This window comes from Dactylosporangium siamense (assembly GCF_016862795.1).
Classification (GTDB): domain Bacteria; phylum Actinomycetota; class Actinomycetes; order Mycobacteriales; family Micromonosporaceae; genus Dactylosporangium; species Dactylosporangium siamense.
On sequence record NZ_BONQ01000021.1, the window covers coordinates 114,382 to 157,180 of the forward strand.

The following is a 42,799-nucleotide window of genomic DNA, read 5'->3' on the forward strand; positions in this document are numbered from 1 at the left end:
GCCGCCGTCGTCGAGCACGGCGCCGACCTCGGCATCGCCCACGACGGCGACGCCGACCGGGTCGCCGCCGTCACCGCCGACGGCGCCGAGGTCGACGGCGACCAGATCATGGCCGTCCTCGCCCTCGCCATGCGCGACGGCGGCCTGCTCAAGGACGACACCCTCGTCGCCACCGTCATGAGCAACCTCGGCCTGAAGATCGCCATGCGCGAGGCCGGCATCCGGCTGCTCGAGACCCGCGTCGGCGACCGGTACGTCCTGGAGGAGCTCCGCGCGAAGGGCCTCGCCCTCGGCGGCGAGCAGAGCGGTCACATCATCATGCCGGCGTTCGCCACGACCGGCGACGGCGTCCTCACCGCACTGCACCTCATGGGCCGCATGACCGGCACCGGCCGTACCCTGGCGGACCTCGCTTCCGTCGTCCACCGCCTGCCGCAGGTCCTCATCAACGTCCACGTCGGCGACCGCGCCGCCGCGGCCAAGGCCGCCCAGGTCCTCGACGCCGCGAAGCAGGTCGAGGCCGAGCTCGGCGGCACCGGCCGGGTCCTGCTCCGCCCGTCGGGCACCGAGCAGCTCGTCCGGGTCATGGTCGAGGCGGCCACCCAGGAGACCGCCCGCGAGGCCGCCGAGCGGATCGCCGCCATCGTCCGCGCGGTCTCCCCGGCCTGACTCCCATGATCCGGAAGACTCCGGGCACTCCCGGGTGCACAAGGTCTTCCGGATCACGGCTCGCGGCTACCCGGTAGTAACGTGCGGCGCATGACTGACGCCCGCACCGTTCTCGTCACCGGCGCCTCCCGCGGCATCGGCAAGGCGACCGCCGTCGCCTTCGCCGCGCAGGGCTGCAACGTCGTGCTCACCTCGCGCGACCAGGACGCCCTCGACGCCGTCGCGGAGGAGATCCGCGCCGCCCACCCGTCCGCCGGGGTGCTCGCCCACGCCGCCCACGCGGCCGAGCCCGACCAGGCCGGCGCGGCCGTCGACGCCGCCATGTCCCGCTTCGGCGCGATCGACGTCCTGGTCAACAACGCCGGCACCAACCCGTACTTCGGCCCGCTCATGGACATCGACCCGGTCCGCGCCGAGAAGACCGTCCGCCTCAACCAGTTCGGCCCGGTCCTGTGGAGCCAGCTGGCCTGGAAGGCGTCGATGTCCGCCCGGGGCGGTGCGATCGTCAACGTCGCCTCCGTGGGTGGCCTGCTCACCGAGCCCGGCATCGGCTACTACAACGCCACCAAGGCCGCCGTCATCCACCTCACCCGCCAGCTCGCCGCCGAGCTCGCGCCCACGGTCCGCGTCAACGGCGTCGCCCCGGGGATCGTGCGCACCAAACTCGCCCGCGGACTGTGGGAGAACAACGAGCAGTACCTCAACGACAACCTGCCCCTCGGCCGCATCGGCGAGCCCGACGACATCGCCGACGTGATCACCTTCCTCGGCGGCCCCGCGTCCCGCTGGATGACCGGCCAGACCCTCGTCATCGACGGCGGTGCCCAGATCCGTTCATCCCTGGCCTGACGCCTCCCGTCGCCCGCCCGCGCCGCCGGTATGACAGGGTTACCTCTGATCGTGTCAGCCGGCATCGCAGCATGAGGAGCCGACCATGAGAGCCGCATGGCGAGTGGCGCAGGTCCGTGCGGCCGAAGAGGCCCTGATGAAGCAGCTGCCCGGCGGCACGCTCATGCAGCGGGCCGCCGGCGGTCTCGCCAGGCGCTGTGCGCAGACGCTGCCCAAGGTGTATGGCAGCCGCATCCTGCTCCTCGTCGGCCCCGGCAACAACGGCGGCGACGCGCTCTACGCCGGTGCGCTGCTGGCCCGGCGCGGCGCACACGTCGAGGCGCTGGTGCTGGACGCCGAACGGGTCCACCGGGGCGGTGCCGCCGCCCTGCACGCCGCCGGCGGGGCCCTGACCAGGACCGTCCCGGACCGGATCGACCTGGTCGTGGACGGCATCCTCGGCATCGGCGGCCGGGGCGGGCTGCGCGAGCCGGCCGCGAGCCGGGTCGCGGAGGTGTCCGGTTCGCTGCGCGGCGCCCCGGTGATCGCGGTCGACGTGCCCTCCGGCGTCGACGCCGACACCGGCGCCGTCACCGGGATGGCGGTCCACGCCGACATCACCGTCACGTTCGGCGTGCTGAAGCCCGGCCTGCTCGTCGGTGCCGGCGCCGTGCACAGCGGACTCGTCGAGGTGGTCGACATCGGCCTGGAGCCGCACCTCGACGGCCGCCCCGCCTGCTACGTGCCCGACATCGCCGACGTCGCCGCCTGGTGGCCGCGGCCCGTCGCCAACGACAACAAGTACTCCCGCGGGGTGGTGGGCGTCGCGACCGGCTCCGAGCAGTACCCGGGCGCCGCCGTCCTGTCCGTCTCCGGTGCGCTCGCCGGCCCGGCGGGCCTCGTGCGCTACGCGGGCAGCGCAGCCGACGCCGTCCGGGCCCACCACCCGCCGGTCATCGCCAGCGAGCGGGTCGCCGACGCCGGCCGCGTGCAGGCCTGGACCTGTGGCAGCGGCCTGGGCACCGACGAGCGGGCGTACGCCGAGCTGCGCACCGTCCTCGGCGCGCCCGTCCCCGCCTGCCTCGACGCCGGCGCCCTGACGCTGCTCGTCGACACCCGGATGGCCGACTGGCTCCGCGACCGCGACGCCCCGACGGTCGTCACCCCGCACGACGGGGAGTTCCAGCGGCTCGCGGGCGGCGCGCCCGGCGACGACCGGGTGGCCGCGGCCGTGCACCTGGCCGACCGGATGGACTCGGTCGTGCTGCTCAAGGGCGACCGGACGATCATCGCCACCCCCGACGGCCGGGTGTTCGTCAACCCGACCGGGACCCCGGCGCTGGCGACCGGGGGCACCGGTGACGTCCTCGCCGGGCTGCTCGGCTCGCTCCTCGCGGCGGGCCTGCCGGCGGAGCACGCCGCCGCGGCGGCCGCGTTCGTGCACGGCCTGGCGGGCCGGCTCGCCGCCGCGCGGGGCCCGGTCACCGCCGCCGACGTCGCCGCCCACCTCGCCGAGGCCGTGGCAAGCCTCCGCCGCTGACCCTCCGCATGATCCGGACGTCGGGCCCGGGGTCTTCGCGGATCATGCGAAGACGGGCCCGGGCCCGGCAGTGGGGGCACCGCTTAGGCTTAGGTGCATGTGGCAGGCTCAGGTCCGGATCGACCTCGACGCGATCCGGCACAACGTGGCGACCCTCCGCGGGCTGCTGCGACCCGGGACCGCCCTGATGAGCGTGGTCAAGGCCGACGCGTATGGCCACGGCCTGCTTCCCGTCGCCACCGCCGCCGTGCAGGCCGGTGCGACCTGGCTCGGCGCCGCCACGCTCGACGAGGCGCTGACCCTGCGCGAGCACGGCATCACCGTGAGAATCCTGTCCTGGCTGCACAGCCCCGGTCGCCCGCTGCACGAGGCGATCACCGCCGGCGTGGACCTGTCCGCGTCGTCGTCGGACGCCCTGGACGAGATCGCGGCCGCGGCCCGGCAGGCGCACCGCCCCGCGGCCGTCCACCTGAAGATCGACACCGGCATGTCCCGCAACGGTGCCACCCGCGCCGACTGGCCGGCGCTGCTCACCGCCGCCGCGAAGGCCGAGGCCGACGGCGACATCGAGATCGCCGCCGTCTGGAGCCACTTCGCCTGCGCCGACGAGCCCGGCCACCCGTCGATCCTGCGGCAGCAGCTCGCGTTCGACGACGCCCTCGACGTCGCCGCCGGGCTCGGGGTCGAGCCGCCGCTGCGGCACCTGGCCAACTCCGCCGCCACGCTGACCCTCCCGGAGAGCCACTTCGACCTGGTGCGGGTCGGCCTGTCCACGTATGGTCTCGAGCCGATCCCCGGCGCCGCCCCCGACCTCCGCCCCGCGATGAGCGTCCACGCCAGGGTCGCCCTGGTGAAGGCCGTCCCAGCCGGCGAAGGCGTGTCCTACGGCCACACGTACAAAATCCTCAGGGACACGAACCTCGCGCTCGTCCCGCTCGGCTACGCCGACGGCGTCCCCCGCTCCGCGAGCAGCCGCGGCCTGGTCGAGATCGGCGGCAAGGTCCGCCGCGTGGTCGGGCGGGTCTGCATGGACCAGATCATGGTCGACTGCGGCGACGACGACGTGCGGCCGGGCGACGAGGCGGTGCTGTTCGGCCGCGGCGGGCCGACCGCAGACGACTGGGCCGCCGCCGCCGACACGATCAACTACGAGATCGTCGCGCGCATGGGCAGCAACCGGACACCGCGCGTCTACGTGGGGGAGCAGGCATGACAGGAAGCGACGTCGACATCAAGAACGGCAGCCGGCGGCGCAAGGTCGGCATCATCGGCGCGATCCTCGGCGTGGCCGCCGCCGGTGTCGCGGCCGGTGTCGCCACCGAGCGGTATCTCGTGCACCGGTCGAAGCGCGTCGACGACGTCTACGCCGACGAGGAGTTCGGCGTCTGGGACTCCGACGAGGAGCTGACCGTCACCACCGACGACGGCATCGACCTGCACGTCGAGATCGTGAACGGTCCCGACAGCGACCAGGCCGACCAGCCGACGCTGGTGTTCGTGCACGGGTTCTGCCTCGACATGGGCACGTTCCACTTCCAGCGCAAGGCCCTGGAAGGCACGCACCGCATGGTCTTCTACGACCAGCCCGGCCACGGCCGCTCCGGCAAGCTGCGCAAGGGCGAATACTCCCTGGACGCGCTCGGCGCCGGCCTCCGCGCGGTCCTGCAGGCCACCGCCCCGACCGGCCCGGTCGTCCTGATCGGCCACTCGATGGGCGGCATGACGATCATGGCCCTCGCCGAGCAGGTTCCCGAGCTGTTCGAGTCCCGGGTCGAGGCGGTCGTGCTCATCTCGACCTCCGCCGGCAAGCTCGACCAGGTCAACTTCGGCCTGCCCGAGGTGGTCGCCAAGTTCCGCCGGCCGCTGCTGCCCGTCGTCGGCATCGCCGGCCCGATCAGCTCCGGCGTCGTCGACCGGGCCCGCCGCGCCTCCACCGACCTCGCGTGGCTGCTCACCCGGCGCTACGGGTTCGGCACCGCCCGCCCCAGCCCCGCCCTGGTCTCCTACGTCGAGAAGATGAACACCACCACCTCGACCGACGTCATCGCCCGATACCTGCGGACCCTGTACACCCACGCCCGGCTGCTGGTCCTCGGCCCGCTGCGGCGGGTGCCGGTCCTGCTCGTCTGCGGCGACCGCGACGTGCTCACCCCGCTCACCCACACCCGCGAGATCGCCGCCGTCCTGCCCGAAGCCGAGCTCGTCGTGGTCCCCGACGGCGGGCACGTCGTCATGCTCGAACACGCCGACGAGGTCAACGACGCGATCGAGACGTTCCTCAAGCGGGTCCTCGCCCGGTGACACGAGACCCGGTGACACGATTGATCTCCACGCTGCCTGCCGTGGCCGACACCCACGCCTTCGGGCGCCGCCTGGCCACGGTCCTGCGCGCCGGTGACCTCGTGCTGCTCACCGGCCCGCTCGGCGCCGGGAAGACCGCCCTCGCCCAGGGCATCGGCGCCGGCCTGCGGGTCCAGGGCGCGGTCACCTCGCCGACGTTCGTGATCGCCCGCGTGCACCGGCCGGCGAGCGACGGTGGGGTCGCCATGGTGCACGTGGACGCGTACCGGCTGGGCGACGTCAAGGATCCGCTCGGCGAGATCGACGGCCTCGACCTCGACGCCACCCTCGAAGAATCGGTGACCGTGGTCGAGTGGGGCGAGGGCCTCGTCGAGCAGCTCACCGACGACCACCTCGAGCTCCGCCTGACCCGCCACGACGACGACTCGCGCACCGTCACCGCCGTGCCGCACGGCCAGGGCTGGCCGGACAGGTTACGCGGGCTGCAGGACCTCCCAGACGTCGACTGAGGTGCCCTCGTCGTCGGTGCAGCGGGCCAGCAGGTGGCGGCCCTCGTGGGAGAACGCGGTCCGGACCTGCTTGCCCGGCGACAGGTCGGCGCGGAACACCTCCGCCTCCGTCTCCAGGTCCCGGACCGAGACCGAACCGTCGAGCACCGCGGCCCGCAGCCGGCCGTCGGGCGACGCCATCTCGGTGGCGAACGCGTCCGCGCGGCTGGAGTCCGTGTAGCCGGTGAACCGCCTTGCCAGGTCCTCGCCGACGACCCGGTCGAGGCGGGCACCGGTCGCCAGGTCCCACACGGTTGCCACGTCGCGGCGATACCGGCCGACGCTCGCCGCGCCCTCGCCGGTGGCGACGAGCCGCCACTCGCCCTCGTTGACCAGCACCGCATCCGGACGGTGCGCGTCGGAGAAGCTGCTGGTCATGCGGCCCGACAGCACGTCCCAGACGCAGAAGTGGCCCTCGGCGTCCCAGGTGACCAGCGACAGCTGATGGTTGGGGCCGAGCGCGACCTGCCCGTGCTGGGGGCGGCCCGCACCGCGGCCGGGACGCAGCTCGGTGACCAGGGCGCCGCTGTCGATCGAGCGGACCTTCACGTATTCACCGGTGCGGGAGCACTCCACGAGCATCCGCCGGTCCGGCATGAGCAGCCAGTCGCCGGAGACCCGCAGGTGGTGGCGTTTCGCCAGCTGGAACCGCTCCACCGTCGGGGAGATCCGCACGTGCGCGGCCGCGGCACCGGTGACGACCATGCCGCCGATCGGGACGCGGTGCTCCAGCAGGACCCCGTCGGCGCGGCCGGCGGTGAGGTCGAAGACCCGGTCGTCGGCGGTGCGGACCTGGGCGAGCGGCGCGCCCTGCCGATACTGCTCGCCCTCCTTCACCAGCCAGCGGACCAGCCGTCCCCGCCCGCCGGGCACCGTCCAGGCGAGCGGCTCGACCCGCCACGGCGCCGGATCGGCCGGAAGCGACCGGCTCGACCGGCCGCCGGTCAGCCGGGCCGCGCCGCGCAGCACCGCCAGCTCCGGCTCCGGCGGCCGGGTCACCGGTCGGCTCAGCTCGTTGTGCAGCGTCGGCGCGGGCGTCGGCAGGTGCGCGCAGCCACCGACCAGCAGGACCGCCGCGACGTCACCCGGCACGATCCCGGCCCGCGCGATCACCGCGCGGCAGCTGGCGATGAGCCACCGGTTGGCCGGCTCCGTCAGCTGACCCAGCAGGCGCCGGTCGATGGTGTAGGCCGGAGCTCCCGGCTCGATCTGATCCGTCGCCTCCGGCGCCTCGCTCAGCCGGTGCTTGAGTTTGCGCACGATGTCGAGGGCGTGGAAACCGGCCCGGACACTGACGTCACCACCGGCCGAGAACGCGGGCTCCACCCACTCCGCCAGACTCGTGCGCAGGTCCGCGGCGAGCATCACGTCGAGGTCGCGGCCGCTGCCGGAGCTCTCCTGGCTCAACGGCACCGGCACGCCGTGCTGCATCTGGGTCAGCGTCGCGCTCCACGTCGCGCCGAGGTCACAGACCAGCAGGTAGCCGCCGTCCGGGATCTCCAGCGCCGCGAGCGGGTCGAGGACGGCGGCGGACGCGTCGTGGACGAGCTCGACGTCGGGGAAGCCGGCGACGGACGCCGCGGTGACGAGGATCTCGCGCCGCGGGTCATGGGTCCGATACGCGGCCGGCACCGTCACGACCAGCCGCCCGATCCTGCCATGCAGCCGGGTGGCCTCCTCGACGACCGCGTCCAGCGCGGCCGTGATCAGCTCCGTGCCGTTGATGAGCTGGTCACCGAGCCAGATCGGGGCGTTCGCGTCGACCGCCCGGCGCACCCCGTCGACGTAGTGCCGCGGATGCTGGTCGCGTCGCTGCTCGGCGACGGCGCCCACGGACAGCCGCGGCCGCCCCGGCGCCGGGTCCAGGCTGGCGCCCCCCGGCCACCGGACGGAGCCGGTGACGGGCTCCCGCACCAGATGCAACTGGTCGTGCACGACGACAGCGGCGGACATGGCCCAGGAACCCATGTCCACAACCAGGACCGGCTCGGTCATCGGCTCTCCTGACGCGCCCCGCGTAGATGTCGGCCGATGCTAGGCCCGGCTCGTTGCGAACCGGTTAACGGATCGCGGATGCGACCGCGGACATGCGTCACAGGCCGGTCGGTAGAGTTGGCGCCGTGCTGGTGATGGTGGTGGACTCCTCGACGCCCGCGGTGACGGCCGCGCTCGTCCGCGTCGAGGACCCCGAGCTGCCAGGCGCCGGGGATCCGCAGGTCACCGTCCTTGCCGAGCGGGTCACCGTCGACGGCAGGGCGCACGGCGAGCTGCTCGCGCCGCAGATCCAGGCCGTCCTCGCCGAAGGCGGTGCGGCCCCGGGCGACCTGGCCGCCGTCGTGGCCGGCACCGGACCCGGCCCGTTCACCGGCCTGCGGGCCGGCATGGTCACCGCCGCCGCGCTCGGCCACGCCCTCGACATCCCCGTCTACGGGGTCTGCTCCCTCGACGGCATCGGTCACGGGCAGCCCGGCCGGCTCCTCGTCGCCACCGACGCCCGCCGCAAAGAGGTCTACTGGGCGGTGTATTCCGGCGGCGTCCGCGTCGACGGGCCCGCGGTCGACAAACCCGCCGCCGTCAGCGTCGAGGTGGACGCGGCCGCCGGTGACGGCGCCGACAGATACGCCGAGGTGTTCGGGCTGCCGTTGCTGCCGCCGCGGTACCCCTCCGCGCGCGCCCTCGCCGCCCTCGCCGCCGACCGGGTCCGGGCCAAGGCCCCCGGCGAGACCCTGACCCCCCGCTACCTGCGCCGCCCCGACGCGGTCGCCCCCGGCGAGCGGAAGCCGGCACTGCCGTGACGGTCGAGCTGGCCGACCTGCGCTGGTTCCACATCGACGCGCTGCTCCCGATCGAGGACGAACTCTTCGGCGAGGAGCGCTGGTCCGCCGGCATGTTCTGGAACGAGCTGGCCAGCGGCCACCACTATCTCGTGGCGCTCGACGGCGAGCGGGTCGTCGGTTACGCCGGGCTCGCCCTGGCCCCGCCCGACGAGGCCTGGATCCAGAACGTCGGCGTCCGCAAGGACGCGCAGCGACGCGGGATCGGCCGGCGGCTCCTGGAGGCGCTGCTCGCCGAGGCCGCCCGGCACGGCGCGCGGCAGGTGCTGCTCGAGGTCGCCGTCGACAACCTGCCCGCCCAGAAGCTCTACGCCGGCTACGGATTCGAAGGCATCGGCGTCCGCAAGGGCTACTACCAGCCGAGCAACACGGATGCACTGGTGATGATGCGTGAAGACTGAGCCGCTGGTCCTCGGGATCGAGACCTCCTGCGACGAGACGGGGGTCGGCGTCGTGCGCGGCCACACCCTGCTCGCCGACGAGGTCGCCTCCAGCGTCGAGGAGCATGCCCGCTTCGGTGGGGTCGTGCCCGAGGTGGCCAGCCGCGCCCACTTCGAGGCGATGGTCCCGACCGTCCAGCGGGCCCTCGACACCGCCGGGATCACCCTCGCCGACGTCGACGCCATCGCCGTCACCGCCGGCCCCGGGCTCGCCGGTGCGCTGCTCGTCGGGGTCGCCGCGGCCAAGGCGTACGCGCTCGCCGCCGGCAAACCCATCTACGGCGTCAACCACCTCGCCGCGCACGTCGCCGTCGACACCCTCGAACACGGGCCGCTGCCGGAACCCGCGATCGCCCTGCTGGTCTCCGGCGGCCACTCCTCCCTGCTGCAGGTCGACGACCTGGCCGGCCGGGTCGAGCCGCTCGGCGCCACCATCGACGACGCCGCCGGCGAGGCGTTCGACAAGGTCGCCCGGCTGCTCGGGCTGCCGTTCCCGGGCGGGCCGCCGATCGACCGCGCCGCCCGCGACGGGCAGATCGTCATCCCGTTCCCGCGCGGGCTCAGCGCCGCCCGGGATCTCGTCGAGCACCGCTTCGACTTCTCGTTCTCCGGGCTCAAGACCGCCGTCGCCCGCTGGGTCGAGGCCCGGCAGCGCGCCGGCGAGCCCGTCCCCGTCAACGACGTCGCCGCCAGCTTCCAGGAGGCCGTCTGCGACGTCCTCACCAACAAGGCCGTCGACGCGTGTCTCGACCGCGGCGTCCGCACCCTCGTCATCGGCGGCGGGGTCGCGGCCAACTCCCGGATCCGGGCCCTCGCCCAGGAACGCTGCGACAAGCACGGCATCACGCTGCGCGTCCCGCGGCCCAAGCTGTGCACCGACAACGGTGCCATGGTCGCCGCGCTCGGCGCCCACCTCGTCGCCGCCGGCGCCGCCCCCGGCGCACTCGGCCTGCCCACGGACTCGGCGATGCCGATCACTGTGGTCACGGCGTGACCGGAGCGGAGCGGAGGGAGCGCCGTGACGGCTTTTGAGGCTGGGGAAGGCAGCGTGAGCGGCATGGGAGTAGAGTCCAGCGCCGTGATCGTGCGCATGTGGGAGGTCCGGGCCCATCCCGAGGCGTTCGACGAACTGCTGTCCTGGGTGTGTGAGGCGATGCTGCCCAAGGTGGAGGTCCACCCGCTGCACATCTCCAGCGAGGTGTACTCGTCCACCGACCACCGGCTCGTCGTCATCTCCAAGTGGCGGGGCAGCACCCCCGAGGAGTTCAGCGACCCGCCGTCCCACCTCGTCTCCCGCCGCCCCCAGGCCTGGGACTTCACCGAGGTCGACCGCTGAGATCCTGCCCACCGGCTGGGAAAATGTAAGGCGCCGGGACGGGCCGCCGGGTTACCGTCGGCGGGCCATGAAACGGTTGCCGCTCGACGATCCCGGTGAACCCGACAGCAGAACCGCCGGCAGGTATCTGCTGTGGGTGCTGCGCAGCCAGCTCCCGACGATCCTTCCCGGCATCGCCCTCGGCATCGTCTGGATGGTCAGCCAGGCCCTCGTCCCGGCCGCCCTCGGTGCCGGCGTCGACGCCCTCACCGCGCACGACCGGACCGCCCTGCTCGGCGCCGGCGGCGCCCTCCTCGGCCTCGGCATCATCACCGCGATCAGCGGCATCATGCGGCACCGGTTCGCCGTCACCAACTTCCTCGGCGCCGGCTTCCGCACCGTGCAGGTCACCGCCCGGCACGCGACCCACCTCGGGGCGACCCTGCCGAAGAAGGTGGCCGCCGGCGAGGTCGTCAGCATCGGCACCACCGACTTCGACCACGTCGGCTACTCGATGGACGTCAGCGCCCGCACCGGCGGTGCCGTCGTCGCGATCATCGTCGTCGCCGTGCTGCTGCTCGACGTGTCCGTGCCGCTCGGCCTCGTCGTCGTCATCGGCGTGCCGCTGCTCGTCGGCGTCGTCGGCCTGCTCATCAAGCCCCTCCACCAGCGCCGCCGAGCCCAGCGCGAGCTCGCCGGCGCGCTCACCGGCCGCGCCGCCGACATCGTCTCCGGCCTGCGGATCCTGCGTGGCGTCGGCGGCGAGGACGTCGTGTCCGCCCGGTACCGGACCGAGTCCCAGCAGGTGCGCGCCGCCGGCGTCCGGGTCGCCAAGGTCGAAACCCTCCTCGAAGGTGCGCAGGTGCTCCTCCCCGGCCTGTTCGTCGCCCTCGTCACCTGGCTCGGCGCCCGGTTCGCCGTCGCCGGCAAGATCACTCCGGGCGAGCTCGTTGCCTTCTACGCCTACGCCGCGTTCCTCGTCGGTCCACTGCGGACACTCACCGAGTTCGCCGAGAAGTTGACCCGCGGCCTCGTCGCCGCCGGCCGCGTCATCACCCTCCTGGGCGTCGAGCCCGAGCTGCGCGACCCGGCCGACCCGGCCGCCGCCACCGCCGGTGACCTGGCCGACCCCGGCTCGGGGTTCGTCGCCGGCAGCGGGCGCTTCACCGCGATCGCCGCCACCCGGCCCGAGGACGCCGCCGCGATCGCGGACCGGATCGGCTTGCTCGACCCGGCCTCGGAGGCGCTGCTGCTGGGCGTACCCCTGCGAACGCTGAAGATCGACGACGTCCGGTCGCACATCGTCGTGGCCGACAATGACGACCGCCTCTTCCGCGGGCGCCTGGGCGACGAGCTCGGCGCACGGCCCGCCGCCGTCCTCGCCGCCCTCGACGCCGCCGCGGCCCTCGACATCGTCGCCGCCCTCCCCGACGGCCTCGACACCGAGATCGCCGAGCGCGGTCGCGACTTCTCCGGCGGCCAGCAGCAGCGCCTGCGCCTCGCCCGCGTCCTCGCCCTCGACCCGCCGGTCCTCGTCCTGGTCGAGCCGACCAGCGCCGTCGACACGCACACCGAGGCGCTCATCGCCCGCAACCTCCCCACCGTGCGCACCGGCCGGACCACCGTCGTGTGCACCACCAGCCCGCTGCTGCTCGACCGCGCCGACACTGTCGCGTTCGTCGACGTCACCGGCCGCGTCGCGGCCAGCGGCACCCACCGTTCATTGCTGGACAGCTGCCCTGCCTACGCGGCGACCGTCACGCGGGAGGACGACGCCTGATGCTGCCCATCGCCTCCGGCGCCGAGGTCCGCGCCTACCTGCGGCGCCTGATCAGGGCCCACCCGCGGATGCTCGCCCTCGTCGTCGTCCTCCACGTCAGCGCCGCCGTCGCCGGCCTCGTCACCCCCCGCCTGCTGGGCGACCTGGTCGAGAAGACCTCCGCGGGCACGACCACCGCGACCGTCGACCGCGTCGCCCTCACCATCACCGGCGTCATCGTGGTCGTGTCGGTGCTGGTGCGCTACGCCCGGCTCGCCTCCGCCCGCCTCGGCGAGCAGGTCCTCGCGACCCTCCGCGAGGAGTTCGTCGACCGGGTCCTCGCCGTCCCACCGTCCACGGTGGAACGCGCCGGCACTGGCGACCTGCTCACCCGCGCCTCCCGCGACGTCGAAGGGACCTCCAGCACCGTCCGCTTCGCGCTGCCCGAGGTCATCGTCGGCGTCCTGCAGGTCCTGCTCACCCTCGGCGCCGTGGCGCTGCTGTCCCCGCTCCTGCTGCTGCCCGCCCTCATCGCGGTGCCGGTCCTGTGGTCCAGCTCCGTGTGGTACTTCCGCCGGGCCCCCGCCGGCTACCTCGCCTCCAGCGCCGCCTTCGCCCAGCTCACCGACGGCCTCGCGGAGACCGTCGAGGGTGCCCGCACCGTCGACGTGCTCCGCCTGCGGCGCCGGCGGGTGCGGCGCACCCAGGCGCACCTGCGCGGCGTGTACGGCACCAACATGTACACGCTGAAACTGCGCACCGTCTTCTTCCCGCTCACCGAGTTCGGCTACGTCCTGCCCGGCGTCGTCACCCTCGTGGCCGGCGGCTGGTACGTGATGGAGGGGTGGGCGACCGTCGGCCAGGTCACCGCCGCCGTCCTGTACTTCGTCGCCCTGATCGACCCGCTCGACCGGGTCCTGTCCTGGTTCGACCAGCTGCAGGTCGGCCTGGCCTCCCTGGCCCGCATCGTCGGCGTCCAGTCCGTTCCCGTGCCCGCCGCCGACGCTCCACCGGCGTTCACCGACGAACGGATCGTGGCTCGGGGCGTGCGATTCTCCTACGTCGACGGCCGCGACGTCCTGCACGGCGTCGACCTGGAGATCCGCCCCGGCGAGCGGCTCGCCGTCGTCGGCCCCTCCGGCGCGGGCAAGTCCACCCTCGGCCGGCTCCTCGCGGGCATCTACACCCCTGGCGACGGCGCGGTCACCGTCGGTGGTGTCCCTCTTGCCGACCTGCCGCTGGCCTCACTACGGCAGCACGTCGCCCTCGTCACCCAGGAACACCACGTCTTCCTCGGCACCGTCCGCGACAACCTCGTCCTGGCCCGGCCCTCGGCCTCGGTCGCGGAGCTGCGCCGGGCCCTCGCCACCGTCGACGCCCTGGACTGGGTCGACGCCCTGCCCGACGGCCTGGACACGGTGCTGGGCGAGCCGCCCCTGTCGCCGGCGCAGGCGCAGCAGCTGGCCCTCGCCCGGCTCGTCCTCGCCGACCCGCACACCCTCGTCCTGGACGAGGCGACGTCCCTCATCGACCCGCGGGCCGCCCGGCACCTCGAACGCTCCCTCGCCGGCGCCCTGGAGGGGCGCACGGTGATCGCGATCGCGCACCGGCTCTTCTCCGCCCACGACGCCGATCGGGTCGCGGTCGTGGAGGACGGCCGGATCACCGAACTCGGCAGCCACGACGAACTGGTCGCCGCCGGCGGCGCGTACGCCGCGCTCTGGCGCTCCTGGCACGGCACCGACCGCCAGCCCACCGCCTCTCCATGATCCAGAAGACCCTGGGCGCTCCTGGCTGCTCGAGGTCTTCGGGATCGTGAGGACGGAGGCGGTCAGTGGAACGCGGCGTAGACCAGGCCCAGCAGGACGGCGGCGATCAGGGCGATCGCGAACACCAGCAGCACGTGGCGGTCGTTGGCGGTCTCGCCGCCGGCCGTCGCCGCCGGGGTGGCCGGCAGCGCCGGGAGGTCGTGGGTGGCGGCACGCAGATCGTCGAGGGTCTTCGCGGCGAGGACCGTGTCGCAGCGGTCGGCGAACTCGTCCAGGGTCAGGCGGCCCAGCTGGGTGTGGTGCTGCAGCGCCTCGATGACGTGCTGGCGGTCCTCGTCCGAGGCGCGCATGGTCAGGCCGGGCCGGTGGTCGTCGGCGGCGGGCATGATCAGTGGGCCGCGATGTCGGCGAGCACGGCGCCGGTGACCTGGACGAGGTCGTCGGGGGCGAGTTCGATCTGCAGGCCGCGCCGGCCGCCCGAGACGTACATCGTGGACAGTCCGGAAGCCGACGCGTCGATGACGATGGGGAGCCGGGAGCGCTGGCCGACCGGGGAGATGCCGCCCGTCACATAGCCGGTGGCGCGTTCGGCGGCGGCCGGCTCGGCCATCGAGGCGCGTTTGCCGCCGACCGCGGCGGCCAGGGCCTTGAGGTCCAGGGACGTCGACACGGGCACCACACCGACCGTGAGCTGGCCGTCGATGGTGGTGACGAGGGTCTTGAAGAGGCGGGACGGCTCGACGCCGAGGGCCGCCGCGGCCGCCTCGCCATAGGAGGTGGCCCGGGGGTCGACCTCATAGGTGTGCGGAGTGAACGCGATCTTCTGCCGCGCCAACAGTGCGGTCGCCGGGGTGCCCTTGCTCGCCACTGGCCCACAATAGCGAGATGCAGATCGGTGCCGTCCAGATGTACCTGGGCTACGGGCACATCTTCCTGGGCGCCACCAGCGGCCGTGACATGTCCGTGTTCGACGGTGACGGGCCGATCACCGCGACCGACCGGCACGTGCGGGTCGCGGCGCGCCCGCAGGTCGGGCTGGTCAGGGTCCGGTTGTGGCAGGGGGCCGGGCCGCGGGTCGGGCGGCTGGTGTTCGACGGGGTGTTGGACCTGCCGGACGCCCGGTTCTGTGTGGAGGAGGCGACGGGGCTGTCGCGGTTCGTGACGAAGGTCAGTTCGGTGGAGCCGCGGGTGCTCGTCGCCGTCGACGACCCGGGGCACGCGTCGCGGATCGACGTGGTCCTCGAGCCGGAGTTCGTGCCACGCAGCGCGCAGGTGTGGACGTCGGGGGAGCCGCCGTTTCCGAAGCTGACGGTCGCGCCGACCGCGCCGCGGCACCGGGCGGACGTGTTCGCCGACGCCCTGGCCGGGCACGACTTCCCGCGGCGGCGGCTGGCGGCGGCGCTGACGGTGATGGGGGAGGAGCGGCGGGTCCGGGGTTCGGAGCAGATCGTCGCGTTCTTCATCAACGACGTCGTCGAGTGGCTGCGCTGGCTGCATGAGCGCATCACGTGGGACATGTGCCGCGAGTCGGGGCGGATGCTGACGGAGCAGTTGGGGCGCCGCCCGCCGGAGGACCTCGCCGACGACGTCCTCATCGACCTGCAGCGCCGCCTGGGTCAGCAACTCTACTGAGGAGCAGCACCGCGGGAGCGCCCGCGACCCTGGTCAGGGCTATGACGGCGGACCGGCTGCCGGAGAGGCGCAATGCCCTGCGCAGCTCCTCCACGTCCAGGGCCGAGCCGCGTTTGAGGATCGTCAGCGCGCCGACGTCCAGGGACCGCAGCGCGGTCCGCAGCCGCTTCAACGCGACCGGCAGCTGGTCGAGCACCTCGTAGCAGCGCCCGAACGGGGTCGGCGCCGGCGTGGAGGTGTAGACGTAGGCGATGGTGGGGTCCGCCAGGGTGCCGTCGACCGTCGCGGCGAACTCGGCGACGAGGTGCGACCGGATGACGGCACCATCCGGGTCGTACACGAAATTTCCGACAGGTCCGACCGGGGCGGCCAGCACGCCGCTCCCCGTCAGCGACACGACGTCCGGCCCCTGGAACAGGGTCGCCCGTCGAGGGGCGGCGGCAAGGGGGCCGCACCAGGCCGCCGCCTCCACCACGTCACCGTCGACCGACACCCACTCTCCCTCGGCCCCGGGCGGCAACATCGCGTGGTCGATGCCGGGAGCGAGCTTCAGCACCGTCATCGGCACGCGTGCGGCCAGCCCGACGACGAAGTCCCACGGCGGGGAGTAGGCGCGAGGGTCGAACACCCGCCGCCCGCCGGAGGTGCGCCTGGCGGGGTCGCAGAACACGGCGTCGACGCCGTCCAGCGGGACTGATGCCGCGTCGCGGGGCTCCACCCGTACCAACTGCGAAAGACCCAACGCGAGCACGTTCGCCGCGGCGGTCGCGGCCGTCTCCTCGCTCGCGTCGACGGCGTGCACGCGCAGGCCGGCCCGGGCGAAGGCGATGGTGTCCGCACCGATGCCGCAGCCCAGGTCGGCGACGCTGGTCGCGCCCGCGGCGGCGAGCCGGGCCGCCCGCCTGGCCGCGACGGGACCCCGGGTCGCCTGCTCGAGGCCCGCCCGGGTGAAGTGCATCACGCTCGCGTCGGCGCCGAACTTGGCGACGGCCTTGCGTCGCAGCGCCACCTGGGTCAGCGCGGTGGCGGCGAGGTCCGGCGGGAAGCCGGCCGCGCGTAGCGCCGATGCGGCCGCCAGGGGGTCGCCGTCCGGCAGTGCCGCCGCGGCTTTCAGGGCCTGTTCGAGCATGCGTTATGAGATCCCTAGGATGCCGTTGGCCTTGCCGAGACTCTTCTTGACCTTGAAGGTATAGCTGTCGCCGGCGTTCGACGAGCCGTGCACCAGCCAGTAGTCGCCCTTGTCCTCCTTGGGCTGGCCCTCGGTCCAGTTCGGCGGGGCCTTCTTGCCACCGTAGTTGCTCGCGATGGAGTGGCTGGAGTAGGTCGCCATGCGTTGCGTGTTGCCGTTGTACCAGGCGTTGATGAAGTTGTTCACGTAGCTGGACGGGTCCGAGGGGTACTCGGTCTTCTCGATCACGACGTCCGTGACGGCCTGCGGCTTGCCCAGCTTCTGCTCGTCGACCGTGACCTGGAGCTGGTCGCCGTGGTCGTTGCGCAGGATGCAGTCGGAGCCGTCCTTCTTCGCGTACTTCCAGTTGGTGTCGGCGCCCTTCTCGATGTACTGGAAGTTGCTCACGGCGCCGGCGCCGGCGAGCTGCTTGATCCGGCCGCTGTCGTTCTTGGTCCACGCGGTGACGACGGCCTGGCAGTAGCCCTTCGCGTCACCCGGATAGGTGGGCGCGGCGCTCTTGTCCGTGGCGGGGCTCTGGTTGCCGCCGCCGGACGCCGCGGCGGAGGCGCCGCCGCCGTTGGTGTTCTCGCCGAACGCGGCGGAGTCCGAGGGGCCGGTGCTGGTGGCGGCCACGGGCGTGCCTCCGCCGTCCTTCTTGCCGCAGGCGGTGAGGGACCCCACGGCCAGGATGGCGACGATCAGCGTGCCGAGCAGCCTCTTCATACCGCCGAGCGTAGATCCGTGGCGGTGCCCGCGCCGCGGTCCGTCGCGTAGCCGACGACGGGTGATTTCGTGGCGTGTTTGGCACTCTCCTTGACGGAGTGCTAGCCAGCGACATAACCTCCGATTAGCACTCTCGTGTCGAGGGTGCCAGCCAACCGGCTGAAGCCGGCACCCGCGACGACGGCTTCACCGGGCACTCGATAGCGCAAGATTCAATACCCCAGGAGGGTATGCCCGTGACTACCGCGACGAAGGTTGCGATCAAGCCGCTCGAGGACCGCATCCTGGTCCAGGCCAACGAGGCTGAGACGACCACCGCCTCGGGCATCGTCATCCCGGACACGGCCAAGGAGAAGCCCCAGGAGGGCACTGTCCAGGCTGTGGGCCCCGGTCGTATCGACGACAAGGGCAACCGGGTTCCGATCGACGTCAAGGTCGGCGACACCGTCATCTACTCGAAGTACGGCGGCACCGAGGTCAAGTGGGGCGGCCAGGAGTACCTGGTGCTCTCCGCCCGTGATGTCCTCGCGGTCATCGAGAAGTGACCCAGACCAAGTAGAGCAGTGGCCACCGCCCCGGACCCGTGCGCGCAGCGCTGGCGGCCGGGGCGGTGTCGCCTTTGAAGGGACATCACACGCATGGCGAAGATCCTGAGCTTCTCCGACGAGGCGCGCCACCTGCTGGAGCACGGCGTCAACCGCCTGGCCGACACGGTCAAGGTCACGCTCGGCCCGCGCGGGCGCAACGTCGTTCTGGACAAGAAGTTCGGTGCCCCGACCATCACCAACGACGGTGTGACGATCGCGAAAGAGATCGAGCTCACCAACCCCTATGAGAACCTCGGCGCCCAGCTGGTCAAAGAGGTCGCCACCAAGACCAACGACGTCGCCGGCGACGGCACCACCACCGCCACGGTGCTGGCTCAGGCGCTGGTCCGCGAGGGTCTGCGCAACGTGACCGCGGGCACCAACCCGGCGGGCATCAAGCGCGGCATCGACCTGGCGACGGCCGCCGTCGTCAAGGCGCTCAAGGAGAAGGCGACCCCGGTCGCCAGCCACACCGAGATCGCCCAGGTCGCCACCATCTCCGCGCAGGACGCCACCATCGGCGACCTGATCGCCTCCGCGATGGAGCGGGTCGGCCGCGACGGCGTCATCACGGTCGAGGAGGGCTCCACCCTCACGACCGAGCTCGAAGTCACCGAGGGCATGCAGTTCGACAAGGGCTACATCTCCCCGCACTTCGTGACCGACGCCGAGTCGCAGGAGGCGGTGCTCGAGGACACCTATGTCCTCGTCACCACCCAGAAGATCGGCGCCATCGAGGAGCTGCTGCCGCTGCTGGAGCAGATCGTCAAGGACAACAAGCCGCTGCTGATCATCGCCGAGGACGTCGAGGGCCAGGCCCTGTCGACCCTCGTGGTCAACGCCATCCGCAAGACCTTCAAGGTCGTCGCGGTCAAGGCGCCCGGCTTCGGTGACCGGCGCAAGGCCATGCTCCAGGACATCTCGATCCTCACCGGCGCCGAGCTCGTCGCTCCCGAGCTGGGCTACAAGCTCGAGTCGGTCGGCACCGAGGTCCTCGGCAAGGCCCGGCGCATCGTCGTGGGCAAGGAGCTCACCACGATCGTCGACGGCGGCGGCGAGAAGAGCGAGGTCACCGCGCGGGTCGAGCAGCTCCGCAAGGAGATCGAGGCCTCCGACTCCGACTGGGACAAGGAGAAGCTCAACGAGCGGGTCGCCAAGCTCGCCGGTGGGGTCGCGGTCATCAAGGCCGGCGCCGCCACCGAGGTTGAGATGAAGGAGCGCAAGCACCGCATCGAGGACGCGATCTCCGCGACCAAGGCGGCGGTCCAGGAAGGCATCGTCCCCGGCGGCGGCGCCGCCCTGGCCCAGGTGCTCCCCGTCCTCGACGGCGACCTCGGCCTGACCGGTGACGAGAAGGTCGGTGTCTCGATCGTGCGCAAGGCGCTCGTCGAGCCGCTGCGCTGGATCGCGCAGAACGCCGGCTTCGACGGCTACGTCGTGGTCGGCAAGGTCACCGGGCTCGACTTCGGCCACGGTCTCGACGCCGCCACCGGCGAATACGTCGACCTGGTCAAGTCCGGCATCGTCGACCCGGTCAAGGTGACCCACAGCGCGGTCTCCAACGCCGCGTCGATCGCCGGCCTGCTGCTCACGACCGAGAGCCTGGTCGTGGAGAAGCCGGCCGCCCCGGAGCCCGCCGCCGGTGGCGGTCACGGCCACGGGCACGGCCACTCGCACGGCCCCGGTTTCTGAGTCACGCGACATCGTGAGGGGCCCTTCATCGTGAGGGGCCCCTCACGCAGTTCTTAGGGATCGATTACCGCCCTTGGTGGGTGATGATCCACGGCGCAGACTGGAGCCGTGCTCACTCGTAGGAATGCCGCACTCGCCGGTCTGGCGGCCGCCGGGGTGGCGCTCGGCGTCGCCGAGGTCGTCGCGATCCTGACCGGCGCGACCACCTCGCCCCTCGTGTCCGTCGGCGGGGTCGTGATCGACTCGGTGCCGGCGTCGGTCAAGGACTTCGCGGTGTCGGTCTTCTACACCTATGACAAGATCGCGCTGCAGGTCGGCACGCTGCTGATCCTGGCCGCCTTCGCCGCCGTCGTCGGAATTCTCGCGACCCGCCGGATGGTGTACGGGTATGCCGGCATCGCCGGCTTCGCCCTCGTCGGGATCGCGGCCGCCATGACCCGGCACGACGCGCCCTGGTATGCGTTCGTGCCGACCCTCGCCGGTGCCGCCACCGGCGCCGGGGTGCTGCGGTGGCTGCTCGTCCGGCCACCGGTCGAGACCTTCGAGGAGCGCCGCTTCTTCCTCCGCGCCGCTGGCGGGACCCTCGCCGCCGCGTTCGTCGCGGGGCTCACCGCCCGCTGGTGGGCGACCCGCCGCGGGGTCCAGGCCGACCGCGCCTCCGTGCAGATCCCGGCCGCGCCCGACACGGCCGCGCCGCTCCCGCCGGAGGCCGATGCCGGCCTGCCCGACCTGGCCCCGTTCGTGACGCCGAACAAGGACTTCTACCTCATCGACACCACCCTGGTCGTGCCGCAGGTGTCGTCGGAGGACTGGACGCTGCGCATCCACGGGCGGGTCGAGCGGCCGCTGACCCTCACCTTCGAGGAGCTGCTCAAGCGTCCGATGATCGAGCGGTACGTGACGCTCGCCTGCGTCTCCAACGACGTCGGCGGCGGGCTCATCGGCAACGCGAAGTGGCAGGGTGTGCGCATCGCCGACCTGCTCGACGAGGTCCGCCCGAAGGCCGGCGCCGACCAGGTGGTCAGCCGGTCGGTCGACGGATGGACCGCCGGCACCCCGACCGCGGTGCTGCGCGACGGCAGGGACGCGATGCTCGCGATCGCGATGAACGGCGAACCGCTGCCGATCGAGCACGGCTTCCCGGTCCGCATGGTGGTGCCCGGCCTCTACGGGTACGTGTCGGCCACGAAATGGCTCGCCGAACTGGAGCTGTCGTCCTTCGCCGACTTCGACGCGTACTGGATCAATCGTGGCTGGGCCCGGGAGGGGCCGATCAAGACCCAGTCGCGGATCGACACCCCGCGCGACGGTGGCAGGCCGGCCGCGGGGCAGGTCATGATCGCCGGGGTCGCCTGGGCGCAGCACCGCGGCATCTCCAAGGTCGAGGTCCGCGTCGACGAGGGACCCTGGCAGGTGGCGAAGCTGGCCGCGGTGCCGTCGATCGACACATGGCGGCAGTGGACACTGCCGTGGACGGCGACCCCGGGCAAGCACCGGCTGACGGTCCGGGCCACCGACAACGGTGGCGACACGCAGACCGAGGCGCCGGCGCCACCGGACCCGGACGGTGCCACGGGATGGCATTCGGTGCAGGTCGAGGTGCGCTGATCGGCTCCTGCGCAGGTCGAGGTGCGCTGATCGGCTCCTGCGCAGGTCGAGGTGCGCTGACCTGCCCCTACGCAGGTCGAGGTGCGCTGACCTGCGCCCCTGCGCAGCAAGGCGGGCCCGGCCGGCGGCCGGGCCCGATCAGCGCAGCGGTGCTACCTGGCGGCGGGACGGGCGCGGTCGGCGCCGGCGCGGCGGCGCTGGGCGGGCACGTTCGGCGCCGGATGGGTGCGAACCGTGCGCAGCGGCACCAGCGGCGGCGTGGGGCGCAGCCCCAGCTTGGCCTCCAGGCGCGACACGTCGACCGTCGTGCGACCGCGGTCGGCGCTGTCCTCCCAGCCGACGGCCAGCAGGCGCAGGCGCTCGCTCTCGCTGAAGCCGCCCCAGACGCCGTACGGCTCCCGGGTGGTGAGCGCCTGAGCGGCGCACTGCGCCCGGACCGGGCACGCGCGGCAGACGTTCTTCGCCGCGGCCTCCCGCCGGCCGCGTGACGCACCGCGCTCACCGTCCGGGTGGAAGAACTGTGCGCTGTCGCGCCCCCGACACAGACCGAGTCGCTGCCAGTCCCACACGTCCGCGATCGGGCCGGGCAGTCGAGTCACATTCGTCATTCGCCCCTCCTTCCTAGCTTGCGGGCTGGAATTCGCGCGTCGCACAATCCCTGTACAACGCGTGAGGCCGCCGCAGGTAACGGGATGTCGTCGGTCAATTTCTCGTAGGCCAATCGCGGCGAAACCACGTCTAGATCTCGCCATTTCGTGTTTCTCTCTTTGAGAGAGAGGAGCACGACGGTGCGTACGATTTTGGTGTGTGTGCGAACACAGGTCGCGGCACAGACGGTCGCCGCAGCCGCGGCCAGGCTCGGGGTGGCACACGCGGTGCGGACCGCCGTCACGATGGTCGAGGCCCTGGCCCGACTCAGTGAGCAGCCCGCGGACCTGGTGCTGGCCGACCCGACCCTGGCCCGGCCGGACAGTGCGGAGTTCTCGCGCCGTGTCCTGGCGGTGTCGCCCGGCTCGACGGTGGTCTTCTTCGGCACGGAGGAGCCGCGCGCGGCGGCAGCGGCGATCGCCGCCGGCGCCAGGGCGGTCATCCGGGTCGACACGGCGGACCCGGTGACGACGCTCGCGAAGGCGGTGCTGCTGGTGCTGAGCCAGGTCGGCCGCGGCAACGGTGACCCGGTCCTGCCCGCGCGGGTCGGCACGCCGACCCAGCCGGCCGGCGGGGTGCTCCCGGCGGGCCGGGGACTGCCCGGCGCCGCGAGGACCGCGGTCGGGATGGCAGGCGCGCGGGTCGCGGGCGCCGGCGTGCCGCAGCAACGCGGCGACGTGCCCGGCGAGCCGCCGCGGCGACGCGTCGAACTGACCGAGCGTGAGCTGCAGGTGCTGCGCGGCATGGCCGACGGCAAGAGCAACGCCGAGATCGGCCGGGAGCTCTTCGTCTCCGAGGACACGGTCAAGACGCACGCTCGCCGGCTGTTCCGGAAACTGGGAGCACGCGACCGGGCACACGCCGTCGCGGCGGCCTTCCGTGCCGGTCTGGTGAGTTAGCGCTCCGAGTCATGCCGCGTCGGTACCCCACCCGCGGCAAACCTAAACGAGGGCGCCCAGCGACTCAGCCGTCGTTGTCGTCCGTCGCACTCGCCAGTGCGTCATGGACCCCGTCAGCGTAACCCCGCGCGTATTCCCATGTGACGTAATGGTCAGGGTCCGGGTCGAACGCCGGCTCGTGGACCCGTGGCCGACCCGACGTGAGCAGGTGCTTCAGGTTCCCCCGCAGCAGGTCCCAGTCGAAGTAATGCGGCTCGTGGCAGTCCTCGCACTCGATGACGAGCCCACGGACGCCGATCGCCGTGAGCAGCGCCTGGTAGATCTCGAGGTCGGCAAGGTCCTCGAGAACGTCCTGGCGCTCGGCGGCGGTCAACGGGTCGTCGGCACCGCTGTCGTCGAGCTCGGCCGAAGGATCGGCCGGGTCACCGGCGAAGGGGTCGATGGGCTCTTCGTGCACGCCTCAACGGTAGCCCCATTACCGGCGCGTGTGGGGCTCGGTAGTGAGAGCGGTGGTTGCGGCGGAGTTACCCAGGGCACGTCCGGCTATGGCGGAGGGGTGCGGCGCCGGGGCGGAAGTACGATGAGACGCACCCGCCGGACGACCGAGAGCTGGGATGCGCTTCATGGATTTCTCGCCGCGACCTGACGTTCTGCCGTTGGGCCTGACCTTCGACGACGTGCTGCTGCTGCCAGGTGAGTCCGACGTCGTGCCCAGCGCCGTCGACACCTCCAGCCACGTCACCCGGAACATCACCCTGCGGATCCCCTTGGTCTCCAGCGCGATGGACACGGTGACCGAGGCCCGGATGGCGATCGCCATGGCACGGCAGGGCGGCATCGGCACGCTGCACCGCAACCTGTCGATCGAGGACCAGGCGCAGCAGGTCGACCTGGTGAAGCGGTCCGAGGCCGGCATGGTCACCAACCCGGTGACGTGCTCGCCCGACGACACGCTCGGCGAGGTCGACAAGCTCTGCGGGCGCTTCCGCATCTCCGGTGTCCCGGTCGTCGACGCATCCGGCCAGCTGGTGGGCATCGTCACCAACCGCGACATGCGGTTCGTCTCGGACCCGGCCACGCCCGTCCGCGACATCATGACGGTCACCCCGCTCTACACCGCCCTCGTCGGGGTCAGCAAGGACGAGGCCCGCGCGCTGCTGCGCAAGCACAAGGTCGAGAAGCTGCCGATCGTCGACAACGCCGGCAAGCTCCGGGGCCTGATCACGGTCAAGGACTTCTCCAAGAGCGAGAAGTTCCCGCACGCCACGAAGGACGATGCCGGTCGGCTCCGGGTCGCGGCCGCGGTCGGGGTCGGCGACGACTCCTACAAGCGGGCCCGCACGCTGATCGACGCCGGCCTCGACATCGTCATGGTCGACACCGCGCACGGGCACAACCGGCAGGTCGTCGAGATGGTCGCCCGGCTCAAGAAGGAGACCACCGTCGACGTGGTCGGCGGCAACGTGGCGACCTATGCCGGCGCCCGGGCGCTCGCCGAAGCGGGCGCCGACGCGGTCAAGGTCGGTGTCGGCCCCGGCTCCATCTGCACGACCCGCGTCGTCGCCGGCGTCGGCGTGCCGCAGATCACCGCCATCATGGAGGCCTCCCGCGCCTGCGCGCCGCTCGGCGTGCCGGTCATCGGCGACGGCGGCATGCAGTATTCCGGCGACATCGCCAAGGCGATCGTGGCCGGTGCCGACACGGTCATGCTCGGCAGCCTCCTGGCCGGCTGCGAGGAGAGCCCCGGCGACCTGATCTTCATCAACGGCAAGCAGTTCAAGTCCTACCGGGGGATGGGCTCGCTCGGCGCGATGCAGTCCCGCGGCCAGGCCAGGTCGTATTCCAAGGACCGCTACTTCCAGGACGACGTCCTGTCCGACGACAAGCTGGTGCCCGAGGGCATCGAGGGCCAGGTCCCCTTCCGCGGCCCGCTCGCCGCGGTGGCCCACCAGCTCGTCGGCGGCCTGCGCTCCGGCATGGGCTTCGTCGGCGCCGCCACCGTCCCCGACATGCACGAGCGGGGCCAGCTCATCCGGATCACCGCGGCCGGGCTCAAGGAGAGCCACCCGCACGACATCCAGATGACCGTCGAGGCACCCAACTACCACTCGCGGTAGCGAACCGCGCGAAGCGCGGACACCCCCAGCAGGGCCCAACAATGGCAGGAGCGGCAAATGCGTGACGTGGTCGAGATCGGGCTCAGCAAGAGCGCCCGGCGTGGCTACCACCTGGACGACATCGCGATCGTCCCGACACGGCGCACCCGTGACGTCGACGACGTGTCGACCAACTGGCAGCTCGACGCGTATCCGTTCAAGATCCCGTGCGTGGCGCACCCCTCCGACGCCATCATGAGCCCCGCGACCGCGGTCGAGCTCGGCCGCCTCGGCGGCCTCGGCGTGCTCAACGTCGAGGGTCTCTGGACCCGCTACGCGGACCCGAGCAAGATCCTGGAGGAGCTGTCCGACCTCGACGACGACTCGAACGCCACCAAGCGCCTCCAGGAGGTGTACGCCGAGCCGATCAAGCCGGAGCTCATCGGCGAGCGGGTCAAGGAGATCCGTGACGGCGGCGTCACCGTCGCCGTGCGCGTCTCACCGCAGCACACCCTCGCCCTGGCCCCGGTCATCCTCGACGCGGGCGTCGACCTGCTCGTCATCCAGGGCACCCTCGTCTCCGCCGAGCACGTGTCGACGACCGACGAGCCGCTCAACCTCAAGGAGTTCATCGCCGACCTGGACCTGCCGGTCATCGTCGGCGGCTGCACCAACTACCAGACCGCGCTGCACCTGATGCGCACCGGCGCCGCCGGTGTCATCGTCGGCATCGGCGCCGACGAGTGGTCGACGACCGACCGGGTCCTGGGCATCCGGGTGCCGATGGCGACCGCGATCGCCGACGCCGCCGACGCCCGCCGCGACTACCTGGACGAGACCGGCGGCCGTTACGTCCACATCATCGCCGACGGCAACCTGCAGACGTCCGGTGACATCGCCAAGGCCCTCGGCTGCGGCGCCGACGCGGTCATGGTCGGCGAGCCGCTGTCGCGCAGCAACTCCGCCCCCGCCGGTGGCGCCTGGTGGCACTCCGCCGCCAGCCACCCGAAGCTGCCCCGCGGCTCGTTCGGGTCCGCGGAGGAGACCCTGGGCACGCTCGACAAGGTGCTCTACGGCCCGTCCGAGGACCCCGACGGCGTGCTCAACCTGTTCGGCGGCCTCCGGCGCGCGATGGCCAAGTGTGGCTACCGCGACCTGAAGGAGTTCCAGAAGGTCGGCCTGGTCCTCGACCGCTGACCCTCCGCCCGTCGTGGACGGCCCGGCCCGGCTCCCCCGGCCCGGGCCGTTCGCGTTCCCGGCCAGGCGTTCGCGCTCCCCGGCCCCGGCGCCCCCGCGCGGCCTGCTGGCCGATCACGGTCGGGCGAGATCGCATGATCAGCCGCCGTCGAGGGCTCCAACACCGGCTGGGTCCGCGACACCCCGAACACCATCGACGCGTCCCGCATCGTCGAACGACACCCTCGACGGCCGGGGAACGGCGCCGGCGGGCGCGATCCGCCGGTGATGATGTGACCGGCCGCCGCCCGGGCGCGGTGGAGCCGGGCGGTGTGATCGAGGTTGTCGGGCAGGCGGGAGCCGGGACCGCTGGCGATCACACCCGCCCGGCGATGCGGGCGGATGTGATCGGGGTGCGGTCAGCGGGGGAGGGCCTGCTGGAGCTCGGCGCGCAACGCGGGGGTGAGCATCTCGCCGGCCTGCTTGGCGAGCCGGGCCATCTCGTAGCCGACGACACCGATGTCCGCCTCGCGCCCGGCGAGCGTGGCGAGGATCGAACCGTCGCGGATCGTCATGACCAGGAAGAAGCCCTGGCCCATCTCGACCACGGTCTGCTTGACCTCGTCACCGTCGAAGATGCGGGCGGCACCGCTGGTGACACTCACCAGGCCCGACGTCACGGCGGCCAGCTGGTCTGCGCTGTCGCGGGGCAGATGGTCCGAGACCGCGACCAGTAGACCGTCGGAGGACACCACCACCGCGTGCGCGATGCCCGGCACCCGTTCGGTGAAGGCGTTGATCAACCAGCTCAGGTCCCGTGCTTGTTGGCTCAGGGTCACGCCGTGCTCCCTCGATGATCGTTGATCGGCACCGTGGGTACCTCATCCTCGTTCGCGGCCCGGTGCACGCCACTGTAGAACCGGGTGAGCATGCTGCTGACGCTCGCGGGGTCCGGCTCGGTGTGCGTAGCCACCATGATCGGTTGCGTCACGTCCGGCGTGGACGCCTGCCCGGTGTCACCCGGCAACTGTGCCAGGGGCACCCGGATCGGCAGCCCGCTGGCGCTCGTGCCCGCGGTCACCGGGGTGCGCTGGGCCGGGACCGACGGTGTCGTCGACACGGGCGCGTCGCCCGCGCCGGCCTTCGACCACCACCGGGTCCCCTTCGCCGGCGGCGCGGCGTTGCCCCGCGCCGCCGCGCCGATGATGTCCTCGGCCCGGCTGGGTCCGCGCCGCGGCGCCGCAGCGGGGCCGCCGTTCGACGACCGCTGCGCGGGCGGCCCGGAAGCCGTTCCCGCGGCAGCCGGCGTGGCGGGAGCACCACCGGGCACCCCGGAGACCGGCACTGCGGAGACCGGAGCCCCGGGCACGCCGCCGTTGGCACCCGGCGTGCCGTTGCTGCCGGCGGTCTGACCGGGCACACCCGAGACGGGCGCGCCACGCATCGGGCCCCCGGAGACCGGCACACCCGACACCGGCACACCCGAGACCGGCGCTCCGGAGCTCGGCGCCCCGGACACGGGCACCGCGGAGACCGGCACGCCCGGGACGGCCGCGCCGTTGGACGGGACCCGCTGGCTCGGCACGACGTCGGCGCCGGCCGGCGCGGACGCCGCAGCCGCGGCGGCCGAGGAGGCGACCGGCCAGGTCGTGAGCGCGACCGGCACCGAGGGCAGGGGCGGCGCGGCGACCGCCGGCACGTCGTCGTCGGCGCCGGTGACGCCGGGCCGGCCGGGCAGCGCCGGCAGCACCGCCGTCGGCGCGTCCTCGATGGAGATCACCGTCGCGCCGGGGCGGTCGCTCTCGGCGGCGATCGGCAGGCGCGACATGCCGGCGATGCGGTTGCCGCTGCCGTGATACAGCCCGGCGCCCTCCGGCGGGGCGGCCAGGAGGCGGGCCGGGAGGGTCACATACGCCGTGACGCCCTCGTCGGTGGCGTCGAGCCGGACCTGGACGCCGTGCCGCGCGGCGAGGTGGCCGACGACGACGAGACCCATCCGCTCGGACGCGGCGACGTCGATGGCGATCGGGGCGGAGACGCGGTCGTTGGCGTCGACGAGACCGGACTCGGTCATGCCGAGGCCGCGGTCCTCGATGACGATCGTGGCTTCCTTGGTCTGCTTCGCGGGCCAGCCGGCGACGGTGACGACGGTGTCCGGCGGGGAGAACGTGGTGGCGTTCTCCAGCAGCTCGGCGAGCAGGTGGACGATGTCGGAGACGGCGTGCCCGACGACGAAGATGTCGGTCGCGACGTCGTGGCGGATCCGCGCGTACTGCTCGATCTCCGCCATCGCGGCCAGGGTCACCGCGGACAGCGAGACGGGCTGCGCCCATCGCCGGGTCGCCTCGCTGCCGGCGAGGACGAGGAGGTTCTCGTCGTTTCGCCGCATGCGGGTGGCGAGGTGGTCCAGGCGGAACAGGTTCGCCAGCTGGTCGGGGTCGGTCTCGGCGGACTCCAGCTGGTCGAGCAGCTGCAGCTGGCGCTCGACGAGGGTCTGCGAGCGGCGGGCCAGGTTGACGAACATCGAGTTGACGTTGCGCCGCATGACGGCCTGCTCGACGGCGAGGCTGACCGCGCTGCGGTGCACGGCGGTGAACGCGTCGGCGACCTCACCGATCTCATCGGTGGAGCGGACTCTGGTGGTGGTGTCGACGGTGACCGTCTCGCCCCTGGGCAGGGTCCGCAGCCGCTGGATGGCCTCCGGCAGGCGGTGCTGCGCCACGTCGAGGGCCTGCGCCCGCAGCTGCCGCAGCGAGCGCGCCATGGACCGGCCGATGAGCCAGGACAGCAGCAGCGCGACGAGCATGACGAGCACGATCACCGATGTGGCCACGATGGCGTCGGTGCGCTGGGAGGCGCTCCGGTTGCCGGCGCCCTCGATCGCGTCCTCGAGCAGCTCCTGCTCGATGGTGCGGATGTAGTCCAGCTCGCTGGTGCTGGCCAGCCACCACTCCTCGGGGGTCACGCCGACGGCGGCGCCCCGGGCGCGGGAGATGACCTGCTGCTGGAGCCGGGTGACGGTGCCGACCGAGGGCTGGCGCACGTTGCGGTCGTAGAGGGCGAGGTGCCGCGAGCTGGCGGAGCCGCGGAACCGCTCGACGGCGGCGGCCTGCCGCGCCTGGATCTCCGAGAACGTCTCGAAGTCGTCGGGGGCGAACCTGCCCGCGCTCGCGGCCGCGAAGATCCGCCCGCGCAGCTGGTCCTTGAGCTCCTTGGCCTGGGCGAGGTCCATCAGGGAGGAGACCTCGGTGACCGACTGGGAGTCGCCGCCGATGTCGGGGCGGTCGGGGACCAGCTCGAACAGGTGCTGGATGGTGGAGGAGTACTGGTCGAAGACCGCCTCCTGGCGCAGCCACCGCTGCTTCACGCCCTCGCGGACCAGGTACAGGTCGGCGAAGTCGGCGCTGACCCGGTTCTGCGACTGGTTGAAGATCGGGTTGGCGAGCAGCGGGCGCGCGGCCTTGGAGAAGGCGACCAGCGCCGCGTCGGTGGCGGCGTAGTTCGCCGACAGCTCCTGATTGCTGGAAGTCGATCCGGCCGGCGCCTGCACGGTGGTCGACTTGGCGAGAACTCCAGCCGTTCGGTCTCTTTCCAGCTGCAGATAGTGGATCAGATTGGTCAGTTGGCGGCCGACTTTGACCCCTTGGGCGAACTGGTCGAGCTTGGAGGCGTCCTGCACCGAGGCATTGATCTGGACCCCTGCGATGACCAGGAAGGCCACGGCGGGCAGCACGAGCACGGCGGCGAGCTTGGTCGGCACCCGCCAGTCGCGGACCCGGAACAGCGACGCGCTGCGCCGCTGCGGCTCCCCTGGCCTGCGTCGCCGGTGGCTGTTCACCTTCATGACGACGGCGGGAGCCCTCGATGAAGGTGGCGAAGCGAAGGTCTGCACCCCTCACACCTTTCGCATGCGTCATCGCGCTGCCTGAGCAGCGTGCGAGCCTTATCAAACCAGGGTTGCGACATCTGTCCAACCACGTCATTGTGGTGCAGGTCACATTACTTGAAGCTCGACACCGGGGTTGAAACGCATCGACCAGACAGGAAGGATACGGCCGTCCGACCTGCCGCGTGTCCCAAGGAGTTCTCTGTCGTGCACATCCACGGCCGCCGGCCCGCGATGGTCGTGTTCGCCGCGGCTGTTTCCGTCACGGCACTGCTGCTGACCGGCTGCACGAGCAAGGGCAGCCCCGCGCCGAAGATCCCGGCGACGCTCGCCATCGGCCTGCTCGTCTCCACGACCGGGCCCAACGCCGCGATCGGCCAGCAGGCCCAGCTCGGGGCCAAGCTCGCCATCGAGATGGTCAACAACGACGTCAAGGACCTGCCGATCAACCTGCCGCTGAGCACGGGAGTCGGCCTGCGCAACGGCGCGAAGCTCACCCTCGTCGTCGGCAACACCGAGAGCGCGCCGGAGAAGGTGGAGAAGGAGGCGTCGCGACTCGTGCACGACGGCGCCGTCGGCCTGATCCTCGCCGACACGCTCGACGTCGCCGCACCCGCCGGCCGGGAGACCGACACCATCGGCGTGGCGCTCGTGGACGCGCTGAGCACCGCCGACACGTTCGTGGACCTCAACCGGGCCGCGCACTTCCGGATCCAGCCGAGCGACCGGCAGATGGTGTCCACCGCGCTCGCCCTGCTCTACCGCGAGCGCGACGGCGACAGCCAGTTCAGCCGGGTCATCACCGCGTCGGGCAAGGCCAGCGGCGCGACCGGCGACGAGATCGCCAGCGTGCGCACCTCGATCGAGGACCTGAGCCTCGCCGCCGGCTACGAGATCGGCGGCAAGGAGCAGATCACCCTGGCCGCCGAGGGCGCCGGTGACAGCGGCTTCGTCAAGAAGGGCGACGCCGTCCTCGCGGTCGTGACCAACGCGCAGGAGGCGGCCGCGGCCGCCGAGCTGGCCGGCCGGCTCAAGGGCAAGGCGCCGGTCATCGCGTTCGGCCCCGGCGTCGGCGCGCTCGACGCGATCAAGGGCAACAACCAGGTCCTGCGGGCCAGCGGCTGGTCCGGCGAGTTCGCCGGGCGCAACCCGATCGCGAGGATCGTCGGCGGCATGTTCGAGCAGGCGTTCCACGCCAAGATGACCGACGTGGCGGCGGCCGCCTTCACCGCGACGATGCTGCTCGCGCTGGCGATGGACTCGGTGACCGACCTGAGCCCGCCGGTGATCCGCAACGCGGTGCAGCAGCTGTCGCTGCCGGCGACGCAGACCGTCATGCCGTGGAACGGGATCCGGTTCGACGGCAGCGGCTACAACCAGCTCGCCGCCGGCGTCATCGAGCAGCACGTGCCCAACGGCTACCAGGTGATCCACCCGATCGAGCTGGCCGCTACCCCGACGCTCAGCCTGTGAGGAGCCGCCGCAGCTCGTCCGGCTGCCGGTAGAGCTCGTTGAGATCGAGCACCTCGCCGCCCGGCGCGACCAGCCGGCGGGCCACCAGAGGATGCTCGCGCCGCCACTCCTTCTTCAGGAGGGTGTACTCGACGAGCACCGACAACAGCACGACACCCATCCACGGGGGTGCCGGCGGGTCCTCGCCGGTCATGCCGCCGAACGCCTCGCCGCGGCGGGCCCGTTCGACGTCGACCGGACGGCGCAGCAGGGTGCCGGCGAGCTCGTCCCGGCCGTCCGGGTCGCGGCCGAGCACCGCGCGCACCGCCTGGACGTATTCGCGGGCCTGCCGCTCGACCTCGCCGCCGTACACCTCGACGGGCAGCTGCTCGAAGCGCGTCCAGGCGCCGTCGCCGCCGATGACCTCGGCCGCGAGGGTCTGCTCCTCCTCGGCGGTCAGCGCGTCCAGGACGACCGCGTCCGCGGCCAGTCCGGGCTTCGGGACCTCGTGCAGGGCCCGCAGGTCGGCGGCGAGCCCGGGGTGCCGCTGCGGCACCTCGTCGAGCAGCGCGGCACCGTCGACGGCGGGTGCGCCCCACCGCTCCAGCCGCAGCCGCCACCCGGCGTGCAGGTCGGCGATGCGCACCGGCACCGTGCCCGCCTCCGATGCGCCGGCGCCGGCAGCACCGGCGTCGGCGGAGGCAGCACCGGCGGTGACGGTGCCGGACGGCGGACCGCCGGCGGTGATGAGGCGGCGACCCTCGGCGGCGGCGAACGCGGCGAACGCCGTCTCGATCGTCGCGGCCCGCAACAGGGCCGCGGCGGCGTCCTCCACCCCGGACAGCCCACCGCCACCGGCGGCGATCGCGGCCGCGTCGCGGACCTGCTCGACCGCGAGCTGGAGCGGGCGGGTCGCGCCGAGGAGCTTCGGGTCGGTGCCGGCGGTGCGGGCCGCGAGCAGGCCACGGACCAGGTCGGCGTGCTTCGTGTCCGGCAGCGCCAGCTCGTGCGCCAGCAGGATGCGCAGGTGATCGGCCGGCAGACCCCAGACCAGGGGCAGCCCGATACGCAGGGCCGCGCCGGTCCAGTGGACCGTGCCCGATCCGGTGAGGGCGACCGCCGCCGGCGGTGGCGCGTCGGCGTACTTCGCCGCCTCGATGACCAACGAGTGCAGGGCCGCGTGCCGGGCGGCGCTCACGGTGGCGGGACCGGGGCCGCCGTGCGCCGTGCCGGCACCGCGCAGCAGCCGGCGACCACGCCAGGCGGGCAGGCCACCGGGAAGTCTCGCCATGTGCCTCAGTGTGCCGCACCCGGCGCCGGTGTCCAGGGAGGCGCGACGGATGGACTGACGCCCGCCGATGCCAAACTGGGTACTTCCCAGTAACTTACCGGTGAGTCACCATGAGGCGTGCGATATGACGTGGTGGTCATCGGTTCGGGTTTCGGCGGCAGCGTGACCGCGCTCCGCCTGGCCGAGAAGGGCTACTCGGTCGCGGTCCTGGAGGCCGGCCGGCGCTTCGCCGACGACGAGTTCCCCAAGACTTCGTGGGACACCAAGCGCTTCCTGTGGGCCCCGGCCCTGCGCTGCTTCGGGGTCCAGCGGATCAAACTGCTGCGCAACGTGCTGGTGCTGTCCGGCGCCGGCGTCGGCGGCGGGTCGCTGATCTACGCCAACACCCTCTACCGGCCGCTCGAGCAGTTCTACGACGACCCGCAGTGGCGCGACATCGCCGACTGGCGCACCGAGCTCGCGCCGTTCTACGACCAGGCCGAACGCATGCTCGGCGTCAGCGTCTACCACCGCATGACCCGTGCCGACGTGGCGATCAAGGCGGTCGCGGAACGGATGGGCGTCGGCGACACCTTCCACCAGACCCCCGTCGGTGTCTACTTCGGCAGGTCCGGCGTCGACCCGTACTTCGGTGGGGTCGGCCCGCTGCGGCACGGCTGCGAGCACTGCGGCGCCTGCATGACCGGTTGCCGGGTCGGGGCGAAGAACACCCTGGTCAAGAACTACCTGCATCTGGCTGAACGGCTCGGCGCGGAGGTGCATCAGTTGACGACGGTGGCGTCGGTGCGACCTGATGCCGGTGGTTACCGCATCGACACCCGCGGCACGGGTCGCCGGCGGGACCGGCGGACGTTCCACGCGGGCCAGGTCGTGTTCGCCGCGGGCGCCCTGGGCACCCAGGAACTGCTCCTGCGGATGCGCGCCGACGGCCACCTGCCCGCGATCTCCGCGACGGCCGGCACGCTCACACGGACCAACTCCGAGTCGATCGTCGGCGCCCGTTCGCTGCGCAAGGACGTCGACTTCACCGACGGCGTGGCGATCACCAGCTCGTTCCACCCCGACGCGCACACCCACATCGAGCCGGTCCGCTACGGTCCCGGCTCCAACGCCATGGGCCTGCTGCAGACCGTCCTCACCGACGGCGGGCCGTGGCGGCCGCTGCGCTGGTTCGGCGCCTTCTTCCGGCACCCGATCCGGCACACCCGGGTGCTGTCCGTGCGCCGCTGGTCGCACAAGACGGTGATCGCGCTGGTCATGCAGTCGCTGGACAACTCCCTCAACGTCCGGCTGCGCCGCGGCTGGACCGGCCGGCGCAAGCTCACCACGTCGCAGGGCCACGGCGAGCCGAACCCGACCTGGATCCCGGCCGGCAACCAGGCCGTCCGGCTGCTCGCCGAGGAGATCGGCGGCATGCCCGGCGGCAGCTGGTCCGAGGTCTTCAACATCCCGATCACCGCCCACATCCTCGGCGGCGCGCCGATCGGTGACTCGCCGGAGCGCGGGGTCGTGGACGCCTACCACCGCGTGTACGGCCACCCCGGCCTGCACGTCGTCGACGGCGCGGCGGTCAGCGCCAACCTCGGCGTCAACCCGTCGCTGACGATCACCGCCCAGGCGGAGCGGGCCATGTCCATGTGGCCCAACCGCGGCGAACCCGACCCGCGACCGCCGCTCGGGGAGGCATACCAGCCGGTGCCGCCCGTCCCGCCGGACAATCCGGCCGTTCCGGCCGGCGCACCCGGCCAGCTGCGGCTCACCCTCGCACCGACGCCGCAACCGCTGCGAGAACAGCCCTGAGACGCAGGTCACGTCGGGGCGCCGACTAGGCTCGACGGCATGACCACGCCGCCGCCGGTTCTCGTCGTCGACTTCGGTGCCCAATATGCGCAGCTGATCGCCCGCAGGGTGCGTGAGGCGCATGTCTACTCCGAGATCGTCCCGCACTCGATGCCGGTCGCGGACATGCTCGCCAAGGGCCCCGCCGCGATCATCCTGTCCGGCGGCCCTTCCTCGGTCTACGAGGAGGGCGCCCCGCAGGTCGACCCGGCGCTGTTCGAGGCCGGCGTGCCGGTCCTCGGCATCTGCTACGGCTTCCAGGCGATGGCCGTCGCCCTTCAGGGCCAGGCCAGCCACACCGGGCTGCGCGAGTTCGGCGGCACCCCGCTGAGCATCGCCGAGGGTGGCGGCGTGCTCCTGCGCGGCCTGCCCGACGCGCAGTCGGTGTGGATGAGCCACGGCGACTGCGTCACCGCCGCGCCCGCCGGGTTCACGGTCACCGCCGGCTCGCCGGCCGCGCCGGTCGCCGCGTTCGAGGACGTGTCGCGGCGGCTCGCCGGGGTGCAGTTCCACCCCGAGGTCGCGCACACCCCGCACGGCCAGGAGGTGCTGCGCCGGTTCCTCTACGAGATCGCCGGCATCGAGCCCACCTGGACGTCCAACAACATCATCGAGGAGCAGGTCGAGGCGATCCGCTCCCGCGTCGGCAGCAAGCGCGTCCTGTGCGCGCTGTCCGGCGGCGTCGACTCCGCCGTCGCGGCCGCGCTCGTCCACAAGGCCGTCGGCGACCAGCTGACCTGCGTCTTCGTCGACCACGGCCTGCTGCGCGCCGGCGAGGCCGAGCAGGTCGAGAAGGACTACGTCGCGGCCACCGGCATCAACCTGAAGGTCGTCGACGCCTCCGTGCGCTTCCTCGGCGCCCTCGCGGGCGTGATCGACCCCGAGCAGAAGCGCAAGATCGTCGGCCGGGAGTTCATCCGGGTCTTCGAGCAGGCCGCCCGCGACCTCGAGGCCGAGGAGCACGTCGAGTTCCTCGTCCAGGGCACCCTCTACCCGGACGTGGTCGAGTCCGGCGGCGGCACCGGCACCGCCAACATCAAGTCCCACCACAACGTCGGCGGGCTCCCGGACGACCTGCAGTTCGCGCTGGTCGAGCCGCTGCGGACGCTCTTCAAGGACGAGGTGCGCGCGATCGGCGCCGCCCTCGGCCTGCCCGAGGAGATCGTCATGCGGCACCCGTTCCCCGGCCCGGGCCTGTCGATCCGGATCATCGGCGCGGTCGACGAGGAGCGCCTCGCCATTCTGCGCGCCGCCGACCTGATCGCCCGCGAGGAGCTCACCGCGGCCGGCCTGGACCGCTCGGTCTGGCAGTTCCCGGTCGTGCTGCTCGCCGATGTGCGCAGCGTCGGCGTCCAGGGCGACGGCCGCACCTACGGTCACCCGATCGTGTTGCGCCCCGTCTCCAGCGACGACGCCATGACCGCCGACTGGTCCCGGCTGCCGCACGAGCTCATCGCGAAGATTTCCACCCGGATAACCAACGAGGTCCGGGAGGTCAACCGGGTGGTCGTGGACGTTACGTCCAAGCCCCCGGGCACCATTGAATGGGAGTGAACCCGGCTTTTCGGCTCGTTCATTCAACCTTTCGGTGACCATCGCCCTTGCTCCTGGCTTGAAATGCCGGACAATTTATCTCCGTGACTCCAGCGTTACAGCCGCTCCGACGCATCGCGGCCTACTGCGTCATCGCCGACTCCGACGAGTTCCTGCTGGTCCGGGCGTCGGCGAAGTCCGGCACGCCCGGAGTCTGGTCGCTGCCCGGCGGCGCCGTCGACCACGGTGAGAACCCGGTCGACACCGTCGTGCGCGAGACAGCCGCCGAGACCGGCCTCTCGGTCGCGGTGGCCCACCTCCGCGACGTCATCGCCGACATGCGGGCGCTGCCCGACCGCGGCCTCACGATCCACACCGACCGCCTCATCTACGAGGTGACGATGCGGGGCGGCGCGCTGCGCGACCGGGTCGGCCAGCCGACCGACCTGGCCCGCTGGGTCACCCGCGAGGAGGCGGAGCAGCTGCCGCTGCGCCGGTTCACCGCGGACGCGCTCGGCCTGGTCGAGGCGGCCGTCGACCTGCGCCCCGACGGCGTGCCCGAGGTGCCGTCCTTCTACGCCGTGCCCGGCCCGGACGGGCTGCACCGGGCCCAGCGCTTCGCCGCCTACGCCGTGTGCACCGACCGGCGCAGCCGCGTCCTGCTGACCCGCATCTCCGAGGGGTACCCCGGCGGCGGCTCCTGGCACCTGCCGGGCGGCGGGACCGACTTCGGCGAGCAGCCCGGGGTGGCCCTGATCCGCGAGCTGGTCGAGGAGACCGGCCAGGAGGGCCGCATCGTCGAGCTGCTCGGCGTCGCCTCGCACCGGGACGCGGCCCAGCTGGGCCCCGAGGGCTACCCGATCGACTGGCACGGCGTCCGGGCGTTCTACCGCGTCCACGTGGCCCGCTCCAGCCGCCCGGTGATCCACGACGTCGGCGGCTCCACCGCGGAGGCCCGCTGGTTCGACCCCGAGGAGCTGGACGAACTCGCATTGACGGAGGTCACCGAGGAGGCGCTCCGAGGGGTCGGCCTACGCTGAGATCATGAGCGCATCCCGGATGATCACTGTCTACGGCCGCCGTCCCGGCGGCACCGACGACATCGGGGGACCGGTCCGCCACGGCGAGAGCCCCACGACCGCCATGGTCCGGCACTTCGTCGAGCAGGCCGACCTGTCCGTCGTGGTGCTGTCGGTGCTCGACGTGCACGCCGTGGTCACGCCCGAGCTCCACGAGGACCGGGTGGTCTTCGAGGTCGCCGCGGCGCCCGGCGCGGCCGTCGGAGACTTCACCGAGCGCTCGGACCCCAACGGACTGCCGACCGGTCAGCGTTTCGCCGCGTACGGCTTCGTCACCGACCCGCTGGACAACGTCCTGCTTACCCAGATCGCGCCGGGGTATCCGGGCGCGGGCAAGTGGCACCTGCCGGGCGGCGGCACCGACCACGGCGAGCAGCCGGCCGAGGCGCTGCTGCGCGAGCTGGTCGAGGAGACCGCCCAGCAGGGCGAGATCATCTCACTGCTCGGCGTCACCCACCGGCGGAACCCCGGCGCGATCGGCCCGGAGGGTTACCCGATCAACTGGCACGCGGTGCGCGCCCTGTACCGCGTCCTGGTGCCCTCGCCGACCACACCCAGAGTGACTGAGGCGGCCGGTGGTTCGACCGCGGCGGCGGCCTGGTTCACCCGCGCCGAGCTGCCCGCCCTCCACGTCACCGAGGTCGTCCAGTGGGCCGCCTCACTCCCGCGACGGGAAAGTGATCGTCGTCGTTAAGATAAATTGTAGGTGAATTTGGTACTACGCTGAGTAGTCCGACGTGAGCCCTGGAAGAGCATGTTTCTAGGCGGGTTCCTATCTGAGCCATCGCCAAGCGCGACACGATATGCGATGGTGTAGATCGCGAGGCAGTCTCGCGAAGACGGGCAACTAGGGGCAAAACGCCCTCGAATGCGACCGTGGGAACCCCGTTCCTGCATGGAGGATCAGTGCCGAGAGCACCTTGGCAGCGACGACGCACCACGGACAGTCCGCGCCCCGGAGGGGGCCGGCAGTGGGCAGGGCGGCTGCGACGCAGCGGTTCGCTTGCCCGCCAGGTGCTCTTCGCCGGGCGGGTCGGTCGTCGCGGTGACGGAAACGTCGCCGGCGCCACCGCGCTGCTCATGCCGCCGCCGACTGAGACCGACGCCCGCGAGGGCAGGGTCCGGCTCCCCCGACTGCGTATGCGGCGCCGTGACGGACTGTCACGAGACGTCGTGTCGGTCGCTCCGGTCAGCCCGGCCGTGCCGCCCCTGGCGGTCGCTCCCGACGACGGCCCCGGCCTCAGCATCCCGCTGCTGCCCGGTGAGCGCACCGTCGCCCGGCGCATCCGTTTCGCCCTCGTCAACGCCTGCACCATCAGCAGCCTCCTGCTGGGCCTCGCCGCGATCTTCATCGCCGTCAACCACGGCGACGTCCGCATCGCGGCCACCCTGCTGATCGCCTGCGTCGTCTTCGACGGCCTCGACGGCTTCCTGGCCCGCCGCCTCGGCGTCGCCAGCCCGTTCGGCGCCCAGATGGACTCCCTCGCCGACATGTGCTCCTTCGGCCTGGCCGCACCCGTCGTCGTCTACGCCTGGCTCAACGACTCCGCCCCGGCCGCCGTCCTGATGCCGGCCTGCGGGCTCGTGGCCGCCTGCGCCGCGATCCGCCTGGCCCGCTTCAACGTGTCGCCGAAGGACGGCCGCTTCTTCTGCGGCGTGCCGACCACCATGTGCGCGGCGGTGCTCGCCCTGGCCACGCTCATCGCCCCGGAGATGCCCCCCGTCCTGCGGGTGGCCGGCGTCGCCGTCCTGGGCCTGGCGATGGTGTCGAGCTTCCCGTATGCCAAGCTCGCCCGCCTGGCGAAGCTCCCGCCGTGGCTGTTCGTCCTGCCGGTCGTCGGCGCTCTGGTCGACTTCCGGCTGACGTTCGTCGCGGTGGTCCTGGCGTACCTGGTGAGCGGCCCGGTCCTCTGGCTCCGCCAGCGCCGCCACGTCACCGCCTGACGCTGCTCCGACACGAAGCGCCCCGCCTCCGGTTCCCCGGACGCGGGGCGCTTCGCTTTGCCGGTGATCCGGAAGACCTTGACCACCAGGGGTGGACAGGATTTACCGGATCACCGGAGATGCCGTCGGGCCGGCGTCGGGTTTCCCGTGATCCGGTAAACCTTGATCACCCGGGGGTGCACGAAGTATTCCGGATCACGGAAGCGGTCAGAGCCAGTTCGCGATCACCGTCGCGCCGCCCACCACGCGGTCACCGGGGGCGACGGCCGGGGTGGCCTTGTCCGCCGGGAGGTAGACGTCGGTGCGGGAGCCGAACCGGATCAGGCCGAACCGCTCGCCCTTGGCGAGGAGTGAGCCGACCGGGGCGCGCTGCACGATGCGGCGGGCGATCAGGCCGGTGCGCTGGACGACCGCGACCGGGCCGTGCGCCGTCTCCAGCAGCGTGTATGCCGCGACGTTGTGCTCCGCCTCCGGCTTCATCGCAGCGGCATAGCCGCCGTCCTCGACGAAGTAGTCGACGACCTTGCCGGCGACGGGGGCGCGGTTGACGTGGACGTCCAGGACGGACAGGAAGACCGCGATGCGGAGGAACTCGATGTCGCCGAAGCGCTTGTCGTGCAGGCGCTCGACACCGAGGACCTTGCCGTCGCTGGCGGCGACGACGGAGCCGGCGTCCTCGGGGACCTCGCGCTGCGGGTCGCGGAAGAAGGCGGCGACCGGGGCGGCGGCGAGGGCCGGGATCAGCCACAGCTTCGACTTCGGGCGGGCGGCCTTCGCCACGACGGCCAGGCCGAGCGCGATGCCGGCGGCGGCGACGCCGTTGGAGTCGATGTTCATGCCCCGGGTGAGGGGGACGCTCGACGGGCGGAAGGCCGGCAGCAGGTTGTGCGCCGCGGCGTGGTGGGCCGGGGTGTGCCGGAGGCGGTGCACGCGGACCGGCGGCACGTTGCGCAGGACGAGGTCGCTGCCCACGCCATACAGGGCGGCCTGGCGCTCCACCTCGTCGGCGGCGCCGCTCGGCAGGCGGGTCGCCGGGACGACGACGGTGAGGACGCCGCCGGGGCTGACGAGCTTGGTCAGGTCGGCGAGGACGGCCCGGGCCTCGTCGGCGCTGCCGGACAGGGGCTCGGCGAGGATCACCACGTCGGCCGGCTCGGCCTCGGCGTGCGACTCGACGACGCGGGTCCGGTCGGTCACCCAGCGGCCCTGCCGCTCGACGTGTTCGCGCAGCGCGGTGGCGCCCCCGAGGGAGCCGGCGACGACGGTCAGCCGGTCGTCGGGCAGCAGTGCGTCGATCGCGGCCGCGAGGGTGGCGGAGCCGGCGGCCGCGCCGACGAGCAGGCCGGTCTTGGGTCCGCCGTGGCGGGCGAGCTCACTGGCGAGGACCCGGGCGGCGCGGTCACCGATCTGGATCGGGCGGCGGGAGACGCCGGACGCGCCACCGACGGGAGACTGGGTCATGTCTGAAGGGCTCCTCAAAAAAAGACAAAGCAAGGCCGGCGGGAAAAGCGTGCCCCGCCGGCCCAGCATATTCCGTGTCTAGTCCAAGTCGTCCCCGTCGTGCGACGCCGGCACCGAACTCGAAGGTTTGTCGTTTTTGTCGGAGCGCAGGGCTCCGAGCAGTCCCAGCAGCCCGAAGACGATCAGTCCGACGGCGACGATCCAGCCGGCGTTGAGATTGACCGTGGACGTCTGGTTGAACAGCCAGACGATCACGATACCGAGGAAGATCAGGCCGAACGTGAGGGAGAGGCCATCGGTGCGGTGCGGCTTCACCGGGTCACCTCCAGGTTGCCGTAACGAAGGTAGAGGTCGAGGTGCAGTTCGCCGCCGCCGACACCGTCGGTCCCGGTGTCGGTGAACTCGTTGTTCTGGTTGAACCCGCCGCACTCGCGGCCCAGGATGTGGCAGTCGCCGCCCTCGACGCGGACCTTGACGGTGACGTCCACGTTCGGGGGCAGGGTGATGCGCATGTTGCCGGTGAGGTCGATCCGGAACTCGAGATCGGTGTTCTCGCCGGTGAAGTTGACCCCGGACAGGTCGGCGTTGATGTCGCCGATGTCGGTGCGGTAGTCGTTGTCGAGCTGCTTGACCGAGGTCGGGTTGAGGTTGATGTTCTCGATGCGCTGCGGCCGGCCGATGTCCTCGACCGTCGACGCGGTCGAGATCGCCAGGGCGATGCTCAGCAGGACCCCGAGCAGGATCATGAGTCGGGCCCGGCCGAACCACGCGCCGACGATCAGGCCGATCGCGACGACCGCGAGCGGCACCGCGAAGTACGTGCTGACCAGGAAGTTGGCCGTGGTCACCTCGAACGCGGCGAGCACGCCCAGCGACACGCAGATCAGCGAGAAGATCACCCGGCCGAGGCGGGAGCGCACCTTCGGTGGCTTCGGCGGCTTCGGGGCGAGCCCCGGATACGGCGACCCCGGCATGCCGGCCGGGTAGCCGAGTGACGCCGCGTAGGGGCTCCTGTTGCCGAAGGGTCCGTGCGGCGCGAACGGCGGCCGGTAGCCGGCCGGCACGAGGGGCGGCAGCGGCGGCAGCGGCGGCACGGGAGGCGTCATGGCCGGCCGCGTCGGTGCCGGCGGGGCCTGGGGTGGCGTCACGACGGTCTGGTGTTGCAGCCATGCCGGGTGTACGGATGGTGCCCCGGCCGGACCGGTAGCCGCCGCCTGGAACGGCGGGGTGCTCGGCTGGAACGGCGGCACCGACGGCGGGAAGGGCGTCGTGGCCGGCGGCGGCACGAACGGCCCCGGTGGGGTCCCGGGCGGAGTGCCGCCACCCGGCTGGTTGCCCTGCGGGGCGCCGAGGAGGTTGCCCTGCCCGCGCACGAGCAGCGCGACCACGCCGATGACCACGGCCAGGCCGACCGCGGCGGGGCCGACGTTGCGGGACATCACCAGGAGGAACGCCAGCACCGCGCCGACGCCGATCACGATGGCGAGGGGCGCCGAGGTCGTCGACCGGCCGCGGCCGAGCAGCGCCTCGAGCGGGGAGCCGGTGTCGCCCTCGGCGGGCAGCAGGAGCCAGCCCAGCAGATACGCGACGATGCTGATCCCGCCGGCGAGCGTGAGCACGGCGAAGATGACCCGCCAGAGGGTCGGGTCGGTGTTGGTGGCCCGGCCGATCGCGGCGCAGACGCCGGCGACGTAGCGGCCCTGCTGGGGGCGCACGAGGTTGCTCCGGTTGAAGCCGCTGCCGAACGGCGTCGCCCCGGGCGGTCCGAACGGTCCGTTGCCGCCGGGGGGCGGTCCGAACGGTCCGTTGCCACCGGGCGGCGCACCGGGCGGTCCGGGCGGCGGCCCGGGCGGCGGCGGCGACGCGGAACCCGCCGGAGGCTCGAAGGGGGCCCCGGCCGGTGGCTCGTCGCGCTCGGCCTTGGTCAGGTCGACCTCGGGCTGCTCGGCCCGGACGGTGGGCGCCTCCGGGTCCGTGGGTGCCGTGTACGCGGCCATGCCGTAGGTGGGGGCGATGTACGTGGGCTCGGTGTACACCGGCGATCCGGCGGGCGGCGCGCTGGACGGCTCGGCACTCACC

Annotated in this window: 37 protein-coding genes and 1 pseudogene (1 of these 38 cut by a window edge); 25 read left to right on the plus strand and 13 right to left on the minus strand. The window is 72.5% G+C overall.

All coding sequences use genetic code 11. The annotated features are described in order from the left end of the window. The 6 genes from glmM to tsaE all read left to right on the plus strand — a co-directional run. On the plus strand, window positions 1-669 hold the 3' portion of the coding sequence (gene glmM, locus Dsi01nite_RS06550) for a phosphoglucosamine mutase (RefSeq protein ID WP_203845114.1). It extends 675 nt beyond the left edge of the window; 669 of the gene's 1,344 nt are visible here — the last part of the coding sequence; its start codon lies off the left edge, out of view; the stop codon is at window positions 667-669. 90 nt (window positions 670-759) lie between these two features. Further along, window positions 760-1,518, plus strand: coding sequence for an SDR family oxidoreductase (locus Dsi01nite_RS06555; protein ID WP_203845115.1), 759 nt, complete (start codon window positions 760-762; stop codon window positions 1,516-1,518). Window positions 1,519-1,603: 85 nt separating this feature from the next. Then, window positions 1,604-3,037: an NAD(P)H-hydrate dehydratase gene (locus Dsi01nite_RS06560; RefSeq protein WP_203845116.1), complete on the plus strand. Its 1,434-nt coding sequence runs from the start codon at window positions 1,604-1,606 to the stop codon at window positions 3,035-3,037. A 97-nt stretch (window positions 3,038-3,134) separates the two neighbouring features. After that, entirely contained in the window at window positions 3,135-4,250 is a 1,116-nt protein-coding gene (gene alr / locus Dsi01nite_RS06565) for an alanine racemase (protein WP_203845117.1), read from the plus strand. Next, window positions 4,247-5,338 carry an alpha/beta fold hydrolase gene (locus tag Dsi01nite_RS06570; protein ID WP_203845118.1) on the plus strand — a complete coding sequence of 364 codons (1,092 nt, stop codon included), beginning with the start codon at window positions 4,247-4,249 and terminating at the stop codon, window positions 5,336-5,338. The genes alr and Dsi01nite_RS06570 overlap by 4 nt, the downstream gene beginning before the upstream one ends. A gap of 11 nt (window positions 5,339-5,349) precedes the next feature. After that, window positions 5,350-5,847, plus strand: coding sequence for a tRNA (adenosine(37)-N6)-threonylcarbamoyltransferase complex ATPase subunit type 1 TsaE (tsaE, locus tag Dsi01nite_RS06575; RefSeq protein ID WP_203845119.1), 498 nt, complete (start codon window positions 5,350-5,352; stop codon window positions 5,845-5,847). Here tsaE and Dsi01nite_RS06580 read toward each other — a convergent pair. Further along, complete coding sequence (locus Dsi01nite_RS06580; RefSeq protein ID WP_203845120.1) at window positions 5,812-7,881, minus strand: Hsp70 family protein; 2,070 nt, start codon at window positions 7,879-7,881, stop codon at window positions 5,812-5,814. The genes tsaE and Dsi01nite_RS06580 overlap by 36 nt on opposite strands. A gap of 125 nt (window positions 7,882-8,006) precedes the next feature. Between Dsi01nite_RS06580 and tsaB the strand changes: the two genes are divergently transcribed. The 6 genes from tsaB (at window position 8,007) to Dsi01nite_RS06610 (ending at window position 14,003) form a co-directional block, all read left to right on the plus strand. Further along, window positions 8,007-8,681 (plus strand): tRNA (adenosine(37)-N6)-threonylcarbamoyltransferase complex dimerization subunit type 1 TsaB, encoded by a 675-nt coding sequence (tsaB, locus tag Dsi01nite_RS06585; protein ID WP_203845121.1) that lies wholly within the window; start codon window positions 8,007-8,009, stop codon window positions 8,679-8,681. Next, the gene (rimI, locus tag Dsi01nite_RS06590) at window positions 8,678-9,121 is read left to right on the plus strand and encodes a ribosomal protein S18-alanine N-acetyltransferase (RefSeq protein WP_203845122.1); all 444 of its coding nucleotides are present in this window, start codon (window positions 8,678-8,680) and stop codon (window positions 9,119-9,121) included. Before tsaB ends, rimI begins: the two co-directional genes overlap by 4 nt. Then, a complete protein-coding gene (gene tsaD / locus Dsi01nite_RS06595) occupies window positions 9,111-10,154 on the plus strand; it encodes a tRNA (adenosine(37)-N6)-threonylcarbamoyltransferase complex transferase subunit TsaD (RefSeq protein WP_203845123.1) in 1,044 nt (347 codons plus the stop codon). Before rimI ends, tsaD begins: the two co-directional genes overlap by 11 nt. Before the next feature lie 84 nt (window positions 10,155-10,238). Then, complete coding sequence (locus Dsi01nite_RS06600; protein ID WP_203845156.1) at window positions 10,239-10,496, plus strand: hypothetical protein; 258 nt, start codon at window positions 10,239-10,241, stop codon at window positions 10,494-10,496. A 67-nt stretch (window positions 10,497-10,563) separates the two neighbouring features. Continuing rightward, window positions 10,564-12,255: an ABC transporter transmembrane domain-containing protein gene (locus tag Dsi01nite_RS06605; protein WP_203845124.1), complete on the plus strand. Its 1,692-nt coding sequence runs from the start codon at window positions 10,564-10,566 to the stop codon at window positions 12,253-12,255. After that, window positions 12,255-14,003, plus strand: a complete 1,749-nt coding sequence (locus Dsi01nite_RS06610; RefSeq protein ID WP_203845125.1) for an ABC transporter ATP-binding protein — start codon at window positions 12,255-12,257, stop codon at window positions 14,001-14,003. Before Dsi01nite_RS06605 ends, Dsi01nite_RS06610 begins: the two co-directional genes overlap by 1 nt. Window positions 14,004-14,065: 62 nt before the next feature. Here Dsi01nite_RS06610 and Dsi01nite_RS06615 read toward each other — a convergent pair whose 3' ends face one another. Next, complete coding sequence (locus Dsi01nite_RS06615) at window positions 14,066-14,389, minus strand: DUF1707 SHOCT-like domain-containing protein (RefSeq protein ID WP_203845126.1); 324 nt, start codon at window positions 14,387-14,389, stop codon at window positions 14,066-14,068. Window positions 14,390-14,391: 2 nt separating this feature from the next. After that, window positions 14,392-14,871, minus strand: coding sequence for a Cys-tRNA(Pro) deacylase (gene ybaK, locus Dsi01nite_RS06620; RefSeq protein WP_203845127.1), 480 nt, complete (start codon window positions 14,869-14,871; stop codon window positions 14,392-14,394). A gap of 17 nt (window positions 14,872-14,888) precedes the next feature. Here ybaK and Dsi01nite_RS06625 point away from each other — a divergent pair, with 17 nt between their 5' ends. Further along, window positions 14,889-15,635 carry a hypothetical protein gene (locus tag Dsi01nite_RS06625; RefSeq protein ID WP_203845128.1) on the plus strand — a complete coding sequence of 249 codons (747 nt, stop codon included), beginning with the start codon at window positions 14,889-14,891 and terminating at the stop codon, window positions 15,633-15,635. Here Dsi01nite_RS06625 and Dsi01nite_RS06630 read toward each other — a convergent pair. After that, window positions 15,595-16,764, minus strand: a complete 1,170-nt coding sequence (locus Dsi01nite_RS06630; protein WP_203845129.1) for a class I SAM-dependent methyltransferase — start codon at window positions 16,762-16,764, stop codon at window positions 15,595-15,597. The genes Dsi01nite_RS06625 and Dsi01nite_RS06630 overlap by 41 nt on opposite strands. 3 nt (window positions 16,765-16,767) lie before the next feature. Beyond that, window positions 16,768-17,529, minus strand: a complete 762-nt coding sequence (locus tag Dsi01nite_RS06635) for a hypothetical protein (RefSeq protein WP_203845130.1) — start codon at window positions 17,527-17,529, stop codon at window positions 16,768-16,770. A gap of 236 nt (window positions 17,530-17,765) precedes the next feature. Here Dsi01nite_RS06635 and groES point away from each other — a divergent pair, with 236 nt between their 5' ends. The 3 genes from groES (at window position 17,766) to Dsi01nite_RS06650 (ending at window position 21,416) form a co-directional block, all read left to right on the plus strand. After that, the gene (groES, locus tag Dsi01nite_RS06640; protein ID WP_505661188.1) at window positions 17,766-18,074 is read left to right on the plus strand and encodes a co-chaperone GroES; all 309 of its coding nucleotides are present in this window, start codon (window positions 17,766-17,768) and stop codon (window positions 18,072-18,074) included. A 93-nt stretch (window positions 18,075-18,167) separates the two neighbouring features. After that, on the plus strand, window positions 18,168-19,808 hold the full coding sequence (groL, locus tag Dsi01nite_RS06645; protein ID WP_203845132.1) for a chaperonin GroEL: 1,641 nt from the start codon (window positions 18,168-18,170) through the stop codon (window positions 19,806-19,808). Window positions 19,809-19,916: 108 nt separating this feature from the next. Then, window positions 19,917-21,416, plus strand: a complete 1,500-nt coding sequence (locus tag Dsi01nite_RS06650; RefSeq protein ID WP_239135728.1) for a molybdopterin-dependent oxidoreductase — start codon at window positions 19,917-19,919, stop codon at window positions 21,414-21,416. Between the two features lie 242 nt (window positions 21,417-21,658). Here the strand turns inward: Dsi01nite_RS06650 and Dsi01nite_RS58245 are convergent. After that, window positions 21,659-22,024, minus strand: a pseudogene (locus tag Dsi01nite_RS58245) (WhiB family transcriptional regulator); the annotation flags it as partial. Between the two features lie 180 nt (window positions 22,025-22,204). Between Dsi01nite_RS58245 and Dsi01nite_RS06660 the strand changes: the two are divergent. Then, complete coding sequence (locus tag Dsi01nite_RS06660; protein ID WP_239135729.1) at window positions 22,205-22,963, plus strand: helix-turn-helix transcriptional regulator; 759 nt, start codon at window positions 22,205-22,207, stop codon at window positions 22,961-22,963. A gap of 64 nt (window positions 22,964-23,027) precedes the next feature. Here Dsi01nite_RS06660 and Dsi01nite_RS06665 read toward each other — a convergent pair whose 3' ends face one another. After that, entirely contained in the window at window positions 23,028-23,420 is a 393-nt protein-coding gene (locus Dsi01nite_RS06665; RefSeq protein WP_033357617.1) for a DUF5319 domain-containing protein, read from the minus strand. Window positions 23,421-23,577: 157 nt separating this feature from the next. On the opposite strand from Dsi01nite_RS06665, the gene guaB reads away from it, so the two are divergent. Both guaB and Dsi01nite_RS06675 read left to right on the plus strand, forming a co-directional pair. Beyond that, window positions 23,578-25,080 carry an IMP dehydrogenase gene (guaB, locus tag Dsi01nite_RS06670; protein ID WP_203845134.1) on the plus strand — a complete coding sequence of 501 codons (1,503 nt, stop codon included), beginning with the start codon at window positions 23,578-23,580 and terminating at the stop codon, window positions 25,078-25,080. 57 nt (window positions 25,081-25,137) lie between these two features. After that, on the plus strand, window positions 25,138-26,256 hold the full coding sequence (locus Dsi01nite_RS06675; protein WP_203845135.1) for a GuaB3 family IMP dehydrogenase-related protein: 1,119 nt from the start codon (window positions 25,138-25,140) through the stop codon (window positions 26,254-26,256). A gap of 398 nt (window positions 26,257-26,654) precedes the next feature. Here Dsi01nite_RS06675 and Dsi01nite_RS06680 read toward each other — a convergent pair whose 3' ends face one another. Further along, window positions 26,655-27,074 (minus strand): roadblock/LC7 domain-containing protein, encoded by a 420-nt coding sequence (locus Dsi01nite_RS06680; RefSeq protein ID WP_033357615.1) that lies wholly within the window; start codon window positions 27,072-27,074, stop codon window positions 26,655-26,657. Then, window positions 27,071-30,079 (minus strand): sensor histidine kinase, encoded by a 3,009-nt coding sequence (locus Dsi01nite_RS06685; RefSeq protein WP_203845136.1) that lies wholly within the window; start codon window positions 30,077-30,079, stop codon window positions 27,071-27,073. Before Dsi01nite_RS06685 ends, Dsi01nite_RS06680 begins: the two co-directional genes overlap by 4 nt. Before the next feature lie 249 nt (window positions 30,080-30,328). Between Dsi01nite_RS06685 and Dsi01nite_RS06690 the strand changes: the two genes are divergently transcribed. After that, window positions 30,329-31,594 (plus strand): ABC transporter substrate-binding protein, encoded by a 1,266-nt coding sequence (locus tag Dsi01nite_RS06690; protein ID WP_203845137.1) that lies wholly within the window; start codon window positions 30,329-30,331, stop codon window positions 31,592-31,594. On the opposite strand, the gene Dsi01nite_RS06695 is transcribed toward Dsi01nite_RS06690, so the two are convergent. Next, window positions 31,584-32,864, minus strand: a complete 1,281-nt coding sequence (locus Dsi01nite_RS06695) for a hypothetical protein (protein WP_203845138.1) — start codon at window positions 32,862-32,864, stop codon at window positions 31,584-31,586. The genes Dsi01nite_RS06690 and Dsi01nite_RS06695 overlap by 11 nt on opposite strands. A gap of 117 nt (window positions 32,865-32,981) precedes the next feature. Between Dsi01nite_RS06695 and Dsi01nite_RS06700 the strand changes: the two genes are divergently transcribed. The 5 genes from Dsi01nite_RS06700 (at window position 32,982) to Dsi01nite_RS06720 (ending at window position 39,259) form a co-directional block, all read left to right on the plus strand. Continuing rightward, a complete protein-coding gene (locus Dsi01nite_RS06700; RefSeq protein WP_203845139.1) occupies window positions 32,982-34,664 on the plus strand; it encodes an FAD-dependent oxidoreductase in 1,683 nt (560 codons plus the stop codon). 39 nt (window positions 34,665-34,703) lie between these two features. Next, complete coding sequence (gene guaA / locus Dsi01nite_RS06705) at window positions 34,704-36,257, plus strand: glutamine-hydrolyzing GMP synthase (protein ID WP_203845140.1); 1,554 nt, start codon at window positions 34,704-34,706, stop codon at window positions 36,255-36,257. Between the two features lie 83 nt (window positions 36,258-36,340). After that, complete coding sequence (locus tag Dsi01nite_RS06710; RefSeq protein ID WP_203845141.1) at window positions 36,341-37,276, plus strand: NUDIX domain-containing protein; 936 nt, start codon at window positions 36,341-36,343, stop codon at window positions 37,274-37,276. Window positions 37,277-37,280: 4 nt separating this feature from the next. Beyond that, window positions 37,281-38,009, plus strand: a complete 729-nt coding sequence (locus Dsi01nite_RS06715; protein ID WP_203845142.1) for an NUDIX hydrolase — start codon at window positions 37,281-37,283, stop codon at window positions 38,007-38,009. A 290-nt stretch (window positions 38,010-38,299) separates the two neighbouring features. Then, entirely contained in the window at window positions 38,300-39,259 is a 960-nt protein-coding gene (locus tag Dsi01nite_RS06720) for a CDP-alcohol phosphatidyltransferase family protein (RefSeq protein ID WP_203845160.1), read from the plus strand. 207 nt (window positions 39,260-39,466) lie between these two features. Here the strand turns inward: Dsi01nite_RS06720 and Dsi01nite_RS06725 are convergent, their stop codons facing one another. From Dsi01nite_RS06725 to Dsi01nite_RS58250, 3 genes are all read right to left on the minus strand, one after another. Further along, window positions 39,467-40,720, minus strand: coding sequence for a phosphatidylserine decarboxylase (locus tag Dsi01nite_RS06725; protein ID WP_203845143.1), 1,254 nt, complete (start codon window positions 40,718-40,720; stop codon window positions 39,467-39,469). 78 nt (window positions 40,721-40,798) lie between these two features. After that, the gene (locus Dsi01nite_RS06730; protein WP_203845144.1) at window positions 40,799-41,035 is read right to left on the minus strand and encodes a hypothetical protein; all 237 of its coding nucleotides are present in this window, start codon (window positions 41,033-41,035) and stop codon (window positions 40,799-40,801) included. Further along, window positions 41,032-42,799: PspC domain-containing protein (locus Dsi01nite_RS58250; protein ID WP_203845145.1), on the minus strand; the 1,768-nt coding region annotated here is incomplete at its 5' end. The genes Dsi01nite_RS06730 and Dsi01nite_RS58250, both read right to left, overlap by 4 nt.

Excerpts from the sequence above, each read along its gene's own strand:
- Dsi01nite_RS06560 (WP_203845116.1), top strand. The coding sequence starts at position 1,604 with ATGAGAGCCGCATGGCGAGTGGCGCAGGTCCGTGCGGCCGAAGAGGCC.
- Dsi01nite_RS06675 (WP_203845135.1), top strand. The coding sequence starts at position 25,138 with ATGCGTGACGTGGTCGAGATCGGGCTCAGCAAGAGCGCCCGGCGTGGC.
- alr (WP_203845117.1), top strand. The coding sequence starts at position 3,135 with ATGTGGCAGGCTCAGGTCCGGATCGACCTCGACGCGATCCGGCACAAC.
- groL (WP_203845132.1), top strand. The coding sequence starts at position 18,168 with ATGGCGAAGATCCTGAGCTTCTCCGACGAGGCGCGCCACCTGCTGGAG.
- guaB (WP_203845134.1), top strand. The coding sequence starts at position 23,578 with ATGCGCTTCATGGATTTCTCGCCGCGACCTGACGTTCTGCCGTTGGGC.
- Dsi01nite_RS06625 (WP_203845128.1), top strand. The coding sequence starts at position 14,889 with ATGCAGATCGGTGCCGTCCAGATGTACCTGGGCTACGGGCACATCTTC.
- Dsi01nite_RS06605 (WP_203845124.1), top strand. The coding sequence starts at position 10,564 with ATGAAACGGTTGCCGCTCGACGATCCCGGTGAACCCGACAGCAGAACC.
- Dsi01nite_RS06610 (WP_203845125.1), top strand. The coding sequence starts at position 12,255 with ATGCTGCCCATCGCCTCCGGCGCCGAGGTCCGCGCCTACCTGCGGCGC.
- Dsi01nite_RS06615 (WP_203845126.1), bottom strand. The coding sequence starts at position 14,389 with ATGCCCGCCGCCGACGACCACCGGCCCGGCCTGACCATGCGCGCCTCG.
- Dsi01nite_RS06630 (WP_203845129.1), bottom strand. The coding sequence starts at position 16,764 with ATGCTCGAACAGGCCCTGAAAGCCGCGGCGGCACTGCCGGACGGCGAC.
- Dsi01nite_RS06570 (WP_203845118.1), top strand. The coding sequence starts at position 4,247 with ATGACAGGAAGCGACGTCGACATCAAGAACGGCAGCCGGCGGCGCAAG.
- Dsi01nite_RS06685 (WP_203845136.1), bottom strand. The coding sequence starts at position 30,079 with ATGAAGGTGAACAGCCACCGGCGACGCAGGCCAGGGGAGCCGCAGCGG.
- Dsi01nite_RS06555 (WP_203845115.1), top strand. The coding sequence starts at position 760 with ATGACTGACGCCCGCACCGTTCTCGTCACCGGCGCCTCCCGCGGCATC.
- Dsi01nite_RS06580 (WP_203845120.1), bottom strand. The coding sequence starts at position 7,881 with ATGACCGAGCCGGTCCTGGTTGTGGACATGGGTTCCTGGGCCATGTCC.
- guaA (WP_203845140.1), top strand. The coding sequence starts at position 34,704 with ATGACCACGCCGCCGCCGGTTCTCGTCGTCGACTTCGGTGCCCAATAT.
- Dsi01nite_RS06725 (WP_203845143.1), bottom strand. The coding sequence starts at position 40,720 with ATGACCCAGTCTCCCGTCGGTGGCGCGTCCGGCGTCTCCCGCCGCCCG.
- Dsi01nite_RS06715 (WP_203845142.1), top strand. The coding sequence starts at position 37,281 with ATGAGCGCATCCCGGATGATCACTGTCTACGGCCGCCGTCCCGGCGGC.
- Dsi01nite_RS06635 (WP_203845130.1), bottom strand. The coding sequence starts at position 17,529 with ATGAAGAGGCTGCTCGGCACGCTGATCGTCGCCATCCTGGCCGTGGGG.
- Dsi01nite_RS06695 (WP_203845138.1), bottom strand. The coding sequence starts at position 32,864 with ATGGCGAGACTTCCCGGTGGCCTGCCCGCCTGGCGTGGTCGCCGGCTG.